54 protein-coding genes, 1 tRNA gene and 3 pseudogenes (1 of these 58 cut by a window edge) are annotated in these 56968 nt (G+C 51.6%); 22 read left to right on the top strand and 36 right to left on the bottom strand.

The genetic code is table 11. From position 1 onward, the window contains the following. Positions 1 to 482: the beginning of a phosphoribosylamine--glycine ligase gene (purD, locus tag ACRPFF_RS02150; protein ID WP_432673672.1), read on the bottom strand. The gene continues 790 nt to the left of window position 1, outside the view; 482 of the gene's 1272 nt are visible here — the first part of the coding sequence; its start codon is at positions 480 to 482; the stop codon falls past the left edge of the window. Between the two features lie 158 nt (positions 483 to 640). On the opposite strand from purD, the gene ACRPFF_RS02145 reads away from it, so the two are divergent. Beyond that, positions 641 to 958 (top strand): DUF4298 domain-containing protein, encoded by a 318-nt coding sequence (locus ACRPFF_RS02145; protein WP_314169199.1) that lies wholly within the window; start codon positions 641 to 643, stop codon positions 956 to 958. A 51-nt stretch (positions 959 to 1009) separates the two neighbouring features. On the opposite strand, the gene ACRPFF_RS02140 is transcribed toward ACRPFF_RS02145, so the two are convergent. The 5 genes from ACRPFF_RS02140 to ACRPFF_RS02120 all read right to left on the bottom strand — a co-directional run bounded on the left by ACRPFF_RS02140 (position 1010) and on the right by ACRPFF_RS02120 (position 5243). Beyond that, complete coding sequence (locus tag ACRPFF_RS02140) at positions 1010 to 1621, bottom strand: YigZ family protein (RefSeq protein WP_314169200.1); 612 nt, start codon at positions 1619 to 1621, stop codon at positions 1010 to 1012. 62 nt (positions 1622 to 1683) lie between these two features. Continuing rightward, on the bottom strand, positions 1684 to 2619 hold the full coding sequence (locus tag ACRPFF_RS02135; protein WP_411712604.1) for an electron transfer flavoprotein subunit alpha/FixB family protein: 936 nt from the start codon (positions 2617 to 2619) through the stop codon (positions 1684 to 1686). Positions 2620 to 2629: 10 nt separating this feature from the next. After that, on the bottom strand, positions 2630 to 3379 hold the full coding sequence (locus tag ACRPFF_RS02130; RefSeq protein ID WP_411712605.1) for an electron transfer flavoprotein subunit beta/FixA family protein: 750 nt from the start codon (positions 3377 to 3379) through the stop codon (positions 2630 to 2632). 192 nt (positions 3380 to 3571) lie between these two features. Next, positions 3572 to 4570 carry a lipopolysaccharide heptosyltransferase I gene (waaC, locus tag ACRPFF_RS02125; protein WP_411712606.1) on the bottom strand — a complete coding sequence of 333 codons (999 nt, stop codon included), beginning with the start codon at positions 4568 to 4570 and terminating at the stop codon, positions 3572 to 3574. Positions 4571 to 4607: 37 nt separating this feature from the next. Then, positions 4608 to 5243 carry a nicotinamidase gene (locus ACRPFF_RS02120; RefSeq protein ID WP_411712607.1) on the bottom strand — a complete coding sequence of 212 codons (636 nt, stop codon included), beginning with the start codon at positions 5241 to 5243 and terminating at the stop codon, positions 4608 to 4610. A 114-nt stretch (positions 5244 to 5357) separates the two neighbouring features. On the opposite strand from ACRPFF_RS02120, the gene tsaA reads away from it, so the two are divergent. Together tsaA and mutS are read left to right on the top strand one after the other, a co-directional pair. Continuing rightward, positions 5358 to 6032, top strand: coding sequence for a tRNA (N6-threonylcarbamoyladenosine(37)-N6)-methyltransferase TrmO (gene tsaA / locus ACRPFF_RS02115; RefSeq protein WP_432673671.1), 675 nt, complete (start codon positions 5358 to 5360; stop codon positions 6030 to 6032). 615 nt (positions 6033 to 6647) lie between these two features. Next, positions 6648 to 9245, top strand: a complete 2598-nt coding sequence (gene mutS / locus ACRPFF_RS02110; RefSeq protein WP_432673670.1) for a DNA mismatch repair protein MutS — start codon at positions 6648 to 6650, stop codon at positions 9243 to 9245. 239 nt (positions 9246 to 9484) lie between these two features. On the opposite strand, the pseudogene ACRPFF_RS02105 reads toward mutS, so the two are convergent. The 5 genes and pseudogenes from ACRPFF_RS02105 to arsC all read right to left on the bottom strand — a co-directional run. Continuing rightward, positions 9485 to 9843: pseudogene (locus ACRPFF_RS02105) on the bottom strand (GNAT family N-acetyltransferase); the annotation flags it as partial. Positions 9844 to 9951: 108 nt separating this feature from the next. Beyond that, positions 9952 to 10347, bottom strand: coding sequence for a hypothetical protein (locus ACRPFF_RS02100; protein ID WP_432673669.1), 396 nt, complete (start codon positions 10345 to 10347; stop codon positions 9952 to 9954). A 20-nt stretch (positions 10348 to 10367) separates the two neighbouring features. Further along, the gene (gene gltX / locus ACRPFF_RS02095) at positions 10368 to 11762 is read right to left on the bottom strand and encodes a glutamate--tRNA ligase (RefSeq protein ID WP_432673668.1); all 1395 of its coding nucleotides are present in this window, start codon (positions 11760 to 11762) and stop codon (positions 10368 to 10370) included. A 114-nt stretch (positions 11763 to 11876) separates the two neighbouring features. Next, positions 11877 to 12533, bottom strand: a complete 657-nt coding sequence (locus ACRPFF_RS02090) for a YdcF family protein (protein WP_314169208.1) — start codon at positions 12531 to 12533, stop codon at positions 11877 to 11879. Beyond that, positions 12530 to 12883, bottom strand: a complete 354-nt coding sequence (arsC, locus tag ACRPFF_RS02085; protein ID WP_107860336.1) for an arsenate reductase (glutaredoxin) — start codon at positions 12881 to 12883, stop codon at positions 12530 to 12532. Before arsC ends, ACRPFF_RS02090 begins: the two co-directional genes overlap by 4 nt. Before the next feature lie 132 nt (positions 12884 to 13015). Here arsC and ACRPFF_RS02080 point away from each other — a divergent pair, with 132 nt between their 5' ends. The 4 genes from ACRPFF_RS02080 to ACRPFF_RS02065 all read left to right on the top strand — a co-directional run bounded on the left by ACRPFF_RS02080 (position 13016) and on the right by ACRPFF_RS02065 (position 15598). Continuing rightward, the gene (locus ACRPFF_RS02080; RefSeq protein WP_101119965.1) at positions 13016 to 13498 is read left to right on the top strand and encodes a TlpA disulfide reductase family protein; all 483 of its coding nucleotides are present in this window, start codon (positions 13016 to 13018) and stop codon (positions 13496 to 13498) included. 199 nt (positions 13499 to 13697) lie between these two features. After that, a complete protein-coding gene (locus tag ACRPFF_RS02075; RefSeq protein WP_101119964.1) occupies positions 13698 to 14348 on the top strand; it encodes a cell division ATP-binding protein FtsE in 651 nt (216 codons plus the stop codon). Beyond that, positions 14345 to 15262 carry a permease-like cell division protein FtsX gene (gene ftsX, locus ACRPFF_RS02070; protein WP_432673667.1) on the top strand — a complete coding sequence of 306 codons (918 nt, stop codon included), beginning with the start codon at positions 14345 to 14347 and terminating at the stop codon, positions 15260 to 15262. The genes ACRPFF_RS02075 and ftsX overlap by 4 nt, the downstream gene beginning before the upstream one ends. Positions 15263 to 15349: 87 nt before the next feature. Next, positions 15350 to 15598, top strand: a complete 249-nt coding sequence (locus ACRPFF_RS02065; protein ID WP_002218280.1) for a BolA family protein — start codon at positions 15350 to 15352, stop codon at positions 15596 to 15598. Positions 15599 to 15664: 66 nt separating this feature from the next. Here the strand turns inward: ACRPFF_RS02065 and ACRPFF_RS02060 are convergent, their stop codons facing one another. The 13 genes and pseudogenes from ACRPFF_RS02060 to ACRPFF_RS02000 form a co-directional block, all read right to left on the bottom strand. Continuing rightward, positions 15665 to 16843 (bottom strand): phosphoglycerate kinase, encoded by a 1179-nt coding sequence (locus ACRPFF_RS02060; RefSeq protein ID WP_432673666.1) that lies wholly within the window; start codon positions 16841 to 16843, stop codon positions 15665 to 15667. Positions 16844 to 16926: 83 nt separating this feature from the next. Next, entirely contained in the window at positions 16927 to 18180 is a 1254-nt protein-coding gene (gene murA, locus ACRPFF_RS02055; protein ID WP_107961001.1) for a UDP-N-acetylglucosamine 1-carboxyvinyltransferase, read from the bottom strand. 196 nt (positions 18181 to 18376) lie between these two features. Beyond that, positions 18377 to 18452 (bottom strand) — tRNA-Lys (locus ACRPFF_RS02050). A gap of 68 nt (positions 18453 to 18520) precedes the next feature. Continuing rightward, complete coding sequence (locus tag ACRPFF_RS02045; protein ID WP_432673665.1) at positions 18521 to 19495, bottom strand: TerC family protein; 975 nt, start codon at positions 19493 to 19495, stop codon at positions 18521 to 18523. A gap of 32 nt (positions 19496 to 19527) precedes the next feature. Next, the gene (locus tag ACRPFF_RS02040) at positions 19528 to 19977 is read right to left on the bottom strand and encodes a CopD family copper resistance protein (RefSeq protein ID WP_101116216.1); all 450 of its coding nucleotides are present in this window, start codon (positions 19975 to 19977) and stop codon (positions 19528 to 19530) included. 37 nt (positions 19978 to 20014) lie between these two features. Beyond that, entirely contained in the window at positions 20015 to 21292 is a 1278-nt protein-coding gene (waaA, locus tag ACRPFF_RS02035) for a lipid IV(A) 3-deoxy-D-manno-octulosonic acid transferase (protein WP_432673664.1), read from the bottom strand. Between the two features lie 61 nt (positions 21293 to 21353). Continuing rightward, on the bottom strand, positions 21354 to 22802 hold the full coding sequence (gene gnd / locus ACRPFF_RS02030) for a decarboxylating NADP(+)-dependent phosphogluconate dehydrogenase (protein ID WP_432673663.1): 1449 nt from the start codon (positions 22800 to 22802) through the stop codon (positions 21354 to 21356). A 455-nt stretch (positions 22803 to 23257) separates the two neighbouring features. Beyond that, positions 23258 to 23822, bottom strand: a pseudogene (locus tag ACRPFF_RS02025) (IS1595 family transposase); the annotation flags it as partial. 153 nt (positions 23823 to 23975) lie between these two features. Beyond that, positions 23976 to 24809 carry a DUF4198 domain-containing protein gene (locus tag ACRPFF_RS02020; RefSeq protein WP_308031824.1) on the bottom strand — a complete coding sequence of 278 codons (834 nt, stop codon included), beginning with the start codon at positions 24807 to 24809 and terminating at the stop codon, positions 23976 to 23978. A gap of 87 nt (positions 24810 to 24896) precedes the next feature. Continuing rightward, positions 24897 to 25043, bottom strand: a pseudogene (locus ACRPFF_RS02015) (IS1595 family transposase); the annotation flags it as partial. Between the two features lie 283 nt (positions 25044 to 25326). Beyond that, positions 25327 to 26250: a UDP-3-O-acyl-N-acetylglucosamine deacetylase gene (gene lpxC / locus ACRPFF_RS02010; RefSeq protein ID WP_432673662.1), complete on the bottom strand. Its 924-nt coding sequence runs from the start codon at positions 26248 to 26250 to the stop codon at positions 25327 to 25329. 163 nt (positions 26251 to 26413) lie between these two features. After that, positions 26414 to 26743: an FKBP-type peptidyl-prolyl cis-trans isomerase gene (locus ACRPFF_RS02005; RefSeq protein ID WP_002235320.1), complete on the bottom strand. Its 330-nt coding sequence runs from the start codon at positions 26741 to 26743 to the stop codon at positions 26414 to 26416. Positions 26744 to 26820: 77 nt separating this feature from the next. Continuing rightward, positions 26821 to 27039, bottom strand: a complete 219-nt coding sequence (locus tag ACRPFF_RS02000; RefSeq protein ID WP_432673681.1) for a DUF2061 domain-containing protein — start codon at positions 27037 to 27039, stop codon at positions 26821 to 26823. Positions 27040 to 27172: 133 nt separating this feature from the next. On the opposite strand from ACRPFF_RS02000, the gene ACRPFF_RS01995 reads away from it, so the two are divergent. Further along, positions 27173 to 28126, top strand: coding sequence for a D-2-hydroxyacid dehydrogenase (locus tag ACRPFF_RS01995; protein ID WP_432673661.1), 954 nt, complete (start codon positions 27173 to 27175; stop codon positions 28124 to 28126). A 73-nt stretch (positions 28127 to 28199) separates the two neighbouring features. On the opposite strand, the gene metG is transcribed toward ACRPFF_RS01995, so the two are convergent. Together metG and glmS are read right to left on the bottom strand one after the other, a co-directional pair. After that, entirely contained in the window at positions 28200 to 30254 is a 2055-nt protein-coding gene (metG, locus tag ACRPFF_RS01990) for a methionine--tRNA ligase (RefSeq protein ID WP_432673660.1), read from the bottom strand. Between the two features lie 105 nt (positions 30255 to 30359). Next, on the bottom strand, positions 30360 to 32198 hold the full coding sequence (gene glmS / locus ACRPFF_RS01985) for a glutamine--fructose-6-phosphate transaminase (isomerizing) (RefSeq protein WP_432673659.1): 1839 nt from the start codon (positions 32196 to 32198) through the stop codon (positions 30360 to 30362). Positions 32199 to 32631: 433 nt separating this feature from the next. Between glmS and ACRPFF_RS01980 the strand changes: the two genes are divergently transcribed. Next, positions 32632 to 33153, top strand: a complete 522-nt coding sequence (locus ACRPFF_RS01980) for a hypothetical protein (protein ID WP_411712625.1) — start codon at positions 32632 to 32634, stop codon at positions 33151 to 33153. Positions 33154 to 33431: 278 nt separating this feature from the next. Here the strand turns inward: ACRPFF_RS01980 and mltA are convergent, their stop codons facing one another. Next, positions 33432 to 34757, bottom strand: a complete 1326-nt coding sequence (gene mltA / locus ACRPFF_RS01975) for a murein transglycosylase A (RefSeq protein WP_432673658.1) — start codon at positions 34755 to 34757, stop codon at positions 33432 to 33434. 207 nt (positions 34758 to 34964) lie between these two features. On the opposite strand from mltA, the gene efeU reads away from it, so the two are divergent. The 3 genes from efeU (at position 34965) to efeB (ending at position 38375) form a co-directional block, all read left to right on the top strand. Then, positions 34965 to 35804: an iron uptake transporter permease EfeU gene (efeU, locus tag ACRPFF_RS01970; RefSeq protein WP_004467835.1), complete on the top strand. Its 840-nt coding sequence runs from the start codon at positions 34965 to 34967 to the stop codon at positions 35802 to 35804. Then, positions 35801 to 36967: an iron uptake system protein EfeO gene (gene efeO, locus ACRPFF_RS01965; RefSeq protein WP_003753642.1), complete on the top strand. Its 1167-nt coding sequence runs from the start codon at positions 35801 to 35803 to the stop codon at positions 36965 to 36967. Before efeU ends, efeO begins: the two co-directional genes overlap by 4 nt. A gap of 142 nt (positions 36968 to 37109) precedes the next feature. Beyond that, positions 37110 to 38375, top strand: a complete 1266-nt coding sequence (gene efeB, locus ACRPFF_RS01960) for an iron uptake transporter deferrochelatase/peroxidase subunit (RefSeq protein ID WP_432673657.1) — start codon at positions 37110 to 37112, stop codon at positions 38373 to 38375. 69 nt (positions 38376 to 38444) lie between these two features. Here the strand turns inward: efeB and ACRPFF_RS01955 are convergent, their stop codons facing one another. From ACRPFF_RS01955 to ACRPFF_RS01940, 4 genes are all read right to left on the bottom strand, one after another. Beyond that, positions 38445 to 38777 (bottom strand): zinc ribbon domain-containing protein YjdM, encoded by a 333-nt coding sequence (locus tag ACRPFF_RS01955; RefSeq protein WP_432673656.1) that lies wholly within the window; start codon positions 38775 to 38777, stop codon positions 38445 to 38447. A 74-nt stretch (positions 38778 to 38851) separates the two neighbouring features. Then, positions 38852 to 40222, bottom strand: a complete 1371-nt coding sequence (gene glmU, locus ACRPFF_RS01950; RefSeq protein WP_432673680.1) for a bifunctional UDP-N-acetylglucosamine diphosphorylase/glucosamine-1-phosphate N-acetyltransferase GlmU — start codon at positions 40220 to 40222, stop codon at positions 38852 to 38854. 54 nt (positions 40223 to 40276) lie between these two features. Beyond that, positions 40277 to 40549, bottom strand: a complete 273-nt coding sequence (locus ACRPFF_RS01945; protein WP_432673655.1) for a spore cortex protein — start codon at positions 40547 to 40549, stop codon at positions 40277 to 40279. Between the two features lie 25 nt (positions 40550 to 40574). Beyond that, entirely contained in the window at positions 40575 to 41255 is a 681-nt protein-coding gene (locus tag ACRPFF_RS01940) for a pyrimidine 5'-nucleotidase (protein ID WP_432673654.1), read from the bottom strand. Positions 41256 to 41313: 58 nt separating this feature from the next. Here ACRPFF_RS01940 and ACRPFF_RS01935 point away from each other — a divergent pair, with 58 nt between their 5' ends. Both ACRPFF_RS01935 and ACRPFF_RS01930 read left to right on the top strand, forming a co-directional pair. Continuing rightward, positions 41314 to 42315, top strand: a complete 1002-nt coding sequence (locus ACRPFF_RS01935) for a thiamine ABC transporter substrate-binding protein (protein ID WP_432673653.1) — start codon at positions 41314 to 41316, stop codon at positions 42313 to 42315. Positions 42316 to 42345: 30 nt separating this feature from the next. Next, on the top strand, positions 42346 to 42831 hold the full coding sequence (locus ACRPFF_RS01930) for a CinA family protein (protein ID WP_432673679.1): 486 nt from the start codon (positions 42346 to 42348) through the stop codon (positions 42829 to 42831). A gap of 101 nt (positions 42832 to 42932) precedes the next feature. Here ACRPFF_RS01930 and msrAB read toward each other — a convergent pair whose 3' ends face one another. Then, a complete protein-coding gene (msrAB, locus tag ACRPFF_RS01925; protein ID WP_432673652.1) occupies positions 42933 to 44501 on the bottom strand; it encodes a bifunctional peptide-methionine (S)-S-oxide reductase MsrA/peptide-methionine (R)-S-oxide reductase MsrB in 1569 nt (522 codons plus the stop codon). A gap of 145 nt (positions 44502 to 44646) precedes the next feature. Between msrAB and ftsY the strand changes: the two genes are divergently transcribed. The 4 genes from ftsY (at position 44647) to ACRPFF_RS01905 (ending at position 48623) form a co-directional block, all read left to right on the top strand. Further along, the gene (ftsY, locus tag ACRPFF_RS01920) at positions 44647 to 46176 is read left to right on the top strand and encodes a signal recognition particle-docking protein FtsY (protein WP_432673651.1); all 1530 of its coding nucleotides are present in this window, start codon (positions 44647 to 44649) and stop codon (positions 46174 to 46176) included. A 326-nt stretch (positions 46177 to 46502) separates the two neighbouring features. Beyond that, positions 46503 to 46769 (top strand): DUF3079 domain-containing protein, encoded by a 267-nt coding sequence (locus ACRPFF_RS01915; RefSeq protein ID WP_432673650.1) that lies wholly within the window; start codon positions 46503 to 46505, stop codon positions 46767 to 46769. Positions 46770 to 46787: 18 nt separating this feature from the next. Beyond that, positions 46788 to 46937 carry a hypothetical protein gene (locus ACRPFF_RS01910; protein ID WP_432673649.1) on the top strand — a complete coding sequence of 50 codons (150 nt, stop codon included), beginning with the start codon at positions 46788 to 46790 and terminating at the stop codon, positions 46935 to 46937. 1197 nt (positions 46938 to 48134) lie between these two features. Then, positions 48135 to 48623, top strand: a complete 489-nt coding sequence (locus ACRPFF_RS01905) for a pilin (RefSeq protein ID WP_432673648.1) — start codon at positions 48135 to 48137, stop codon at positions 48621 to 48623. A gap of 186 nt (positions 48624 to 48809) precedes the next feature. On the opposite strand, the gene ACRPFF_RS01900 is transcribed toward ACRPFF_RS01905, so the two are convergent. From ACRPFF_RS01900 to pilT, 4 genes are all read right to left on the bottom strand, one after another. Next, positions 48810 to 48950: a hypothetical protein gene (locus ACRPFF_RS01900; protein WP_432673647.1), complete on the bottom strand. Its 141-nt coding sequence runs from the start codon at positions 48948 to 48950 to the stop codon at positions 48810 to 48812. Between the two features lie 538 nt (positions 48951 to 49488). Further along, positions 49489 to 51639: a YccS family putative transporter gene (gene yccS / locus ACRPFF_RS01895; RefSeq protein ID WP_432673646.1), complete on the bottom strand. Its 2151-nt coding sequence runs from the start codon at positions 51637 to 51639 to the stop codon at positions 49489 to 49491. Positions 51640 to 51755: 116 nt separating this feature from the next. After that, entirely contained in the window at positions 51756 to 52982 is a 1227-nt protein-coding gene (locus ACRPFF_RS01890) for a PilT/PilU family type 4a pilus ATPase (protein WP_308031851.1), read from the bottom strand. 163 nt (positions 52983 to 53145) lie between these two features. Continuing rightward, positions 53146 to 54189: a type IV pilus twitching motility protein PilT gene (gene pilT / locus ACRPFF_RS01885; RefSeq protein WP_003753675.1), complete on the bottom strand. Its 1044-nt coding sequence runs from the start codon at positions 54187 to 54189 to the stop codon at positions 53146 to 53148. 118 nt (positions 54190 to 54307) lie between these two features. On the opposite strand from pilT, the gene ACRPFF_RS01880 reads away from it, so the two are divergent. The 4 genes from ACRPFF_RS01880 (at position 54308) to dksA (ending at position 56809) form a co-directional block, all read left to right on the top strand. Next, positions 54308 to 54994 carry a YggS family pyridoxal phosphate-dependent enzyme gene (locus ACRPFF_RS01880; RefSeq protein ID WP_432673645.1) on the top strand — a complete coding sequence of 229 codons (687 nt, stop codon included), beginning with the start codon at positions 54308 to 54310 and terminating at the stop codon, positions 54992 to 54994. Continuing rightward, positions 54994 to 55401, top strand: coding sequence for an RNA-binding protein (locus tag ACRPFF_RS01875; protein WP_432673678.1), 408 nt, complete (start codon positions 54994 to 54996; stop codon positions 55399 to 55401). Before ACRPFF_RS01880 ends, ACRPFF_RS01875 begins: the two co-directional genes overlap by 1 nt. A 48-nt stretch (positions 55402 to 55449) precedes the next feature. Then, on the top strand, positions 55450 to 56250 hold the full coding sequence (proC, locus tag ACRPFF_RS01870) for a pyrroline-5-carboxylate reductase (protein WP_002250923.1): 801 nt from the start codon (positions 55450 to 55452) through the stop codon (positions 56248 to 56250). 142 nt (positions 56251 to 56392) lie between these two features. Next, positions 56393 to 56809: an RNA polymerase-binding protein DksA gene (gene dksA, locus ACRPFF_RS01865; protein WP_002250919.1), complete on the top strand. Its 417-nt coding sequence runs from the start codon at positions 56393 to 56395 to the stop codon at positions 56807 to 56809. Positions 56810 to 56968 lie beyond the last annotated feature (159 nt).

Raw genomic sequence — 56968 nt, 5'->3', positions numbered from 1 at the left:
TCATCCAAAGTCATCGCCACAATCACGCCTTTACCTGCCGCCAAACCATCAGCTTTGATGACGATAGGCGCACCTTTCTGATTAATGTAATCGTGTGCAGCATCGGCATTTTCAAAGGTTTGGTATTGCGCGGTCGGGATATTGTATTTCGCCATAAATGCTTTGGCGAAATCTTTGGAACTTTCCAACTGAGCCGCATATTGTGTCGGACCAAATATTTTCAGTCCTGCGGCACGGAAATCATCCACAATACCTGCCGCCAAAGGAGCTTCAGGGCCAACGACGGTAAAAGTAATATTTTCTTTACGACAGAATTCGATCAAATCCTGATGTGCAGTCAAGGCGATATTTTGCAATTTAGGTTCAATCGCCGTACCGGCATTACCGGGTGCAACAAATACTGTTTCCACTTTGGGCAACTGCGCCAATTTCCAAGCCAGCGCGTGTTCGCGACCGCCATTACCGATAACCAGCAGTTTCATGCCATCTCCTTGATAAATATGTACTTTTAACGAAAACTTGACACAAAGGGACTTTTGTCCCGTTTGAATAAATTTTAGTGGAATCAAACAAAGACCGCTTCATTCCACTATGCCAATCTATTTAACTTATCCACAAAATTGAAAAAGGACAAGCAACCATGCAAAAACGTATTGATGAAATCCAAAGCAAATACCGCGAATGGTGTCATTTACTACCGCAATTGGAAGAAGACATCCAGCGCTGGAAACATGCCGCCGCTTTAATTCGCGATATAGCCAATTTCTATACCCACGAATATCAGGCATGTCATCAGGCTATTGAAGACGGAGCAGAACTGGATTTGCGTACGGAAGGCGAATACAGCATTATGAGTGAAGACGCGTTATGGAACGCGCTGGGCGAATTCCATCAATTAGCCTGGCTATATTTGCGCTCTAGCGTCGATGCCCTGGACAGATATACGCAAGAAGATTAATGAGCAAAGAGGTCGTCTGAAATACCATCACAAAGCATTTCAGACGACCTTTCATTCAAAAGGCTTTTCCGTATTTACTTCAATCTGCCGTGTATTCTTCCAAGCCGAAACACAGGCCTCATAATTTACCAACGACAAACTTACCATCAATCGGCAATCCAACTGTAAATCCTGCTCCAATATATCCGCCTGATATTGTTTGGCAATTCGTATTGCTTCGTTCAAAAACGGATACTCACATTTCAGCCAAACAGTTTTTTCAATATTCTTTTCAACCACTTCCGCGATCACCAATGCCTGGGCCGTTGCCTCTTTATACGCATGTATCAGACCGGGAACGCCCAATAAAGTACCACCGAAATAGCGGACGACCACGACCAAAACATCGGTAATACCCACCGAATCAATCTGCCCCAAAATCGGCCGACCCGCACTTCCTGATGGCTCTCCATCATCATTGGCACGAAATTGCATACCATCCACACCCAAACGATAAGCATAGCACCAGTGTCGTGCTTTATGATGCTCTTCCTTTAACGGATCGAGGTATTTTTTCACATCAGCCAATATCCGAATCGGATAGGCAAATGCAATAAAACGGCTGCCTTTATCTTTAAACTCAGCCTGCGTCGGGGATGTAATGGTTTTATAAGTCGTAATCATGCTGAAATGTTTTCAGACGACCTCATTAATAACAAGGTCGTCTGAAAGTTTCACGTGAAACATCAATTTTTCAATACTTCTGTTAATTGCGGGACAATTTCAAATAAATCACCCACCAATCCATAATCGGCCACATTGAAAATCGGCGCATCAGCATCTTTGTTGATTGCAACAATCACCTTACTGTCTTGCATACCGGCAACGTGTTGAATTGCGCCTGAAATACCGATTGCAAAATAGAGTTGCGGCGCAACCACTTTACCGGTTTGTCCGACTTGAGCATCGTTTGGCGCATATTCGGCATCAACCGCCGCACGGGATGCACCGATTGCCGCACCTAAAACATCCGCCAACGGTGTCAGCACTTCATTGAATTTTTCCGCACTACCCAACGCACGACCACCGGAAACAATCACTTTTGCCTGAGTCAGTTCAGGACGATCGGAATAGGAAAGCTTGCGGTTCACAAAACGGCTCAGGTTTTGAGCAGGGGTTGCTTCAACATTAACTGCCTCGGCATAACCACCTTGTGCAGGAGCTGCATCAAAAGCCGTCGCACGGAAGGTCAGCACCATTTTTTCCGAATCAGCTTGCACGGTTTCAAATGCATTACCCGCATAAATCGGGCGTACAAAAGTCGTGTCATCCACAATCTCGGTCAAATCAGAAATTTGCGGTACGTCTAATAAGGCGGCCACGCGAGGCAGAAGGTTTTTACCGAACGTGGTTGCTGTTGCTGCAATATAGCGGTAATCCGCCGCCAATTTGACAACCAACGGAGCCAGTTCTTCAGCCAAACCTTCGGCATAATGGGCGGCATCCGCTACCAATACCTTATCCACACCCGCTACTTGTTTCACGGATTCCACGACGGCAGATGCACTATTTCCAGCAACCAATAAATCAACTTTACCCAGTTTGGCAGCAGCGGTAACAGCATGCAAAGTAGCAGGATTCAACTGTTTGTTGTCGTGTTCGGCAATAATCAATACGCTCATTTCAGTCTCCTCAAATCACTTTGGCTTCGTTTTTCAATTTTTCAACCAATTCGGCAACGCTTGCCACTTTTACACCTGCCTGACGCGCTTTAGGTTCGGCAAATTTCACCGTTTTCAGACGAGGGGGAATATCGGCAACTAAATCGGCAGGAGTCAGTTTTTCCAAAGGTTTTTTCTTTGCCGCCATAATATTGGGGAGTTTGACAAAGCGCGGTTCGTTCAGACGCAAATCTGCGCTGATGACTGCAGGCAGTTTCAACGCAATCGTTTCTTCGCCGCCATCGATTTCGCGCACAATCTGCACTTCGTCGCCTTCAATTTGTACTTTTGAAGCAAACGTACCTTGCGCCGCATTCAGCAAAGCTGCCAGCATTTGCGCCACTTGGTTGGCATCATCATCGATTGCCTGTTTGCCTAAAAAGAAAATTTGCGGATTTTCTTTGTCCGCAACGGCTTTCAGCAGCTTGGCAACGGCCAGCGGCTCCAATTTCGCATCGGTTTCAACATGAATTGCACGGTCGGCACCCATCGCCAAAGCGGTACGCAACGTTTCTTCGCATTTTTTCTCACCCAAAGAAACCGCTACGATTTCGCTTACTTTTCCAGCTTCTTTTAGTCGGACAGCTTCTTCCACAGCAATTTCGTCAAACGGATTTATCGACATTTTGACATTACCGATATCTACATCCGAACCATCGGCTTTTACACGAACTTTGACGTTATAGTCTACTACGCGCTTTACCGCGACTAGTGCTTTCATTGAATTCTCCCAAAAAGAACGTTGCTTTCCATCCGGCGAAACCAAACCTTCTTCCCTATAAAACCAAATCCGTTTTCCTTAAAACCGGATTTATTTAAAAATCTTCCGGATAATACTTGCCGATTATACCATTTTTAAAGCATTTACTCAGTCCAGTAGATAGACATTTCCACACCCGATAAATTAGAAACATCATCCCGCCATTTCAGTTTCAGACGGCATCCGAACCTCATCAGTAGCCACACAATCCATCAAAGTTTGATAAACTAAATCTGCAGTTGGAATCTGCCCGATATTGCCCAAATTTTTTGCAATTGGCGAAACCTGAACGCCTGTTTTAATCGGATCGGTATCGGTATAAATACCGACCACGGGTTTTTCCAAGGCATTTGCCAAATGCAGCAAACCGGTATCCACACCAACAATTCCGACCGCGTGTTTCAGCAGATACGCTGCCTGCAATAAATTCATTTTGTCGCACACAATAGCAAACGGCAGTCCGTCTGCAATCTGTTCGGCACGCGCTTTTTCAGCCTCGTTTCCCCAAGGCAGATAAACATTGCATTGTTGTTTTTGATTCAGTTTTTGCAGCAACGCCCGCCAGTTTTCCACAGGCCATAACTTGCTGTCCCGACTGGTCGCATGTAAAGCCGCATAATACGGCTGCGCTAAATTTTTCAGACGGCCTGCTTCAGGAACAGTCAAGCCAAATACCTGCGTTTCAGGCATCACATACCCAAATACTTGGGCAAACAGCTCTCGGTTACGCCAAACAGCATCTTTTCCCTTCGGTACAGCGTATGTTTTCTCATACACAACCGCAGCCAATCCCTCACGCGCGCTATTTTTATCCAAACCATAAATAGGGGTTTTCGCCATTTTAGCGAAACACGCGCTTTTAATCAGACCTTGACTGTCCAATACAAAATCAAATACTTCCTGCCGCAAAGCCTGTTTCAGACGACCTATTTCTCGCCAAGTTTCAGCCTGAAAGAGATGTTTGCGCCATTGCCGCCATTTCATCACATGGATTTTTTTCACAAATGGATGCAGGCGCGCAATATCTGCAAATCCAACTTCACACAGCCAATGGAGTTCCACATCAGGGCATTGTCGCGCCAAATCCTCGATTGCGGGCAAAGTGTGAATTAAATCGCCCATACTGGACAAGCGGACAAGCAAAATTTTCATATTCTAAGAAGTATGTTTCACGTGAAACAATTTTAACTTATTGATTATTAATATATTTTTTAATTTCTTCGGCGTTTTTTAAGATGACGGCACCGGCAGAACGCATTTCCTGCCATGCCGTTTCAATGGTATCCGGCGCAATACCCCGACAAGCCGCTTCATTGACGATAACCTGCCAACGACCACCTTTGAGCAACTGCAAAACCGTTGTTTTAACACAATAATCCGTAGCCAAGCCACCGACAATGACCATATCCGTATTTTGACAACGCAGCCACTCAATCAATCCAGTGCTCAGTTTTTCCTCAATATCGTGAAAACACGCGCCGTAAGGATGCAATTCAGGATCAACGCCTTTCCAAACGCAATAATCGTATTCTTTGGCAGAAGGCAGCCCGTCCAACAATTCATAGCCGCGCGTACCGACCATTGCATGAGCCACCCAAGTCAAATCCGCATCAGGCAAACCTGTCGGCTTCAACATATCAACAGAGTTATCCACAAGCCATTTCGCTGCCGCATGATGCGCATCTTTCGTCATCACACGCAAATCCGCCAAAGCAGCTTGGGCATTTAACTCTTCGACAATCAAATGCCCCTCGTTTACAGGCAGCTCGTCAGGACACAAGGGCGTAAAAGTTTTTTGTGCATCAATATCAATGGAAACAATCATCTCATCATTTCAACACAATTAAAATGCCCTGTATTATAACAAATTACTGCCCACAAGCGGTAAAACCGACTGTGATAAGATAGCGTTTTTCCGAAAAACTTATCCACAACCCTCATGACTTACACCATCACCCCCATCGGCACCGCCCGCTCGCCCTACAAACAGAAATTCGGCGTCGCCCGTCAGCCCGGTTTAGTCTCCGCCGCAGAAGTCTGCATAGAGCTGAATCCTGAATTTACCACAGACAGCGTACGCGGACTGAAACACTTCGATTATGTGTGGATAAGTTTTATTTTTCACGGCGTTTTGGATGAAGGCTGGGCGCAAATGGTGCGTCCGCCACGGCTCGGCGGCAAACAAAAAATGGGCGTATTCGCCACGCGCAGCCCCCATCGCCCCAATCATCTCGGACTATCGCTCTTAAAACTCGAACGTATCGAAACCGGTAAACCCGTCCGCCTTTATTGCAGCGGCGCAGACCTACTGGACGGCACACCGATTATCGACATTAAACCCTATATCCCCTTTGTCGAATCCAAACCCGATGCATCATCCGGCTTCGTCAGCGGCAAACCCGAAGAACTTGAAGTCGTCTGGCTGGAAAACATCGGCGCGGAAAATTTATCTGAAAGCACCCAAAACCTAATCAGCCAAAGCATTGCCCAAGACCCGCGCCCCGCCTATCAGAATATTCCCGAACGGATTTACGTCATGAATATTGAGGATTATGAAGTCAGGTTTCAGATAGAGGGAAACCGCGCGACGGTTATTGAGATAAGCGTTGTTTAAATTTTATTATTTAATTCTATTAAAAAATATGCCGTCTGAAAATTTCAGACGGCATGTTTTCTTTACCTATAGACTGTTTTTCCAATCCTAATTCAGGATAAATATTCAAAAACATGGACGATTTTTCAGATGTAAGACATTTCATTATCGTACAGCTACAGTTTTCAGTAATTTCAACTTTTCAATCAATGTAACTGTTGATGAAAACACAACTAAAACAGCAGCTAATAATTAAGGTATTGCGATATTTGCAGATTGAGTTTCGCATTTCTAATTAGTTTTATTCAAATTTGCTGATTTTTTGTTTAAACAACCTTCTAAAACAAATTTAAATTTTTTAATGATGATTTTGATGATTGCCGTCAAACGCAGGTATAAGTTATAAATCTTCAAATTTTTCATAATCTTCTAAAAAAATAAAATTGGGTTTAACACCTACCATCCTAATAGAATATAAGTGGATAAAATTGATATAATTTCTTTTTTTGTGGATAACCTTAATATTTCCCTCTTAATTTCCACAAAATTATCAACAAAATTTCTGTTATTCATATGCCGTCTGAAGCATCTCCTTTTGCTACAATAATACTGTTTTGTAAATTTATAAGTCTCATTATGTCCAAATCCACCGTTTCCCCGATGATGCAGCAGTATCTCGCCATCAAATCGCAGCACGCCGACAAGTTGGTGTTTTACCGCATGGGCGACTTTTACGAGTTGTTTTTGGATGACGCGGTGGAAGCGGCGAAGTTGTTGGATATCACTCTGACCACGCGCGGGCAGATGGACGGCGTGCCGATTAAGATGGCGGGTGTGCCGTTTCACGCGGCGGAGCAGTATCTGGCGCGGCTGGTGAAGATGGGTAAAAGCGTGGCGGTGTGCGAGCAGGTGGGTGAAGTTGGCGCGGGCAAAGGGCCGGTGGAGCGCAAAGTCGTGCGCATCGTAACGCCCGGCACGCTGACCGACGCGGCGTTTTTGGAAGATAAGGAAACCAACCGCATCGCGGCGGTAAACGCGGATAAAAAACACATCGCCATTGCGTGGGCATCTTTGCAAAGCGGAGAATTCAAAACCAAGCTGACGACGGCGGACAAACTCGCCGACGAGCTGGCGCGTTTGCAGGCGGCGGAAATCCTGTTGCCCGATGGCAAAAGCCTGCCTGATGGTTTTCAGACGACCTCTGCCAACATCACGCGTCTGAACTCATGGCAGTTTGCCGCCGATGCGGGCGCGAAATTGTTGACCGAATACTTTGGCTGCCAAGACCTGCACGGCTTTGGTTTGGACGGCAAGGAACACGAAACCGCCGTCGGCGCGGCGGGCGCGCTGTTGAACTACATCCGCCTGACGCAAAACCTGATGCCGCAACACTTAGACGGCATCTCTCTCGAAACCGACAGCCAATATATCGGCATGGACGCCGCCACGCGCCGCAATCTCGAAATCACGCAAACCCTCTCCGGCAAAAAATCGCCGACCCTGTTTTCCATACTCGACGGCTGCGCCACCCACATGGGCAGCCGCCTCTTAGCACTTTGGCTGCACCACCCCTTACGCAGCCGTGCCCACATCCGCGCCCGCCAAGAAGCTGTTGCCGCGTTGGGTTCGCAATACGAAACCTTGCAAGGCCGTCTGAAAAACATTGCGGACATCGAGCGCATCGCCGCCCGCATCGCCGTCGGCAACGCCCGACCGCGCGACCTCGCCGCCCTGCGTGACAGCCTGTTTGCTCTGAATGAAATCGAATTGTCCGCCGAGGGCAGCAGTCTCTTAGAAACCCTTAAAGCCGTTTTCCCCGAAACCCTGCCAGTTGCCGAAACCCTCAAAGCCGCCGTGATGCCCGAACCTTCCGTCTGGCTGAAAGACGGCGGCGTCATAAACCAAGGTTATTGCGCAGAACTGGACGAACTGCGCCACATCCAAAACCACGGCGATGAATTCCTGCTTGAGCTTGAAGAGCGCGAACGCGAACGCACCGGTCTCTCCACCCTTAAAGTCGAGTTCAACCGCGTCCACGGCTTCTACATCGAGCTATCCAAAGTCCAGGCTGAACAAGCCCCCGCCGACTACCAACGCCGCCAGACCCTAAAAAACGCCGAACGCTTCATCACCCCCGAACTGAAAACCTTCGAAGACAAAGTCCTGACCGCGCAAGAGCAGGCATTGGCATTGGAAAAACGTCTGTTTGAAGCCCTGCTGAAAGAAGTTCAGACGGCATTGCCGCAGCTTCAAAAATCCGCCAAAGCCGCCACCGCCCTCGACGTACTTTCTACGTTTGCCGCCATTGCCGCCGAACGCGGCTTCGTCTGCCCCGAGTTTGCCGACTACCCCGTCATCCATATCGAAAACGGCCGCCATCCCGTCGTCGAGCAACAAGTACGCCACTTCACTGCCAACCACACCCGCCTCGACCACAAACACCGCCTCATGCTCCTGACCGGCCCCAATATGGGCGGCAAATCCACCTACATGCGCCAAGTCGCGCTGATTGTTTTATTGACACACACCGGCAGCTTCGTGCCTGCCGACTCTGCCCAAATCGGCCCCATTGACCAAATCTTCACCCGCATCGGCGCATCGGATGATTTAGCCTCCAACCGCTCTACCTTTATGGTCGAAATGAGCGAAACCGCCTACATCCTCCATCACGCCACCGACCAATCCCTCGTCCTTATGGACGAAGTCGGTCGCGGAACTTCGACTTTTGACGGCCTCGCCCTTGCCCAAGCCATCGCCGAACATTTGCTGCAAAAAAACAAATCCTTCAGCCTCTTCGCCACCCACTATTTCGAACTGACCAAACTGCCCGAAGCCCACGCTACGGCGGTCAATATGCNCCTCTCTGCACTCGAACAAGGACAAGATATCGTCTTCCTCCACCACATCGAACCCGGCCCCGCCAGCAAAAGCTACGGCATCGCCGTCGCCAAACTCGCCGGCCTGCCCAACCGCGCCCTCAAAGCCGCCCAAAAACATCTGAACGAGTTTGAAGCCCAAGCTGCCAACGCACAACCGCAGCTCGATATTTTCAACCTCATACCATCCGAACAAGATGATTCAGACAGCAACCGACCGTCAGAAAAATATGAGGACACAGCCCCCGAAGGGGTTTTGACGAAAGCCCTAAACCTCCTCAATCCCGACAGCCTGACCCCATTGGAAGCCCTGTCCGAACTGTACCGTTTAAAGGAGTTATCCCGACAGTCATCCTAAAATTTGTTTTGACAGGTTTTGTCTCCTTTTACCCGATTCAAAGCACATAAAAAATGCCGTCTGAACCTTTCAGACGGCATTTGACAACTTTTCCTATATTTTCTCCACATCCAACATCATAAGCGTTACCCATTCCCCATTGTATAGTGGATTAACAAAAATCAGGACAAGGCGACGAAGCCGCAGACAGTACAGATAGTACGGCAAGGCGAGGCAACGCTGTACTGGTTTAAATTTAATCCACTATAAAAATGCCGTCTGACGGCTATCCAGCCGAATGACTGATAAAAGGCTTGCGCATCAGGCGTGTAAAGATACAACTGCCGTATGCCTAACGAGTGCGCCGCCTCTATGCAATGCGCAACCAAGTATCTGCCCACACCTTTTCCACGGTGCTCGGAAAGCACAAAGACATCGCCCAACCAATATTCATATTGCGGGAACGCAGCAATGTCATGCCGTTTGATCGCAGCCGAACCCAGCAGTACATGAGAATGACCGATAGTGGCAAATTATCGCCCCTCAAGCACTCGTGATAATAGCTGCGGATTTTATCCACAGACGACTAAGGGGCAAAATCATGCCATTCTTCAAACAAAGCCTAAGCCAGATTGTCAATATGCCGCACCTCTAAACGCACAATGGAAACAACATCATTCTTGCTCAGGCCGCCGTATTTTCTTTCCTCAAAATCAGAATGCATCGGTTAATTTCCCGCCGCTTTCGTTCCTCCTGCACCATAAACCGCATTCCAAGCATTGTCCAAGCGCAGTCCCGCCTGTCTCAACTCTTCCTCCTGCCGCGCTTTCATCGCCATCGCATTGGGAATTTCCGCTTCCAAACGGGTAATATCCGCCTGTGCAGCCTGCAACCGTCTGCGCGCATCTTCCAAATCCGACTGCATCCCGATAATTTTTCCATCAAGATTGTTTTGTTTTTGCAATAAGGCACGGTAACCAGATTGGATACTGAGCAAATTGTCTTCAGCATCCCCTGCCCATACACTGGTAGAAAAAACAAACATCAGAAAATACAATATTTTTTTCATGTTCAACTTCCGTCTGAATGCCGTCTGAAGCCGCATTCCGACATCAGACGGCATTGCCCGCACCTGTGGATAACTTAAGCACGGATGCGTTTCAACACTTCCTCTTTGCTGATTAATGCCAACACGGCATCGACGCTCGGGGTTTTTGCCGTACCGCAGACAGCAAGGCGCAGGGGCATACCGAGTTTGCCCATTTTGATGCCTTCTTCGTCACAGAAGGGTTTGAACAAGTCGTGGATGGCTTCGGCATTCCAGTCTTCCAGCCCTTCGAGGCGTTCGGCGAAGCGCAGCATACGAGCGGCGGCTTCGTCGTCCCAGTGTTTCTGCACGTCTGCCTCGGCAGGGATTTGTTTTTTGTAGAAATACAGGCATTCGTCTGCCAAGGCGTTCAAATCTTGGGCGCGGTCTTTGACCAGTGCCAACACGTCTTCCAACGCAGGTTTTTCGGTTTCATGAATATCGCGCAGGGCAAGGCGCGGGTTGACGAGTTCGGCGAGTTTGCCGTTGGGCGTGATTTTGATGTGTTCGCCGTTAATCCAGTAGAGTTTCTTCAAGTCCATACGGCTTGGGGAAGGGGAAACGTCTTTCAAATCAAACCATTCGATGAATTGTTCCATCGTAAAGAACTCGTCGTCGCCGTGCGCCCAGCCCAAACGCGCCAGATAGTTGAGCATAGCTTCAGGTAGGATGCCCATCGCGCCGAAGTCGGTGATGGCAACGGTATCGCCGCTGCGTTTGGAGATTTTTTTGCCTTGTTCGTTGAGAATCATGGGCAGGTGGCCGTATTCGGGCAGGTTTGCGCCGATGGCTTTTAAGATGTTGATTTGTTTCGGCGTGTTGTTCACATGGTCGTCGCCGCGGATAACGTGGGTAACGCCCATGTCGTAGTCGTCTACGACAACGCAGAAGTTGTAGGTCGGCGTGCCGTCGGCGCGGGCGATAATCAGGTCGTCGAGTGCTTCGTTGGGGATGGAGATTTCGCCTTTGACCAAGTCTGTCCATTTGGTCACGCCGTCCAAAGGTGTTTTGAAACGGACAACGGGTTGTACGTCGGACGGGATTTCGGGCAGGGTTTTACCTACTTCCGGACGCCAGCGGCGGTCGTAAGTCGCCGAGCCTTCTTTTTCGGCTTTCTCGCGCATGGCTTCCAGCTCTTCTTTGCTGCAATAGCAGTAGTAGGCATGGCCTTTTTCTAAAAGTTCGGCAATGACTTCTTTATAGCGGTCGAAGCGGCGGGTTTGGTAAACGACGTTGTCGGCGTTGTCGTAATCGAGACCGACCCATTTCATGCCGTCAAGGATGATGTTAACGGATTCGGCAGTAGAGCGCGCCAAGTCGGTGTCTTCGATACGCAATAGGAACTCGCCTTTGTGATGGCGGGCAAATGCCCATGAAAACAAGGCGGTACGCACGCCGCCGATGTGCAGGTAGCCGGTGGGGCTGGGGGCGAAACGGGTTTTGACGGTCATGATGGCTCCAGAATCTTTAAAACGGCTTATTTTACTGTTTTTACCGTGCTTAAGCATTAAAAATGCCGTCTGAAGCTTACTTGCGGATAAGTTTCAGACGGCATTTCTTTGTTTTCAACCAAACAGCCAATTGAAAAAACGCCTCCCCCATTTTTCCAAACGGTAAAGGGTGAGGGCATATCCTTCATGAAGGATAAAATTTTTCTTTCCGCTCACGGTATCAAAACGTGTCGTCGGCGTGGCGGAAACATAAACCCGAACCCCTAAATCCTCGGCCATTTCCGCAGCACGGGCCAAGTGATAGGGATCGCTGACGATTACCACGCTGGAAATACCGTTGGCCTGTAAAATCGGACGGATGTTGTTCAGATTTTCATAGGTATTGCGCGACGTGTTTTCAAATAAGATATTGTGCGCCGGAACACCTTGTTTGAGCGCGTACCGCCGCCCGACTTCGGCTTCCGTCATGTAACCCTTTTTACTTCTGCCGCCGGTAAAAATAATTTTACCGACCCTGTGCCCCTGATAAAGCGCGATGGCATGGTTGATGCGTTCCCGAAAAACAGGGGACGGGCGTTTGTCCCATGCGGCAGCTCCCAAAACCAATGCGGCATCCGCACGGGTACCAGTGGGTAAAACTCCTTCATTCAGCCGATACACCGTCCAAACGGATGAGGCAAACAACGAGGCAAACAAAAAAAACCAAAAGCAAAAACCGCCGAGCAGGTAATAGCGCAACCCTTCACGGCTGCGAAACAGCCGTTTTTTCACAATATCGCTTCAATATTTTCCAAAGGCCTTCCGATGGCAGCCTTACCGTTCGCCAAAACAATCGGGCGTTCCAGTAAAGCAGGGTGTTCAACAATCGCCTGCAGCAGCGCATCGTTATCCAAATCCGGATTATCCAAACCCAAATCCCGATACAAATCATCCTTGACGCGCATCATGCCCCGAACCGAATCCAAACCCAATTTGTTAAAAATATCCCGTAATGCAGGCAAATCAGGCGGGTTATCCAAATACCCGACCACATCGGCCGATATCCCGCGTTCCTCCAAAAGGGATAAGGCGGCCCGTGACTTACTGCAACGCGGATTGTGGAAAATTTTGATTTCAGACATGACATTTCCTTACTTCTCCACAATCTCCTTATTATCGGCTTACGCAGGCTTTTACTCAATATCTCCCTTCGAACCATAGACAGCCGTACCAAACGGTTTACAATACCCCAATCCATATACGGAGGACAAAAAATGAAACACTTACCGCTTGCCGCAATCGCACTTGCCGGCGTACTGGTTTCCCATACCGCATCGGCAGACGAGCTTGCCGGCTGGAAAGACAATGCCGCGCAAAGCCTGCAATCACTCAAAGCCCCTGTCCGCATAGTCAATCTTTGGGCGACTTGGTGCGGCCCGTGCCGCAAAGAGATGCCGGTTATGTCCAAATGGTACAAAGCCCAGAAAAAAGGCAGCGTCGATATGGTCGGTATCGCGCTCGACACATCCGACAATATCGGTAACTTCCTCAAGCAGACCCCCGTCGGCTATCCGGTTTGGCGTTACACCGGGGCGAACAGCCGAAACTTTATGAAATCCTATGGAAACACTGTCGGCGTATTACCCTTTACCGTCGTCGAAGCCCCGAAATGCGGATACAAGCAGACCATTACCGGGGAAGTAAACGAAAAAAGCCTGACGGAAGCAGTCAAACTCGCCTATTCAAAATGCCGTTAAATCTCTTATGCCGTCTGAAATGACTTCAGACGGCATTTTTCCCTCCCAGCCTTCGGTATCCGCCAAACTTATCCACTATCTAAAAACGAACGGAATCTTTATAATCTCCGTTACTTACTTATTGTTCAGACAGCATACCGCAAACACCTCATCTTCAGGCAAACAACCTGATACAGTATGCCCTTCTATAGGAACTCCCATGATCCGTTTCGAACAAGTTTCCAAAACCTATCCTGGCGGTTTTGAAGCCCTGAAAAACGTCAGCTTCCAAATCAACAAAGGCGAGATGATTTTTATCGCAGGACACTCCGGTTCAGGCAAATCCACCGTCCTCAAGCTGATTTCGGGTATTACCAAACCAAGCAGGGGTAAAGTCCACTTCAACAACCAAGACCTCGGCATACTGACCGACAACCAAATCGGCTTTATGCGCCAACATATCGGCATCGTGTTCCAAGACCACAAAATCCTCTACGACCGCAACGTCCTGCAAAACGTCATCCTCCCGCTGAGGATTATCGGTTATCCGCCGCGCAAAGCCGAAGAACGCGCCCGCATCGCCATTGAAAAAGTCGGCTTGAAAGGGCGAGAATTGGACGATCCCGTAACCCTCTCGGGCGGTGAACAACAACGCCTGTGCATTGCCCGCGCCGTCGTTCATCAGCCTAGCCTGCTGATTGCCGACGAACCCTCAGCCAACCTCGACCGCGCCTACGCGCTCGACATCATGGAATTGTTCAAAACCTTCCACGAAGCAGGAACTACCGTCATCGTTGCCGCCCATGACGAAACCCTTATGGCGGACTACGGACACCGCATCCTGCGCCTCTCGAAAGGACGTCTCGCATGAGCATCATTCACTACGTCTCGCTACACGTCGAATCCGCACGCACCGCACTCAAACAACTCATGCGCCAACCTGTCGGCACGATACTGACCCTCCTGATGCTCGCCGTCGCCATGACGTTGCCGCTGTTTATGTATTTGGGCATCCAAAGCGGACAAAGCGTTTTAGGCAAACTCAACGAGTCGCCGCAAATCACAATCTATATGGAAACCGCTGCCGCACAAAGCGACAGCGATACCGTGCGCAGCCTGCTGACGCGCGACAAACGGCTCGACAATATCCGCTTTATCAGCAAAGAAGACGGTTTGGAAGAATTACAGTCCAATCTCGACCAAAATCTGATTTCCATGCTTGACGGCAACCCCCTGCCGGATGTCTTTATCGTTACCCCCGACCCAGCAACCACTCCCGATCAAATGCAGGCAATCTACCGAGACATTACCAAACTGCCTATGGTCGAATCCGCCAACATGGATACGGAATGGGTACAGACTCTGTACCAAATCAACGAATTCATCCGTAAAATTTTATGGTTTCTTTCACTGACGCTGGGGATGGCGTTCGTCCTTGTCGCACACAACACCATCCGCCTACAAATCCTCAGCCGCAAAGAAGAAATCGAAATTACCAAGCTGCTCGGCGCGCCCGCATCGTTTATCCGCCGCCCATTCCTTTATCAAGCCATGTGGCAGAGCATTCTTTCCGCCGCCGTCAGCCTGGGGCTTTGCGGCTGGCTGCTCTCCGCCGTGCGCCCCTTGGTCGATGCCATCTTCAAACCCTACGGGCTTAATATCGCCTGGCGTTTCTTCTACCTGGGAGAAATCGTGCTGGTGTTCAGCTTCGTCGTCGCACTGGGGATATTAGGGGCATGGCTTGCCACCACCCAACACCTGCTCGGTTTTAAAGCCAGAAAATAATCCCGATAAAATGCTGTCTGAAGCCGTTTTCAGACGGCATTTCAATTTGCCAGTATAATGGCGCATTTTTCCAATAAGGAACCCACCATGCTGACCCCGGAACAAGTAAAAGCCATGATTGAAGGCGTGGCAAAATGCGAACATATCGAAGTAGAAGGCGACGGACACCATTTTTTCGCCGTTATCGTTTCATCAGAATTTGAAGGCAAAGCACGCCTCGCGCGCCACCGCCTGATTAAAGACGGGCTCAAAGCCCAACTGGAAAGCAACGAACTGCACGCACTTTCCATTTCGGTAGCCGCCACACCGGCAGAATGGAATGCCAAAGCACAATAACCACCGCACAAAAATGCCGTCTGAAACAGCACAACGTTTCAGACGGCATTTTTTATCTCAAACCACTTACGCGCCGCGTTTTTCCAAAGCGGCTACGGCAGGCAGCTCTTTGCCTTCCAAGAACTCAAGGAACGCGCCGCCTCCGGTAGAAATATAGCCGATTTGGTCGGTAACGCCAAATTTGGCAATCGCCGCCAGCGTGTCGCCGCCGCCCGCAATCGAGAAGGCTTTGCTTTGGGCGATGGCTTCGGCAAGGGCTTTTGTGCCGCCTGCGAATTGATCGAACTCGAACACGCCGACCGGCCCGTTCCAAACGACCGTACCGGCGGCTTTAAGCAACTCGGCAAGCGCGGCGGCGGATTTCGGGCCGATGTCCAAAATCATCTCGTCTTCGGCAACGTCGGCAATGTCTTTTACCACCGCTTCAGCATCGGCGGCAAAGGCTTTGGCAACGACGACATCGGTCGGTAGCGGCACGGAACCGCCTTTAGCCGCCATTTTTGCCATAATTTTTTTAGATTCTTCCACCAAATCGTGTTCCGCCAAAGATTTACCGATGGCTTTGCCTTCCGCCAACAGGAAGGTGTTGGCAATGCCGCCGCCGACGATGAGTTGGTCAACTTTATCCGCCAGCGATTCGAGGATGGTCAGCTTGGTGGACACTTTGCTGCCGGCAACGATGGCAACCATCGGGCGCGCGGGTTGTTTCAAGGCTTTGCCCAAAGCGTCGAGTTCGCCCGCCATCAATACGCCGGCGCAGGCAACGGGCTCGGCTTGGGCAACGGCTTCAGTCGAGGCTTGGGCGCGGTGGGCGGTGCCGAACGCGTCATTGACGAACACGTCGCACAAGGCGGCATAGGCTTTGCCCAGTTCCAAATCGTTTTTCTTCTCGCCTTTGTTGATGCGCACGTTTTGCAGCATGACGACATCGCCAGCGTTCAGGGTAGGTTTGTTTTCACGCCAGTCGTTCAATACTTTCACGTCTTTACCCAACAGGCTACCCAAGTGCGCGGCAACGGGCGCGACATCGTCTTCAGGATGAAACTCGCCCTCGGTCGGGCGGCCCAAGTGGGTCATCACAATAACGGACGCGCCGTTGTCCAAGCAGTATTTGACGGACGCGAGCGAGGCGCGGATACGGGTGTCGTCGCTGATTTTGCCGCCTTTGAACGGCACGTTCATATCGGCGCGGATGAGGACGGTTTTGCCTTGAACATTTTGTTCGGTCAGTTTCAGAAATGCCATCATAAGTCCTTTTTTCAAATAGGTTTTATTGTAGGGGAATGAATCATGCCGTCTGAAACGATTCAGACGGCATGATGACCCATTTATCCGGAGATGCGCTCGATTGTCGCACCGACTTTACCGAGCTTTTTCTCAATATTTTCATAACCGCGATCCAAGTGGTAAATCTGTTCGACCACAGTTTCCCCCCGTGCTACCAAACCGGCGATAACAAGGCTGGCGGAAGCGCGCAAGTCCGTCGCCTTGACGACCGCCCCCGAAAGCTGCTCCACCCCTTGGACAAATGCCGTATTGCCCTCGGTCGTTATTTTCGCCCCCATCCGGTTTAACTCTGGAACGTGCATAAAACGGTTTTCAAAAATTGTCTCCACCACACGGCAGCTTCCCTCAGACACGGCATTCAACGCCATGAACTGCGCCTGCATATCGGTAGGAAAACCGGGATGGACGACTGTACGGATATCCACTGCCTTCGGACGTTGACGCATATCGATGGCAATCCAATCGTCTCCGACTTCGATTAACGCCCCGGCCTCGACCAATTTGTCCAAAACCACTTCCATGGTTTTCGGTGCGGCATTTCGCAAAACCACCTTGCCGCCGGTCATTGCCACCGCACACAGGAACGTACCCGCTTCAATCCTGTCGGGGACAACACTGTGTTCGCAGCCGTGCAACTCATCCACTCCTTCCACAATCATGGTTGAGGTTCCTATACCGCTGATTTTCGCTCCCATCTTTATCAGGCATTCAGCCAAATCAACCACCTCAGGCTCGATGGCGCAATTTTCCAAAACCGTCGTACCCTCGGCCAGAGTAGCCGCCATCAGCAGGTTTTCCGTACCGCCGACCGTTACCACATCCATTGCCACACGCGTGCCTTTAAGCTTACCCTTGGCTTTGACGTAACCGTGTTCGATAACAATCTCAGCACCCATCGCTTCTAAGCCTTTCAAATGCTGGTCGACAGGGCGGGAACCGATGGCACAACCGCCCGGCAGACTGACTTGCGCCTCACCGAAACGCGCCAGCGTAGGGCCGAGTACCAAAATTGAGGCGCGCATGGTTCTGACCAATTCGTAAGGGGCGCAGGTATTGTTTACCGTACCTCCGTTGATTTCAAATTCACTGATATTGTCGGTCAGAACGCGTGCGCCCATCCCTTGAAGCAGTTTTTGCGTGGTTTTGACATCAGCCAGCATGGGGACGTTTTTCAGGCGGAGCGTACCTGATGTCAGCAAGCCAGCACACATCAGCGGTAAAGCTGCATTTTTTGCACCGGAAACTGTAATTTCGCCGTTGAGCGGCCCGTTTGCGGAGATTTTCAGTTTATCCACGTTTGTTCTTCCATGATAATCTCGGGAGGTATCTCCCTGAATAAGGTATATTTTCCGAATGGCAGAATTATAAAGGATTTTTACCGCCGATACGTTGTACTGAAAAGAATTTGGTGAAATACCGGCTACTTTTAGCATTACATTAAAGAAACAAATAAAAAAGCCGAGCTTTAAAGCTCGGCTTTTTTATTTTATCTGGTGGGTCGTGAGCGATTCGAACGCTCGACCAACGGATTAAAAGTCCGCTGCTCTACCGACTGAGCTAACGACCCGATAAGTTCGAAATTCTATACATCAAGCCTAATGCTGTCAACCATTTTGTCGGCGTTCAGACGGCATTTTATTTATCAAGCTGTTTTTTCGTATAAATTAACGAGGTCAGTATCGATGCACCCAACGCGCCGAACACGACCGACAGCGAAACGGAAATCGGGATATGTACCCAATGCATTACCAACATTTTCACACCGATAAAACTCAACACGAATGCCAAGCCGTATTTCAGGAAGATAAAGCGTTCCGCCACATCCGCCAGTAGGAAATACATCGCCCGCAAACCCAAAATAGCGAAAATATTGGAAGTCAGCACGATAAACGGATCGGTGGTAACGGCAAAGACGGCGGGAATACTGTCCACAGCAAACACGACATCGCTCAATTCAATCATGACCAGCACCAAAAACAGCGGCGTGGCGATTTTTTTGCCGTTTTCGACGGTAAAAAAATTCTCGCCGTGAAACGCCGTGCCGACCGGAACGACTTTCTTGACGGCATTCAGCAGCCTGCTGTTTGCCAAATCCTCTTTCTCATCGCCTTCGGGCTTCATCATGTGTATGCCGGTATAGAGCAGGAACGCGCCGAACAGATACAGAATCCACTCGAACTGCCGAACCAGTGCCGCGCCGACGAAAATCATGACGGTGCGCAATACCAATGCGCCCAATACGCCGTACAGCAGCACGCGGTGCTGAAACTGCGGTGCGACTTTGAAGTAGCCGAATATCATCAGGAACACGAAAATATTGTCGACTGCCAACGATTTTTCCAAAATGTAGCCGGTAAAGAATTCCAATACTTTTTCTTTTGCGGCTGCCGCGCCGTAGCCGGGGTTGCCGGCGAGTTCGAAATACAGCCAGCCTGCGAACAGGCAGGATACGGCAACCCACAAGCCGCTCCATGCCAAGGCTTCTTTGACACCGACTTTATGGCTGCCGTTTTTCTTCAGCGAAAACATATCCAAGGCAATCATGACCAGCACTGCCGCAAAAAAAACGCCGTAAAACAACGGCGACCCGATACCGGGATATTCTGTCATGGTTCAATCTCCTGATTTGAAATGTAGTTGTGTTACCAGCTGATGTAGAACATAGCCTTCGCCAAAAACACAATCAGCAGCATATGGGTAAAGACAACGGCGTGTATGTATTTCGACCACCTCACGGTTAACGTGGAGCGCGCCATTTTGACGACGGCTATGGCAAAGTGCACCAACACGCTGCACGCAAGCAGGATTTTCAGCGTCAGCATCGTACCGAATGAAGTAGCAAACGGTTCGCCCAATATAGGAAGGTAGCGGTTTGCCGCCATCACGATGCCGCTGGCGAACAGCAGTCCGACCACAAACGGCATCACCCTGACGGCGCGGTAAGACATTGCCTTTTCCACTTCGCGCCGCGCCTCGCGCGACACCCGTCCCGTATGCAGGACGGACAAAACCAGCATTTCAAAAAATACGCCTCCAACAAAGGCAATGGCGCAATACAGGTGGACAATGTGCGCAACGGCATAAATGCTCATACGATACCCCTACCTAAATCTGTGAATGCCGATTGTATCACTCGCATACGGAAGCCGCATTTCGCACTGACTGGCAAATCATTTCCGCCATTCTCCCACTGGCCCCGCGATGTTGGGAAATGAATTTTTCGATACGCCCACTCATCGGTGCGCCGCTTCCTCCTTGCGCCAATACCGATTCGACCGCCTCACGCCATCCGTCTGCAGAATCCACCTGGATTGCCGCACCGGCCTCCAGTGCATGGCTGCATGCCTGTGCAAAGTTGTAGGTAGAAAAGCCGAATATCGTCGGAACGCCGCAGGAAAGCGGTTCGATGATGTTTTGACAGCCGGAATCCACCAAGCTTCCTCCGACAAAGGCGACATCGGCACTTAAATAATACGCATGCAGTTCCCCCATACTGTCCCCTATCCAGACTTGCGTATCGGCCGCCACCGGCAAACCGTCGCTGCGCCGCTGAACCTTAAACCCGAAGCGTTCTGCCGTTTCAAATGCCGTCTGAAAATGCTCTGGATGCCGTGGGACAATAACCAAAAGTGTATTTCCGCGATATTTCCGCCATGCCGCCAACAGTTTCTCCGCCTCGTCCTCCCCTTTGTATACGCGCGTACTGCCGCACACGGCAACCGGACGGCCTCCGATTCGTTTTTTAAATTTATCCGCCAGTATATTCATACATTCAGACGGCATCATGTCGTATTTGGTATTGCCGCACACACTGCTTTCCCGTACGCCTATTCGCATCAGGCGGGCTGCATCCGCCTCCGTCCGAGCCAGGCAGCCGGACAATGAAGCTGCTGCAGGACGGATCAGGCTGAGTATTTTTAAATATCCTTCCAGAGATTTTTCCGACAGCCTTGCATTTGCCAAAAACAGCGGAATCCCTTCCGCCCGACACGCCGTCATCAGGTTGGGCCAAATTTCCGTTTCCATCAATACACCGAACAAAGGGCGGTGTTCGCGCAAAAACTGCCTCACCCATGCCTTCCTGTCATAAGGCAGGTAACGGCATTGTGCATCAGGAAACACCGCCTGAGCCGTTTCCCGCCCTGTCGGTGTCATCTGGGTAATCAGCAGCGGCACGCCGGGAAAACGCTGCCTTAACTCATTCACCAGCGGTAAGGCGGCACGCGTTTCACCGACAGACACCGCATGTATCCAAATCGCGCCTCTAACCGGATGCTGATGCGGTTTGCCGAAGCGTTCCCCCCAATTTTCCCTATACGCCGGAGATTTCTCCGCCCGCTTGCGAAGCCGGTGCCGTATCAATACCGGCACAAATCGCCACAACACATCATAAAGCCATTGAAACATTAAAATTTTCCGTAAAACAAATGCCGTCTGAACGGTTCAGACGGCATATCCTGAAACAGTTTTAAATATCGTACGTCGTCGAAGCGGTATCTCCGCCTTTGCCCGTCCAGTTCGTATGGAAAAACTCGCCTCTCGGTTTATCGGTCCGTTCGTACGTATGCGCACCGAAATAGTCGCGTTGCGCCTGCAGCAGGTTGGCAGGCAGCCGTTGAGACGTATAGCCGTCTAAAAACGTAACGGCGGAAGCCATGCACGGCATGGGGATACCGCATTCGATTGCCTTGGCAACCACTTTCCGCCATGCCGGAAGGCATGTTTCCAAAATATTTTTAAAGTAAGGATCGGTACCTAAAAACACCAAATCCGGATTGTTTTCATAGGCATCGCGGATATTGCTTAAGAATGCGCTGCGGATAATGCACCCCTCGCGCCAGAGCAAGGCCGTTTTGCCGTAGTTTAAATTCCAGTTATAGGTGTCCCCCGCTTCCCGAATCAGCATAAATCCTTGCGCATACGAAATTATTTTTGATGCAAGTAATGCTTGACGCAAATTGTCGACCCATTGTTTTTTATCCCCATCCACAGGGAAAACTTTTTGTCCGAACAATTTACTGTTTTGAGTACGCTGTTCTTTCATCGAAGAAACACAACGGGCAAACACGGCTTCTGAAATCAACGTCAGCGGAATACCTAAATCCAGCGCATTGATACCCGTCCATTTCCCCGTTCCCTTTTGTCCTGCCGTATCGAGGATTTTTTCAACCAGCGGTTCGCCTCCCTCGTCTTTGTACGCCAAAATGGATGCCGTAATTTCAATAAGATACGAGTTAAGCTCGGTTTGATTCCATTCGGCGAATACTTGATGCATTTCTTCGTGGGACATACCTAGGCCATCTTTCATAAATTGGTATGCCTCGCAAATCAACTGCATATCGCCGTATTCGATGCCGTTGTGCACCATTTTGACAAAATGTCCCGCGCCATCCCTGCCGACCCAATCGCAACACGGCTCACCTTGAGGGGTTTTCGCGGCAATCGCCTGGAAAATCGGTTTAACAGCTTCCCATGCGCGCTCATCTCCGCCTGGCATAATAGACGGGCCGTGCCGTGCGCCTTCCTCCCCACCGGAGACCCCCATACCGACAAACAAAATGCCTTTTTCGGAAAGGTTACGGGTGCGTCTGGTTGTATCCGGATAATTGGCATTTCCTCCGTCAATGATGATATCGCCCTTATCCAAAAGCGGCAACAGCTGTTCGATAAAGTCGTCAACCACCGAACCTGCCTTAACCATCAGCATAATTTTTCTTGGTTTTTCCAGTTTATCAACCAAGTCCTGTAACGAATATGCGCCGATAACGTCCGTACCTTGTGCAGCACCTTTTAAAAATTCGTCAACTTTAGAAACAGTCCGGTTATAGGCAACAACCTTAAAACCATGATCGTTCATATTCAGAATCAAGTTTTGTCCCATAACGGCCAAACCGATTAAACCCAGATTGCCTTTCATTCCTGGAAGCTCCGTCATTGATTTAATTTATTAATATTAACTCTACCTGATTTACATCTGTTTAACAATATTTAACGTTTAAAGTTTTGAAAAAGGTTCTTTACGCTTTTGCCAGACTTGCGTTGAGGAATTTAATTTAAATATAAATTTAAATAATAAAAAACTGATGATATTGAGTCTGAAAACCTTCTGTGTATAACTTTTTTTTGTATTTATTTTCAATATGATGCTGTTTTGTTTGGGTGTCGGCAAGTTAGCAGGGGCTTTGTGCATTTCTGTGGATAGATTTGCTTGGAATTTAAGACCTGTGAATAACTTTACTGTTATACAGTGTTATTCTCGGTTTTGTTCCTCTGGCTGGTGTTTATATATTTCGTGAAGAATGTGGCGGGGTGATTTATGGTGTCGGATGTTGAGTATTGGTGGAAATTTTAAAAAAGGGCTGTCCTGGACAACTAGGATAAACTCGATTTTACTAATTGTTTTAAAATGGAAATTTGAACTTTTATCTCACTGTTGTTAAAACGCCGTTCGCACTCCTTTAAATACGGCTCAAAATGCTCTTTGGGAATGCCGTCAAACTTGCGTAAATGACGTTTTGCCCGGTTCCAAAAGTTCTCAATTCCATTAATATGGTTTTGTCGTTCCGCAAAATGTGTGCTGTGGTTGATACGAAAACGAAGTTTCAGCGAAGCTAAAATGGCTAAATCCGCTCACATCTAATACATCATAGCTACGATAACGATCCGTATAAACAATGCTGTCAGGTTTCACTTGTTCACGGATAATAGGAAATAAAGTAGCGGTTTGAGTATTCGGTACAGCAACCGTATACACCTTATATATTGCGTCCCATCAAAGGGGCGCATTACTTTTCTTACCATTTCGCTTCAAAAGACCGAATACGGCGACTTTACCGGCAGCACCGCGACCGCGTTTACCTTTGCGTTGTCCACCAAAATAACTTTCATCTGCTTCTACTTCGCCATTAAACATTTCTAAATGTGGACTGTTTTGATAAAAGTGTGGTTTTGATAGGCTGCAACCGTGTTTGTTTTGCCCAATTAAATGGTGATGAGTTGGAAACATTCTCCCGTTTTTTTAGACATTTGGGTTATGAATTAGAATAAATGAAGGCCGTCTGAAAGTTCAGACGGCCTTTTTTAATGGTTGTTAATGATGATGGTGGGCATGGCGTGCGGCTGCGCGTTTGGTACCGACAGGCACAATCAGCGTTGCGTAAGTATTGTCTTTCTGACATACGCTTTTATCGCCGTAATCGGTCTCGTTCACGACTTTGATTTTCCACAAACCGTCAATCAGAGTAATCACATTGACCACGCCGTTTTTATCGGTTTTGCCGGAGAAGCCTTGAGGTTCGCGGTGGTCATGGGTTGATTCCAAGTCCATTTCCGCCAAAGTGTCCGAGCTGGCGGTAACGGTGGCTTTAACCAAAGGCTCGCCTTTGTACAGGACTTTGACCGGCAAAATACCGCCGGCTTTGACTTCGTTCGGATTTTTCAGCGGAACCAGTTCCAGCTCTTGGCCGATAGGGCGGGTCAATACCGCTTCATCAACTGCGCCGTTGCCCACTTGGACAAAGCTCTTGCCGAACATTTGCGCCTGTTCGCAATAGGTTGCGCCGGTCAGCTGTTTCAAGGTTTGCTGTTTCCAGCCGTCTTGGTTTTTCGACCAGAAAGTCGGTTTGTAGGTTGCGCTAACCCAGTAGGAGCCTTCAGGCAAAGCGGCTTTGGAAACGTATTGATAGTTTTCGCCGTTATTTACCAAATCAACGGTTTTCTTTGAGCTGCCGGTCAATTGCAGCGGTTTGAAAATATGTACGCGGTCGTCGGCGATTTTTTCGACATTAGGGAAGTCATGGCTGTAACCCAAATCCGCATGCAGGATTTGGCCAGCAGGCTGATGTGTCGGTGCAGCCACCCAAACATCGTGCGCCTGCGCCACTGCGCCCAATCCCAGCAATCCTAAAAGCATCCATTGTTTCATAGTTTCTACACTCCATTTTGTTGTTGAATGAAAGGCCTTGTATTTTGGCGAGTAGAAACATTACTCTTATTTACATTTTTTGTAAATAATCAGTAATCGTAAACGATGAAAATAATAGGCTGCGGTATTTTTATTAACGCCTACNAATTCTGCTGCTGTTCTTGCAGTTACACCTGCGACAAACAGTTCAATGAGTTTATTTTGTTTATACCGGCTTAGACGACTTTTTCTCATAGGGATAATTCTAACTTAATTTGAATTTCCCTAGTTATCTAGGACAGCCCCTTAAAAAATATAGGTGATTTATGCAGGACGTTCAAAACGGAAATGACAAAAAATCCATCTTGTGTATAAGTAGTGGAAAACTTATGGAAAAGTTAAATAATTTAATAATTTTAATATGTTATTTTTGATGGCGGTGTGTATAAATAAAAAGAGGCAGTATGATGATATATAAAAATGCCGTCTGAAACATTGGTTTTCCTTGTTCAGACGGCATTGGGAGGTAAGTTGGAAGTTATCCACACTTCTTGAGGTTTAAGTCGTGAAATGCAGGCGGCAAGTCTTCGCTGTTGGAAAATTCGACCCATTCGTAGGCGGTCTCGTCCGCCAGAACTGCGCGTAAGAGCGCATTGTTAATGGCATGTCCTGATTTGTAGCCTTCGAATGCGCCGATGAGCGGATGCCCGACGATATACAAATCGCCGATGGCATCAAGAATTTTGTGGCGGACAAACTCATCGGGATAGCGTAAACCTTCGGGATTCAGGACATCCGTGTCGTCAATCACGATGGCGTTGTTCAAATTGCCGCCTAAGCCGAGATTGTGGGCGCGCATCATTTCAACTTCGTGCATAAAGCCGAAAGTGCGCGCGCGTGCGATTTCATCGATGTAGGATTTGCCCGCGAAATCGATTTCAAAAGTGGGCGAGCTGCGGTTGAAAACCGGATGGTCGAATTCGATGGTCAGGGTAACTTTAAATCCGTCATACGGTGTAAAGCGCACCCATTTTCCCGCTTCTTTGATTTCGACAGGCTTGAGGATTTTTAAAAAACGCTTTTGCGCCTTTTGGTCGACAACGCCCGCATCTTGCAGGAGGTAAATAAACGGCAGGCTGGAGCCGTCCATAATCGGGATTTCGGGCGCGTTCAGCTCAATCAGCGCATTGTCGATACCATAGGCAGACAGTGCGGACATGATGTGTTCGATGGTGCCGACGCGCACGCCTTTGTCGGTAACGATGGTGGATGAAAGGCGGGTATCGTTGATCAAATAAGGGGTCAGTTTGATTTGCCCGCCCATTTCCCCTTCCAAATCCGTGCGGCGGAATGAAATCCCGCTGTTTTCAGGCGCGGGATGCAGGGTCAGTGCGACCCGTTCGCCGGAATGCAGGCCGACTCCGGTAACGCTGATGGATTTCGCCAAAGTTCTTTGCAGCATAAACCGCTTCCTTATCAATGGGGTAAGTTGGGGAATGATACGATAAAACCGGAAAAACAGGCTATGTTTTTCAATAGTATTTGCCAATACGGATGTTTTATTTAAAACAAAATGCCGTCTGAAACGATTTGTTTGTGTTTCAGACGGCATGAGGCAGGCAGCTTTATTCGTACACTTTCAACAGCTCGACTTCAAATATCAAAGTGGCGTGCGGGGGAATCACACCGCCGGCACCGTGTGCGCCGTAACCCATTTCCGAAGGGATGGTCAGCTTGCGTTTGCCGCCTTCCTTCATGCCGCCGAAGCCTTCGTCCCAACCTTTGATAACTTGTCCGACGCCGAGCGTGATGGTCAGCGGTTGACGACGGTCGAGGCTGGAGTCGAATTTGGTGCCGTCTTCCAGCCAGCCGGTGTAGTGGACGGTGATTTCTTTACCCTTTACCGCCTCTTTTCCGAAGCCTTCCTGCAAATCCTCAATAATCAGGCTGCCCATATTTGTCCTTTCGTTGCTTGTTGGGCAAAACGGCAAGGGTAACATACCGTCCGTCGAAGTCAAATACCGCTCAAACGTCAGCTGCACCGGTGCAGCTGAAACGGCTGTGTTTGTTGGACTGTTTTATTTTTTTCGTAAAGGTTCCATGCTTTTTCATGGAAATAGAAAACGACGGTGTTGATTAGGGGCTCGACCAGCGTGACCGCCCCCGATACGCCTATACTGCCCGTCAGTACATAGGTTACACTGAAGGCGGCGCTGAAATGCAGTGCGGCAAAAGTCAGGGTTTTAAGCATCATCATCTCCTTGATTGAAAAATTAATTGAAAATTTACGGAGGAATGATAAAGATTATCATAAGGTTGCGCGGTTTAAATTTGCTATTTAATGTTAGTGTAAATAAATCATTTTCCAAATAAGGATAGAAATGATGAATCATAAAAAGATCGTTGTTTTGGATGCGGATACTTTGCCCGGTCGGGCTTTTCACTTCGATTTTCCACACGAGCTTGCGGTTTACGGCACGACAGATGCTACGGAAACGGCGGTACGCGTATGCGGTGCGCACATCGTCATCACCAATAAGGTTGTCATTTCTGCCGATATCATTGCGGATAATCCTCAGCTTGAGCTGATTGCCGTCAGTGCGACCGGCGTGAACAATGTCGATATTGGGGCGGCGGAGGCGGCGGGCGTTGCGGTATGCAATGTCCGCGCCTACGGAAACGAATCGGTTGCGGAACACGCCTTTATGCTGATGATTGCGTTGATGCGGAATTTGCCCGCCTATCAGCGTGATGTTGCGGCAGGATTATGGGAGAAGTCGCCGTTTTTCTGCCATTACGGTGCGCCGATTCGGGATTTGAACGGCAAAACGCTGGCGGTTTTCGGACGCGGCAATATAGGACGGACGCTTGCCCGATATGCACAGGCGTTCGGTATGAGGGTGGTGTTTGCCGAACACAAACACGCGCCCGCTGTGCGCGAAGGCTATGTTGCCTTTGAAAATGCGGTACGGGCTGCCGACGTGTTGTCGCTGCACTGTCCGCTGAATGCCCAAACTGAAAATATGATAGGCGAAGACGAATTGCAACAGATGAAGCCCGGTGCGGTTTTGATTAATTGCGGGCGCGGCGGGCTGGTGGATGAAAACGCGCTGCTTGCCGCACTCAAATACGGGCAGATCGGCGGGGCGGGCGTGGATGTTTTGACGCAAGAACCGCCCAAAAACGGCAATCCCTTGCTGAAGGCTCACCTTCCCAATCTGATTGTTACGCCGCATACCGCGTGGGCAAGCCGTGAAGCGTTGGACAGGCTGTTCGATATATTGTTGGCGAACATTAACGCCTTTGTGAAAGGCGAGGCGCAAAATCGGGTGGTTTGAGCTTGTCGGGATGACGAAAAAATGCCGTCTGAACGTCCAAAGGGTTCAGACGGCATTGTTTTGATATTTCTGCTTAACCGACTTTGTCGCCCGGCTGCGCGCCTGCATCCACATCCAAGAGCTTCAGTTTGCCCTCTGCCGTGGCGGCACTCAAAATCATACCTTCGGATACGCCGAATTTCGCCATTTTGCGCGGGGCGAAGTTGGCGACGGCGATGACCATGCGGCCGTTCAGCTCGGCGGGGTTGGGATAAGACGCGGCGATGCCGGAGAAGATGATGCGTTTTTCAAAACCGAAATCGAGGTCGAATTTCAAAAGTTTTGTGCTGCCTTCGACGGCTTCGCAGTTCAATACTTTGGCGACGCGCATGTCGATTTTCATAAAGTCGTCGAAGCTCGCCTGTTCGGCGACTTTTTCGTATTTGCTCTCTTCGGCGGCAGGTGCTGCTGCTGCGATACTTTGTTTGTTGGCTTCGATCAAATCATCCACTTGTTTTTGCTCCACTCGTTGCATTAAATGTTCGTATTTGTTGATGGCGTGTTCGCCCAAGGTTTCGCGTGTATTTGCCCAAGTGATGGCTTCCAAATTCAGGAATTTGGCGGCGTTTTCGGCCACTTTTGGCAATACGGGGGCGAGGTAGGCGGTCAACATGGTAAAGGCGTTGATGAGCTCGCTGCATACTTCGTGCAGGCGTGCGTCTTGACCTTCTTGTTTAGCGAGTTCCCAAGGTTTGTTGGCATCAACGTATTCGTTGACAATGTCTGCCAAGGCCATGATGTCGCGCAGGGCTTTGGCGTATTCGCGGCTTTCGTAGCATTCGGCAATGGCTTCGCTTTGCGCAGTCAGTTTTGCCAGCAATGCGCTGTCGGCTACGTCTTTCAGACGGCCTTCAAAGCGTTTGGCGATGAAGCCTGAAGCGCGGGCGGCGATGTTGACGTATTTGCCGACGAGGTCGCTGTTGACACGGCTGATAAAGTCTTGCAGGTTCAAATCGATGTCTTCGATTTTGCTGTTGAGTTTGGCTGCGATGTAGTAGCGCATCCACTCGGGGTTCAGGCCTTGTTCCAAATAGGATTTGGCGGTGATGAAGGTGCCGCGCGATTTGGACATTTTTTGTCCGTCGACGGTCAAAAAGCCGTGTGCGTACACGCCGGTCGGGGCGCGGTGGCCAGAGAAATGCAGCATGGCAGGCCAGAACAGGGCGTGGAAATAGAGGATGTCTTTGCCGATGAAATGGTACATCTCGGTTTGGCTGTCGGCTTTGAAGTATTCGTCGAAATCGACGCCGATGCGGTCACACAGGTTTTTAAACGACGCCATGTAGCCGACGGGCGCGTCCAGCCAGACGTAGAAGTATTTGCCCGGCGCGTCGGGGATTTCAAAACCGAAATACGGCGCGTCGCGGGAGATGTCCCAGTCGGACAGGGTGGTTTCTTCGCCTTCGCCCAGCCATTCTTTCATTTTGTTGAGGGCTTCGGCTTGCAGATGGGGCTTGCCGTCGTACGGGTTGTTGCCGGAAGTCCATGCTTTGAGGAAGTCGGCGCATTCGCCCAGTTTGAAGAAGAAGTGTTCGGATTCGCGCAATTCGGGTTTGGCACCGGATACGGCGGAATACGGGTTAATCAGTTCGGTCGGGGAATAGGTGGTGCCGCAGACTTCGCAGTTGTCGCCGTATTGGTCTTGGGCGTGGCATTTGGGGCATTCGCCTTTGACGAAGCGGTCGGGCAGGAACATTTGCTTTTCAGGATCGAAAAGCTGCTCGATGACGCGGCTTTCGATTTTGCCGCCGGCTTTCAGCGCGCGGTAAATGTCTTGGGAAAACTGTTTGTTTTCAGGGGAATGGGTGCTGTAATAATTGTCGTAGCCGATGCCGAAACCGGTAAAGTCGGCGAGGTGTTCTTCGCGCACTTTGGTAATCATGTCTTCGGGTGCGATGCCTTGTTTTTGCGCGGCAAGCATTACGGGCGTGCCGTGGGTGTCGTCGGCGCAGCAGTAGTAGCATTCGTTGCCGCGCAGTTTTTGGAAGCGCACCCAAACGTCGGTTTGGATGTGTTCGACCATGTGGCCAAGGTGGATGCTGCCGTTGGCATAGGGCAGGGCGGAGGTAACGAGGATTTTGCGTGTCATGGTTTATGCTTTTGGGGATAGATGGTAAAGGGGAATTATACCGTAAATACCGTCTGAAGCCTGAAAAATCGGGCTTCAGACGGCATGTTCGCAAACTATCCGGACTTATTCGACCGTAACGGATTTCGCCAGGTTGCGCGGTTTGTCCACATCGGTACCGCGTGCGAGGGCGACATGGTAGGAAAGGAGCTGCACGGGGATAGTATGCACGACGGGGGATAATTCTCCGACATGGCGCGGTGCGCGGATAACGTGCACGCCTTCTGTGGCATTAAAATTGCTGTCGAGGTCGGCAAAGACGAAAAGTTCGCCGCCGCGTGCGCCGACTTCCTGCATATTGGCTTTGACTTTGTCCAACAGGCTGTCGTTGGGCGCGATGACGACGACGGGCATGTTTTCGTCCACTAAGGCAAGCGGCCCGTGTTTCAGCTCGCCGGCAGGATAGGCTTCTGCGTGAATGTAGGTGATTTCCTTCAGTTTCAACGCACCTTCGAGGGCAATCGGGTAATGGATGCCGCGCCCTAAAAACAGCGCGCTGGTTTTCTTGGCAAACTGTTGCGCCCATGCGGCAATTTGAGGTTCGAGGTTCAGAGCGTGCTGTACGCTGCCGGGAAGCTGGCGGAGTTCTTCGGTATAACGTGCTTCATCTTCGCCGGATACCAAGCCGCGTACCTTCGCCAGCGTTACCGCCAAACCGAACAGTGCAACCAGTTGCGTGGTAAATGCTTTGGTCGAGGCGACGCCGATTTCCGCACCGGCGCGGGTATAAAGCACGAGGCTGCTTTCGCGCGGCAGGGCGGATTCCATCACGTTGCAGATGGAGAGGCTGTGGCGGTGTCCCAAAGATTTGGCGTATTTCAAAGCCTCCATCGTGTCCAGCGTTTCGCCGGATTGGGAAATGGTAATGACCAGTTGGTCGGGGTCGGCAATCACGCTGCGGTACCGGTATTCGCTGGCGATTTCGACGTCGGTCGGAATTTTGGCGATGGATTCCAACCAATATTTGGCGGTCAGCGCGGCGTAATAGGAAGTACCGCAGGCAAGGATTTTGACGCTGCGGATGCTTTCAAACACGCTTTTGGCGTTTTTGCCGAAGTTTTCAGGGATGAAGCCGCCGTCGAGGAAAACTTCCGCCGTGTCCGCAATCGCGCGCGGCTGCTCGTGGATTTCCTTTTGCATAAAGTGGCTGTACGGCCCCAGCTCCAAAGAGGCGAGCGAGAGTTCGGATACCTTGACTTTGCGTTCGGCAGGCAGGCCGTTTTTATCGGTCAGCCGTTTGATGCCGTCTGAAGCCAGCAGCGCGATGTCGCCGTCTTCGAGGTACGCCACGCGGCGCGTAAAGGCGATGACGGCGGACACGTCCGAAGCGATAAAGGTTTCATCGTCGCCCAAAGCGACCAAAAGCGGGCAGCCCATACGCGCCACAACTAATTCATCAGGCTTGTCTTGGGCAATAACCGCGATGGCGTATGCGCCGTGGAAACGTTTGACCGCTTTCTGCACGGCTTCAAACAGCCTGCCGCCGTTTTGCGCGTATTCGTGATTGATGCTGTGGGCGATGACTTCGGTATCCGTTTGCGATTCAAAACGGTATCCCAAACCTTCCAAGCGTTTGCGTTCGCTTTCAAAGTTTTCGATGATGCCGTTGTGCACAACCGCAATCATCCCGCCGCAGATGTGCGGGTGGGCGTTCGGCTCGGTAACGCCGCCGTGTGTCGCCCAGCGCGTATGTCCGATGCCGATGCCGCCGCTGATGCCTTTTTCGCGTGCTGCGTCCTCCATAAGCTGCACGCGTCCAACACGGCGCACGCGTTTGATTTTGCCGTCGGTGTTGACGGCAATGCCTGATGAGTCATAACCCCTGTATTCGAGGCGTTTGAGGCCGTCGGTCAGAAAATCGACGACGTTGTGATGGGCGCGGATGGCGCCGACGATACCGCACATAACTGTTCCTTAGTATCAGGTTGAAAAAAAACAGGCGCGGACGGCTCCCGTGCCGCACCTCGCGTTTCGGATTATAAACCGCCTCCCGCGCCGGAAAACAGCAAAATGCCGTCTGAAGGCTTGGGCTTGCTCAAAAAAGGAGGGATTTCCCCGCCTGACCGGGATGGGCGTTCAGACGGCATTGCCTGCCGCCGGTTTATATAGTGGATTAACAAAAACCAGTACAGCGTTGCCTCACCTTAGCTCAAAGAGAACGATTCTCTAAGGTGCTGAAGCACCGAGTGAATCGGTTCCGTACTATTTGTACTGTCTGCGGCTTCGTCGCCTTGTCCTGATTTTTGTTAATCAACTATAGTTTTTGCAAATCAATATTGACAAGCTGAAAAAAAAAAACAATATACTCACCCGGTCTTAATGTTAAAGGAGTATGGAAATGAAACAAATGCTTTTGGTCGTCGGCGTGGCGGCGGTGTTGGCGGGCTGCGGCAAGGATGCCGGCGGTTACGAGGGTTATTGGCGTGAAAAGTCGGACAAAAAAGAGGGTATGATTGCCGTCAAAAAAGAAAAAGGCAATTACTTCCTTAATAAAATCAACGTGTTTACAGGCGAGGAGGAGTCTTTGCTTTTGTCTGAAAAAGACGGCGCGCTTTCGATAAATACGGGGATAGGGGAAATCCCGATCAAACTTTCCGACGACGGGAAAGAGCTGTATGTCGAACGCAGGCAGTATGTGAAAACCGATGCGGCGATGAAGGACAAAATCATCGCCCATCAGAAAAAGTGCAGACAAACGGCACAGGCATACCTCGACGCGCAAAAGGCGTTGCCGTCAAACCAAACGTATCAGCAGCATCAGGCGGCGATCGAGCAGTTGAAACGGCGGTTTGAAGCCGAGTTTGACGAATTGGAAAAAGAAATCAAATGCAACGGCAGACCCCGGGCATTGTTGCTTTAGCGGAGGATAACCGGGAGGATGCCGCCGTCCGAATCGGACGTGCGGTTTCCGTACCGGTACGGGCGGGCAGGAATGTCCGCCTTTTTTTGTTCGGACGCGTTTGAATATCCGTTTGATTCCGATCGTTTGCAAGGGGGTATTTCCGTTCGGGCGGAAATCCATTCCGTCAAATAAAAAAAAGCATTTTGTCCAGCCGGCTTGTGCCAGAGGTATCGCAAAACTTCGCCTTAATGCGCCCGATTGGCCGTGATGGGCTTCAGACGGCATTGTTTGCCGGTTTACGGGCGGTATTCGGGCTTCATGCCGTTGGGCAGAAGCTGCCAGACGTAACCTGGTTCTTTCATTTTACCTGCCGTTTCCCCCGCTTCGTCGCCGTAACCCCAGAAATAATCCACGCGCACCGCGCCTTTAATCGCGCTGCCGGTATCCTGCGCCATAATCAGGCGGTTGAGGGCTTTGCGGGTAACCGGGTGGGCGGTGGCGACAAATAAGGGCGCGCCCAAGGTAATGTAGTGCCGGTCTACTGCGCCGGCATATTCCCCCATCAGCGGAGTGCCCAGTGCGCCGACGGGGCCGTCATTGCTGCTTCCTGCAAGCTCGCGGAAAAAGACATAGCTGGGGTTTTGCCCCAAAACTTCGGCGAGGCGTTGTGGATTTTGCCGCATATAGGCTTTGATGCCCTGCATCGAGGTCTGCCCGAGTTTGAGGTAGCCTTTGTCCGCCATATAGCGTCCGATGGAAACATAGGGATGTTCGTTTTTGTCGGCATAGCCGATGCGGATGTATTTGCCGGACGGGGTTTTCAGACGGCCCGAGCCTTGTATGTGCATGAAAAAGAGTTCGACGGGGTCTTCGGCATAGCCGAGGATGGGGGCTTTGCCGTCAAGCGCGCCGCCGTTGATTTGGTTGCGCGTGTGGTAAGGGAGGAAGCGGCTTCCTTCAAACCTGCCTTTGATTGCCGTTGTGCGCGCGGTGATGGGGAATTGGGAGAGGTCGGCGGTATGTGTGCCGCCGGTATTGTCGATTGTGCCGCTGTTTTTTCCCGTCTGCCTGATGCGGACAAGGGCTTTCCCGCCCCGCAAACCGGCAGGCAGCGGGACGGAGATAAAATCGTCGGGAATGCCGTAAATCGGGAAGCGGGCCTGTTCCGTCCGCCTGTCGTCGCCTTTCAGCACCGGTTCGTAATAGCCGGTAACCGTACCGGCAAGGCTTCCGTTGCCTGCAACCTGCCACGGCGTGAAATAGCGTTCAAAAAACTGTTTTGCCTGAAAGGAATGGACGGGGGTTTGAAAGGCTTGGGCACACACATCCTGCCAGCCTTGGCGGTTTTTCAAATTTGAGCAGCCAAGCTGGAAAGACTGCAGGCTTTGGGTAAAGTTTTGCGTGCTCCAGTGCGGCAGGCTGTCGTGAGGAACCGCCGTGTAAACCGCCCCTCCGCCTGAAACCGTAGTGCCGACAGGAAAAGGGGTACCCGCAGGGCGGTCAGGGCCTTGAATAACGGATGTGTCAGGAATCGGGAGGGTTTGGATGCTTTTGCTTTGACAGGCGGCAAGAATGGCGGCAACCATGCTGAATAGTGCCGTTTGAAACAGGTGTTTTTTCATAATGGACAATGACGTTGAAATACTTGAGTCGGATTTTCAAGCGACTGATTTTTTAAAGGTTTGAAAAAGGAAATTTTAACACAGCCCTGAAGTTTTCCGGCGGTGGGGTAGTTTGAAAAAAATATGGCAAAATAGTTTGTATTCTTATTTACAAGTCATATAAATGTCCTGATAATATACCGTCCATTTACTTATAAACTGATACTTATGCTGGTTGCTTTTTTAATTATGTTGCGCGAGGGTATCGAAGCTGCACTGATTGTCGGTATCGTTGCGGGTTTTTTGAAACAGTCCGGACATTCCAAACTGATGCCTAAGGTCTGGTTCGGGGTCGTCCTTGCTTCTTTGATGTGTCTGGGGCTGGGATACGGCATCCATTCGGCAACGGGCGAGATTCCCCAGAAGCAGCAGGAGTTCGTCGTCGGCATTATCGGTTTGGTTGCCGTCGCGATGCTGACTTATATGATTTTATGGATGAAAAAGGCGGCGCGTTCGATGAAGCAGCAGCTTCAGGATTCTGTACAGGCGGCTTTGAACCGTGGTAGCGGTCAAGGATGGGCCTTGGTCGGTATGGCGTTTCTTGCCGTGGCGCGCGAAGGTTTGGAGAGCGTTTTTTTCCTGCTTGCCGTATTCAAACAGAGCCCGACGTGGCAGATGCCGGCTGGTGCGGTAGCGGGGGTTTTGGCTGCCGCCGTGATTGGCGCGTTGATTTATCAGGGCGGGATGCGCCTGAATCTGGCGAAGTTTTTCCGTTGGACAGGAGCGTTTTTGATTGTCGTTGCCGCCGGTCTGCTTGCCGGCTCGCTGCGCGCGCTGCATGAGGCAGGTATTTGGAACGCGCTTCAGGACATTGTGTTCGACTCATCAAAATATTTGCACGAAGACAGTCCGTTAGGTGTGCTGCTCGGCGGATTTTTCGGCTATACCGACCATCCGACGCAGGGCGAGGCCTTGGTTTGGCTGCTGTACCTTATTCCTGTCATGACTTGGTTTTTACGCGGCAGTAGGCCGTCTGAAACTTTAACCCGTAAAGAGGAGCTGAAATGAGAAAACTCAATTTGACCGCATTGTCCGTGATGCTTGCCTTAGGTTTGACTGCTTGCCAGCCGCCGGAAGCGGAGAAAGCCGCGCCGGCTGCGTCCGGTGAGACCCAATCCGCTAACGAAGGCGGTTCGGTCAGTATCGCCGTCAACGACAATGCCTGTGAACCGATGAATCTGACCGTACCGAGCGGACAGGTTGTGTTCAACATTAAAAACGACAGCGGCCGCAAGCTCGAATGGGAAATCCTGAAAGGCGTGATGGTGGTGGACGAGCGCGAAAACATCGCCCCCGGACTTTCCGACAAAATGACCGTAACCCTGTTGCCGGGCGAATACGAAATGACTTGCGGCCTTTTGACCAATCCGCGCGGCAAGCTGGTGGTAACCGACAGCGGCTTTAAAGACACCGCCAATGAAGCGGATTTGGAAAAACTGTCCCAACCGCTCGCCAACTATAAAGCCTACGTTCAAGGCGAGGTTAAAGAGCTGGTGGCGAAAACCAAAACCTTTACCGAAGCCGTCAAAGCAGGCGACATTGAAAAGGCGAAATCCCTGTTTGCCGCCACCCGCGTCCACTACGAACGCATCGAACCGATTGCCGAGCTTTTCAGCGAACTCGACCCCGTCATCGATGCGCGTGAAGACGACTTCAAAGACGGCGCGAAAGATGCCGGGTTTACCGGCTTCCACCGTATCGAACACGCTCTTTGGATAGAAAAAGACGTGTCCGGCGTGAAGGAAACCGCAGCCAAACTGATGACCGATGTCGAAGCCCTGCAAAAAGAAATCGACGCATTGGCATTCCCTCCGGGCAAAGTGGTCGGCGGCGCGTCCGAACTGATTGAAGAAGTAGCGGGCAGTAAAATCAGCGGCGAAGAAGACCGTTACAGCCACACCGATTTGAGCGACTTCCAAGCCAATGTGGACGGTTCGAAAAAAATCGTCGATTTGTTCCGTCCGTTGATCGAGGCCAAAAACAAAGCCTTGTTGGAAAAAACCGATACCAACTTCAAACAGGTCAACGAAATTCTGGCGAAATACCGGACCAAAGACGGTTTTGAAACCTACGATAAGCTGAGCGAAGCCGACCGCAAAGCGTTACAGGCCCCTATTAACGCGCTTGCCGAAGACCTTGCCCAACTTCGTGGCATACTCGGTTTGAAATAAGCCTTAAGCGTTCAGACGGCATTTGGCGACAGATGCCGTCTGAAATTTTATCTACAAAACTGGAAAGGTATTGAAAAAGGCGGAGATTTCCGTTCCCCGCGTTCCGCTGTATCGGATACAGAGTTTAAACAAAGGATAAAACATGAGTACGAATAACCCGACACAACCGACCAGGCGCACTCTCTTTAAAACTGCGATCGCAGCCGGAGCAGTCGGCGCAATCGGAGGTTATCTCGGCGGCAAAAAACAGGGCGAAACCGCCGAACGCACCGCTGAAAGCCAACACTCGCCCCAAGCTTATCCCTGCTACGGCGAACATCAGGCAGGCATCGTTACGCCGCAGCAGGCGTTTTCCATTATGTGCGCCTTCGACGTAACTGCGCAAAGTGCCAAGCAGCTGGAAAACCTGTTCCGCACGCTGACCGCCCGCATCGAGTTTCTCACCCAAGGCGGCGAATACCAAGACGGCGACGACAAACTCCCGCCAGCCGGTAGCGGCATTTTGGGCAAAGCCTTCAACCCCGACGGATTGACTATTACCGTGGGGGTGGGCAGCAGCCTGTTTGACGGCCGATTCGGACTCAAAGACAAAAAACCGGTTCATTTGCAGGAAATGCGCGACTTCTCCAACGATAAGCTGCAAAAAAGCTGGTGCGACGGCGATTTGAGCCTGCAAATCTGCGCCTTCACCCCCGAAACCTGCCAAGCCGCCCTGCGCGACATCATCAAACACACCGCCCAAACCGCCGTTATCCGCTGGAGTATCGACGGGTGGCAGCCCAAATCCGAACCCGGCGCGATGGCGGCGCGCAACCTGTTGGGCTTCCGCGACGGCACGGGCAACCCCAAAGTTTCCGATCCTAAAACCGCCGACGAGGTTTTGTGGACGGGTGTGGCCGCCAACAGCCTCGACGAACCGGAGTGGGCGAAAAACGGCAGCTATCAGGCAGTCCGCCTTATCCGCCACTTTGTCGAGTTTTGGGGCAGGACGCCGCTTCAAGAGCAAACCGACATTTTCGGGCGGCGCAAATACAGCGGCGCGCCGATGGACGGCAAAAAAGAAGCCGACCAACCGGATTTTGCCAAAGACCCCGAGGGCAATACCACGCCCAAAGACAGCCATATACGCCTGGCGAATCCGCGCGATCCCGACTTCCTCAAAAAACACCGCCTCTTCCGCCGCGCCTACAGCTATTCGCGCGGACTCGCCTCAAGCGGACAGCTTGATGTCGGGCTGGTGTTCGTCTGCTATCAGGCAAACCTTGCCGACGGATTCATCTTCGTGCAAAACCTCCTTAACGGCGAACCGCTGGAAGAATACATCAGCCCCTTCGGCGGCGGCTATTTCTTCGTCTTGCCCGGCGTGGAAAAAGGCGGCTTCTTGGGACAAGGGCTGTTGGGCGTATAAACCTGCCTGACGGACAAATGCCGTCTGAATCCGATAAGGGGTTCAGACGGCATTTTACTGTTTGGGCGGTCAGGCTTTTTTGACGAATTCGGATTTTAAATTCATCGCGCTGCCGTCGATTTTACAGCCGATGTTGTGATCGCCTTCCTGTAGGCGTATGCCTTTGACCTTCGTACCTTGTTTGATCACCATCGAGCTGCCTTTTACCTTGAGATCTTTAATGAGGATGACGGTATCGCCGTTTTGCAGCGCCGCGCCGTTGGCATCGCGCACTTCTTCGGCGGCTTCGGCTGCGGCGGATTCGGTTTTATTCCATTCGTGGGCGCATTCGGGGCAGATGTATTGTCCGCCGTCTTCATAGGTGTATTCGGAGGCGCATTGTGGGCAAGGGGGTAATGACATAGTTTGCCGTCCTTATCAGATGTTTGTTTTGGGATGCCGTCTGAAACCTGAAACCGGCTTCAGACGGCATGGCTTTATTGTTTGTCTTTTTCCGGCCTCACCCAGCCTTCGATGACGGTTTGGCGGGCGCGGGCGAGGGCGAGTTTGCCGTCTTCGACATTGCGGGTAATCGTGCTGCCCGCGCCGGTGGTTACTTTGTTGCCGATTTTGACGGGGGAGACCAAGACGCAGTTTGAACCGATGCGCACTTCGTCGCCGATGACGGTTTTGTGTTTGTGCACGCCGTCGTAGTTGGCAATAATCGTACCTGCGCCGAAGTTGGTTTTGCTGCCGACTTCGGCATCGCCTATGTAGGTGAGGTGGTTGGCTTTGGTGCCTTTGCCGATGGCGGCGTTTTTGATTTCGACGAAGTTGCCGACGTGTACATCGTCTGAAAGGCGGGCTTGCGGACGCAAACGGGCGTATGGGCCGATTTGGTTGTTTTCGCCGACTTCGCAGTCTTCAAGGTGGGAGAAGGGGGCGATTTTGCTGTTTGCGCCGATTTTGGCGTTTTTGATGACGCAGTTTGCGCCGATTTCGACGTTGTCGCCGATTTCGACTTCGCCCTCAAAGATACAGTTCACATCAATTACGACATCCTGTCCGTGTTTCAGACGGCCGCGTAAATCGAAACGTGCCGGATCGCGCAGGGTTACGCCTGCTTTGAGCAATTCTTGCGCCTGTTCGGTTTGAAAGATGCGTTCGAGTTCGGCGAGCTGGCGTTTGTTGTTCACGCCGGCGGCGAGGTGGGAGGCGCGGACTTGGACGGGATGAACTTTAATACCGTCGGCAACGGCTTTGGCAATGAGGTCGGTTAAATAATATTCGCCTTGGGCATTGTTGCTGGAGAGGCTGTTCAGCCAGTTTTCCAGTTTGGCGTTGGGCAGAACCAAAATGCCGGTATTGATTTCTTTCACGGCTTTTTGGGCGGCACTTGCGTCTTTTTCTTCGACAATGGCGGTTACGCTACCGTTGCTGTCGCGGATGATGCGCCCCAAGCCTGTCGGGTCGGCGGGCACGTCGGTCAACAGCCCGACTTCGTTGCCTGCGGCTTCGAGCAGGGTTTCGAGGGTTTCAACGTCAATTAAAGGAACGTCGCCGTACAACACCAGCGTGCGGCCTTCGGCGGCAAGGTGCGGCAGTGCGGTTTTGACGGCGTGGCCGGTGCCGAGCTGTTCGGTTTGTTCGACCCAGACGACATCGCGTTTGACGTTGTCTAAAACTTGCTCTTTGGCGTGGCCGACGACGACGCAGATGTTTTGCGGATTCAGTGCGGCGGCGGTGTCGATAACGCGCTCGACCATGGGCTTGCCGCCGATGCAGTGCAGCACTTTGGGCATTTTGGAATACATGCGCGTGCCTTTGCCGGCGGCGAGGATGACGATGTTTAAAGTGTTGTGCGGCATGACGGTTTCCTGTGCAATGCCGTCTGAAGCAGCTTCAGACGGCATAGGGTAGGTTTATCGGTTTTGAAACTTTGGTTTTTGCCAGTGTTGACGGGACTCTTCGTCGGCGTTGTTGCCGGTTTGGTTGGGCAACACGGCATGGCGTTCGGGGCGGTATTGGTTGTAGTTCATATTTTTCGAGTAGCTGCCGTCTTGGTAATAAACGGGTGTACCGGCAGGATATTTTTGACGGACGGCGGTTTTGCCGTTTTCGTTCCGGTAGGTTTCCCATGAGCAGCCCGACAAAAGGGCGGCGGCAGTCATCAGAATAAGGAAGGTTTTACGCATGGCTTTTCTTTCGTATTTTCGGGGTTTAGGGGGTATTGTAATGATTTTGGCGGTGTTCTGACAAAGTTTCTGCATACTGTGCCAGTTGCGCCATATCGCGTGCGCAGGCGTCGATAAAGGGCAGCTCGTGCACTTTTGCACCGAACCAGACGGTTTTCATGCCCAATGCTTTTGCCTGATGGAGGTTGTCCGCGCTGTCGTCCACCATAATGCAGCGTTCGGGCGGTACGTCCAATAGGCGGCAGACGTTGAGATACGCTTGCGGATTGGGTTTGTATAGCAGTCCGAAATCATCCGTGCCGAACAGTGCGTCGAAACGGTTTTCCAAACCGAGTGCGCCGACAACGGCACGGACGTAAAACGACGGGCCGTTGGAAAAAACCGCCTTGCGCCCGTTCAGACGGCATAGGGTGTTTTCCGTATCCGCCATGCCGTGCAGCCTGGTCAGGATTGCATCGATCGGATGGCTTTCGCGCAAAAATTCGGCGATGTCGATTTCGGGATGGTGGATTTGCAGTCCGGCGAGCGTTGCGCCGTAACGGTGCCAATAGTCTTGACGCAGGTCGGACGCGGCGGATTCGGATAGTTTGAGGCGGCGTGCCATATAGCGTGTCATAGTGCGGTTGATGAGTGTGAAGATGCCTGCGTCGGCATCGTGCAGCGTGTTGTCGAGATCGAACAGCCACACGGTCGGATTTTCTTGCATTTTGAACCGTGAAAATTTGTTAGAATGTTATTTTACAGCGAATAGAGGAGGACTCGGAATGAAACAGAAAATTTGGCTGCTGCCGCTGCTGGCGGTTTCGGCATACCTGCAGGCGCAGACGGAAGTCAGGCTGGCGGTGCATAAGTCATTCAGCCTGCCCAAAGGGCTGATTGCGCATTTCGAGCGGGCAAACGATGCGAAGGTGTCGATTATCCAGGCGGGCGGCGCGAACGAAATGCTCAACAAACTGATTTTGAGCCGCGCCAACCCAATCGCCGACGCGGTGTACGGTTTGGACAACGCCAATATCGGCAAGGCGCGGGAAATGGGTATTTTGGCGGCGGCGCAACCCGAATCCGCCCCCGTCGCGGTCGGGCTGCCTTCGGCTTTGGCGGTCGATTACGGCTATGTGTCCGTCAATTACGACAAAAAATGGTTTGAAGGCAAAAAGCTGCCCCTGCCGCAAACCCTGCAGGATTTGACCCGGCCCGAATATAAAAACCTATTGGTCGTGCCGTCTCCCGCCACGTCTTCCCCCGGGCTGGGCTTCCTGATGGCGAACATCAGCGGCATGGGCGAAGAAGGCGCGTTCAAATGGTGGGCACAGATGCGGCAGAACGGCGTGAAGGTCGCCAAAGGCTGGAGCGAGGCGTATTACACCGACTTTTCGCACAACGGCGGCGCGTATCCGCTGGTGGTCGGCTATGCCGCCAGCCCTGCGGCGGAAGTGTATTTTTCCAAAGGCAAATACAGCGAGCCGCCGACGGGCAACCTGTTTTTAAAAGGCGGCGTATTCCGTCAGGTTGAAGGCGCGGCGGTCTTGAAGGGCGCGAAACAGCCGAAGCTGGCGGCAAAACTGGTGCAATGGCTGCAAAGTCCGGAAGTGCAGCAGGCGGTTCCGTCTGAAATGTGGGTTTCCCCCGCCGTCAAAAACACGCGCCTGCCCGACGTGTTCCGCTTCGCCCAAGCACCGACGTACACGGATTCCCCTTCCCGTGCCGACATCAACGCCAAACAGCGAGGCTGGGTCGGACGCTGGATTAAAACGGTATTGAAGTAAAAAATGCCGTCTGAAAAAGGATCGGTAGGAATGGAAGCGTTAAACACCATCGCCCGAAACCTGACCATGAAGCGCGAAACCGTAACCTGTGCCGAATCCTGCACGGGTGGGCTGCTTGCCGCCGCATTTACCAGTGTGGCAGGCAGTTCGCAATGGTTCGATCAAAGTTTTGTAACATACAGCAACAAAGCCAAAGAAGAACGTTTGGGTGTATCGCCGGCAACCCTGCTCGAATACGGCGCGGTCAGCCGCCAAACCGTCCGCGAGATGGCGCGAGGCGCACAAATTGCGGCTCAGGCGGATTACGCCGTCGGTATTTCCGGCATCGCAGGCCCTGGCGGCGGCAGCGAAAGCAAACCCGTCGGTACGGTTTGGTTCGGGTTTGCCTTTCCGGGCGGAAGTTGCGAAGCAATGCGCCGTTTTGACGGCAACCGCGAATCCGTCCGCGCGCAGGCGGTCGCCTTCGCGTTGGAAAGGTTGGCGGGGCTGGTTGAAAACGGCGGCGATGCCGTCTGAACAAAATCTCCGTCTGGACAAAATCCCCATCGGATAAAAAATGCCGTCTGAAACGTTTCGGGTTTCAGACGGCATTTTGTCGGGTTAGGCGGCGGTGCGGTTTATTTCACTTTGCCTTTCAATGCGCCGTAGCCTGCCGCGTCCATTTGTTCCAGCGGGATGAATTTCAGACTCGCGCCGTTGATGCAGTAGCGCAGTCCGCCTTTGTCGCGCGGGCCGTCGGGGAAGACGTGTCCCAAGTGTGAATCGGCGGCGTGGCTGCGCACTTCGGTGCGGCGCATGTTGTAGCTGAAATCGTCGTGTTCGGTAACGGATTTTGCATCAATCGGGCGCGTGAAGCTCGGCCAGCCGCAGCCGGAATCGAATTTGTCGGCGGAGCTGAACAGGGGTTCGCCGCTGACAACGTCCACATAAATGCCGGGTTTGAACAAATGGTCGTATTCGTGGCTGAAGGCGTATTCGGTCGCGCTGTTTTGGGTCACTTGGTACTGCTCTTCGGTCAGGGTGCGTTTGAGTTCGGCGTCACTCGGTTTTTTATACGTTGCCGCATCGAAGCCTTTGCCTTGCGGGGCGGTTTTGGTTTTGCCCTGCAGCGGTTCGTCGGCTTTGCGGATGTCGATGTGGCAGTAGCCGTTGGGGTTTTTAATCAGGTAGTCCTGATGGTATTCCTCAGCGTTGTAGAAGTTTTTCAGCGGCTCGTTTTCGACGACGAGGGGAAGTTTGTATTTTTGCTGCTCGCGTTTGAGGGCGGCGGCGATAACGGCTTTTTCGGCAGGGTCGGTGTAGTACACGCCGCTGCGGTATTGCGTGCCGGTGTCGTTGCCTTGTTTGTTGAGGCTGGTCGGATCGACGACGCGGAAATAGTATTGCAGGATGTCGTCGAGGCTGAGTTTGTCGGCATCGTAGGTAACTTTGACGGTTTCGGCGTGGCCCGTATGGCGGTAGGACACGTCTTCATAGCTTGGATTTTTCGTGTTGCCGTTGGCGTAGCCGGATACCGCGTCAACCACGCCGTCTATGCGTTGGAAATAGGCTTCCAAGCCCCAGAAGCAGCCGCCGGCGAGGTAGATGGTGCGCGTGTTCATGATTTTTGAATCCTTTTTCTGAGTGTCGGGTTTGTAGAACGAATGTTTCAAACTGCCCAAATCGGCATTCGGGTCGCGGATTAACGCCAACGCCTGCGCTTCGTTGATGCTGCCTTTGACGATGCGCTGCACGTCGCCGTCTTTACCGATTAACGCCCACGAGGGGTAAACGCTGATATTCAGGCTTTGGGCGATGGTGCCGCCGTTGTCGGTTACGACGGGCAGCTTGGGATAGTTCAAACCGGCATACCATTTTTGGAAGTCGCCGTCTTTTTTCTCGTGCAGAAAGCCCGGAGACGCGACGGTAATCAGGTTGGCGGAACCGAATTTTGCATCTTGCGCCCATTTTTCGGTCTGCCCCAATTCGGACAAACACAAAGGACACCAGCTTGCCCAGAATTTAATCAGCGTCGGTTTGTCTTTTTTCAAATAAACATCGGCGGGGCGGTTGTCTGCGGTTTTCAAAGTGGATAAAGTGTGCGGCACGGTCGCGGCTTCGGCATCGGCGATTTTGGGCGAACATGCGCCCAGCGCAAACAGGCAGCCGAACTTAGCGCAAAGGGAAAAGAAAGTACGGGGTTTCATTTTAATGTTTCCTGTGTGGACGGTTTGTATGATTAGACGTTTGAGATGCCGAAACCTTACAGCCCGGATTTTCAGACAACCTTGCCGCGTAAAATACGCTACAATACTCCCTATTTCAAGTTTCTAAAATTAAAAGGAAAATTCAATGTTCAGCTTCTTCCGTCGCAAGAAAAAACAGGAAACTCCGGCTCCAGAGGAGGCTCAAATTCAGGAAACCGCAGCAAAAGTAGAATCTGAAGTTGCTCAAATAGTTGAAGATATTAAAGAAGATGCTGAATCTTTAACGGAAAGCGTCAAAGGGCAGGTCGAATCGGCTGTTGAAACCGTCAGTGGTGCGGTTAAACAGGTAAAGGAAACCGTTGCCGAGATGCCGTCTGAAGCGGCTGAGGTTGCGGAAAAAGCAGCGGAACAAATCGAAGCGGTAAAAGAAGCCGTTGCCAAAACCGTCGGCGAGGCTGTCAAACAGGTTCAAGAAGCTGTTGCCGCGATGCCGTCTGAAGTGGCTGAAGCTGCTGAGGAAGCAGCAGAACAAGTCGAAGCGGCAAAAGAAGCTGTTGCCGAAACCGTCAGCGGTGCGGTTGAACAAGTAAAGGAAGCCGTTGCCGAAATGCCGTCTGAAGCAGAGGAAGCGGCTGAAAAAGCAGCGGAATATGTTGAATCCGCAAAAGAAGCCGTTGCCGAAACCGTCGGCGAGGTTGTTGAACAGGTTCAAGAAGCTGTTGCCGCAATGCCGTCTGAAGCTGCCGCGCCAACCGAAGAATCCAAACCGAGTTGGGCGGCGCGTTTGAAACAAGGCTTGACCAAATCGCGCGACAAAATGGCGAAATCGCTGGCGGGCGTGTTCGGCGGCGGGCAAATCGACGAAGATTTATACGAAGAGCTGGAAACCGTGCTGATTACCAGCGATATGGGCATGGAAGCGACGGAATACCTGATGAAAGACGTGCGCGACCGCGTCAGCCTCAAAGGGCTGAAAGACGGCAACGAATTGCGTGGCGCGCTGAAAGAAGCCTTGTACGACCTGATTAAGCCTCTGGAAAAACCGCTGGTGTTGCCCGAAACGAAAGAGCCTTTCGTGATTATGCTTGCCGGTATCAACGGCGCGGGCAAAACCACGTCTATCGGCAAACTTGCCAAATATTTCCAAGCGCAGGGTAAATCCGTATTGCTGGCGGCAGGCGACACCTTCCGTGCCGCCGCGCGTGAGCAGCTTCAGGCTTGGGGAGAACGCAACAACGTAACCGTGATTTCGCAAACCACGGGCGATTCCGCAGCCGTTTGTTTTGATGCCGTCCAAGCCGCCAAAGCGCGCGGCATCGACATTGTGCTGGCCGACACCGCCGGCCGTCTGCCCACGCAGCTTCACTTGATGGAAGAAATCAAAAAAGTGAAGCGTGTGTTGCAAAAAGCCATGCCCGACGCGCCGCACGAAATCATCGTCGTGCTTGATGCCAACATCGGGCAAAACGCCGTCAACCAAGTCAAAGCCTTTGACGACGCATTGGGGCTGACCGGTTTAATCGTTACCAAGCTAGACGGCACGGCAAAAGGCGGCATCCTCGCCGCGCTTGCCTCCGACCGTCCAGTTCCCGTCCGCTACATCGGCGTAGGCGAAGGCATAGACGATTTGCGCCCGTTTGACGCGCGCGCGTTTGTGGAAGCACTGCTGGATTGAGCCGAAATGCCGTCTGAAAACGGCAGGTTGGTGTTTGAGGGAGGCGGTGGAATCGGTAGTGGAAATTGGTGGAGTCGGTGGGCTGAAGCCCCCCCTACGGCACTGTAAGGTTAATTTGTAGGGGGGGCTTCAGCCCACCAACCCCACTCCTTCCCAAAAAATGCAAACACCCCCGCGCCTGACACATTTACCGTACAAAATACCGAAACCGCCTCATACGGTATTTCACAAACCTTAACCCCTGCGCGTAAAAAACGTATAAACCCGAAACCGTTGCCGCCGCATCCCCTATAATTTCATCCAATAAAAAAAACGAGGCACATATCATGGCGAAAAAATTCCCCATATTCCCCAAAAACCCCGAGCGCATCTGCTGGGGGTGCGACAAATATTGCCGCGAAGACGATTTACAGTGCGGCAACGGCTGCGAGCGCATCCAACACCCCATCGAGCTGGACGGGCGCGAGTGGTACAAAAAAGGCGACTGGAGCAACCTCTTGAGCGAGGAGCAGCAAATCGAGCTGGGCTTGAAAGAAGCCCCGAAACCCGCCAAACCCCATATCAAGCTCCCCCTCAAAAACAAAACCGCCTGATTCCCCTTTTCCCTGCCTGTGCCCGCCTTGCACCTGCCTGCCGAATACGGCGACCACAACGGTAATGAGGCAAACCGCCGCCCTTTCCGCCCCGTCGAAAACGGCGGATTTTTTTGCATCAAGGAAACAGCCCGACAGAAATACCGCTTCAACAAAGCCGTGTTGTAACGGCAGACTGATGCCGTCATTCCCGCGCAGGCGGGAATCCAAACCTTAAGGCAGTGGCAATATTTAAAGATTATCTGAAAGTTTGAGGTTCTAGATTCCCGTTTTCACGGGAATGACGAAAGGTTGCGAGAATCCGGCTTGTTCGGTTTCGGTTTTTTTGAGATTTCGGGTAATTTCCAAATCGTCATTCCCACGAAAGTGGGAATCCAGACCTGTCGGCACGGAAACTTATCGGGTAAAAAGGTTTCTCCAGTTCCGAGTCCTAGATTCCCGCTTTCGCGGGAATGACGAAGAGTTGCAGGAATGGCGAAGCTTCAGACGGCATCGTCCCTCACCGTCATTCCCGCGCAGGCGGGAATCCAGACCTTTGGGCGGCGGCAATATTCAAAGGTTATCTGAAAGTTTGAGGTTCTAGATTCCCGTTTTCACGGGAATGACGAAAGGTGGCGGGAATCCGGCTTGTTCGGTTTCGGTTTTTTTGAGATTTCGGGCAACTTCTAAACCGTCATTCCCGCGTAGGCGGGAATCCAGTGTGTTCGGTTTCAGTTGTTTTTGGGTTTCGGGTAATTTCCAAATCGTCATTCCCACGAAAGTGGGAATCCAGACCTGTCGGCACGGAAACTTATCGGGTAAAAAGGTTTCTCCAGTTCCGAGTCCTAGATTCCCACTTTCGTGGGAATGACGGAATGTAGGTTCGTGGGAATGACGGTTTAGGTATTTTTATAGAAAGCCGTAGGGGGGCTGTAGGGTGGGCTTCAGCCCACCAATCCACCAATTCATACCCATCCTACCAACTCACCCACTCCCAACCCATCCCAAAAAAAATGCAAACGCCCCCGCCCCTGACACATTAAACTGACAAAAAACGGCACATGACAAAAAATGTCAGCCAAAAACTGACCAAAAATGTCAAAAGTGACCAAAAACGTCAGCCCTGCGCCGAGCACGCCCTTTTAAAAAATCGCGAAAATAAAACCAAAATAATAAAAATATATTTTAAAAACAATAAATAATAAAAAAATTTAAAAAAATGCAGCGTTTGGCAAGATTTTGGCACGCCGATTGCTGTAAGAAAGACAAGCCGAAAGGCAAAGCAAAAAAGACTGATGGTCAAATACATTACGGGTTTTATAATTTTCCGGCAGATGCCGTAAAACGTTTTATTTTTCACTTAAACTTTAAACTAGGAGTTATCCCATGAAAGCAATCCAAAAAGGTTTCACCCTGATCGAGTTGATGATCGTTATCGCCATCGTAGGTATCTTGGCTGTTGTTGCCCTGCCTGCATACCAAGACTACACTGCACGTGCGCAAGTTTCTGAAGCCATCGTTTTGGCTGAAGGTCAAAAAGCTGCAGTTGCCGAATACTACGCAACCAACGGTCAATTCCCTACTTCTAATACAGATGCCGGTGTTGCTGCAGCATCTAATATCACAGGTAAATATGTTCAGCAAGTTGCAGTTGGTACTGGTGGTGTCATTACCGCAACCATAAAAAGTTCAGGTGTAAACACCGATATCAAATCTAAAACTGTTTCTTTGGAACCTGGTGTGGCTACTGTTGCGACAGGTGGTTCCGGTACTACATCTTCTAACGGTGCCTTCACTTGGAAATGTGGTCCAGGTAAAACTAACGGTGTTGACAAAAAATTCCTGCCTGCTACCTGCCGCGAAACTATCAGCTAATAGTTTAAGTATGGTCGGGGATAAGCCCGATAAGGCAAACAAAATGCCGTCTGAATCTGTTTCAGACGGCATTTTTTATTTCGGAGCTTGTTTTTTTATTCCTGCCTGTCTTTTCCTTGCTCCCGCCGTCCCTTTCCTTATTTCGTCATTCCCGCCACCTTCCGTCATTCCCGCGCAGGCGGGAATCTAGGTCTGTCGGTACAGAAACTTATCGGGTAAAACGGTTTCTTTAGATTTTACGTTCTGGATTCCCGCCTGCGCGGGGATGACGGTGCGGAGGGTGGACGATGCCGTCTGAAACTTCGCCATTCCCATGATTCCCGCCACCTTCCGTCATTCCCGTGCTTACCGCAACCTTTCGCCATTCCCGTCATTCCCGCCACTTTTCGTCATTCCCGCGAAAGCGGGAATCTAGAATCTCTAAAGCTTCAGCTAACCTTTGAATATTGCCGCTATCCCAAGGTCTAGATTCCCGCCTGCGCGGGAATGACGGTTTAGAAGTTGCCCGAAACCTCAAAAAAACCGAAACCGAACAAACCGGATTTCCGCAACATTCCGTCATTCCCGCCACCTTTCGTCATTCCCGTGAAAACGGGAATCTAGAACCTCAAACTTTCAGATAATCTTTGAATATTGCCACTGCCCAAAAGTCTAGATTCCCGCCTGCGCGGGAATGACGGGTCTTTTATCATCTTTAAATATTACTGTCGCCCAAAGGTCTGGATTCTCGCCTGCGCGGGAATGACGGCGGAGCCCGACGGGGTGAAAAAATACAGTTGCTTGTATTTACCCTACACAACGTCTTATTCACTATCTTGCAACCTGCCTAACAATCCGCCCTCTCTTACAAAATGCCGAAATTTTTTCAGGCTGCGTTTTGGGGCTGCCTGTGCGGAATTTGTCGGTAGGCGCGGTAGTAGGGTTCGAGCTGCCGGGCGATGAGTTGGAGCTGTTGGAGGAGAATATGGCTTTGCGCGCCGACGCTTTGCGCGCGCAGGCTGTCAAGTTCGCTACGCAGGCTGTCTAATTCTGCGTCGAAGCGGTCGGGTTCCATGTCGGGCAGGTTTTGGAAGATGTGTGCGGCGTGTTCCGCGGCATGGTAAAACCTGCCTGTAAAGTCGGGGCTGCACTCTTCGTGCATTTCGCTGCGGTATGCGCCGAGGGCGGAGATGTAGCCGGTCAGGGCGTAGCCGGTTTTGAGCAGGGTGAAGCCGGGTTGCAGGCTGCCGGCGAATTTTTCGGGTTCGCCGCTCATGTCGGAGAGGGTGCTGCTGAGGGCGGCGGTGTGTTCGTGGGCGCGGCGGCGGGTGGCGCGGTATTCGACGTCGTCGCCTGTTTCGCCGCTTTTGAGGCGTTCGGTGATTTTTTCGAGATAGGCGCCGTTGCTGCGTACGACAAGGGCGGCAGTGCGTTCGAGCGTGAGGTATTTCCAGTCGGGCCACAGGTAGCTGACCGCCGCCCAGGCAAGGGATGCGCCGATAATGGTGTCGATGATGCGCACGGGCATGGCGGCATATACGTCCAACCCTGCAAGCGACAGGCTGGTCAGTGCCTGAATGGTGATGAAAAATGTCGAGAAGCTGTATTTGTAGGTGCGGGTCATGAAGAACAGGGTGGTGCTGACGACGACGATCCAAAGCTTGGTTTCGACAGACGGGGTGAAGTAGGGGACGAGCGAGCCGACGATTACGCCGAGTACGGTACCGGCGATGCGCTGGCGGACGCGGCTTTTGGTGGCGGTGTAGTTGGGCTGGCAGACGAAAAGGGCGGTCAGCAGTATCCAGTAGCCGAGGTTGAGGTTGAGGGCTTCGACTATGGTGCAGGCGGCGGCAACGACGAGGGACAGGCGGACGGCATGGCGGAATACGCCTGATTCGAGGTTCAGCTGCGGACGGATTGCCTGCCAGGTGTTTTTGAGGCTGCCGGTCTCAATGGCGGCGATGCGGGTGTCGCCCATGCGGTCGTTTTCCACTTGAAGGCTGTTGTGCTGGAGTTGGCGGAATTGTTGGTCGACGCTGCCGAGGTTGTCGAGCAGGCGGCCGAGGTGGCGGATGTCGGGATTGTCGTTGCCGTCTGAAAGGAGGCGCAGCGACTGGCGGCAGCCTTCGATGGCGCGGCCGAGGCGTTTGCTGTATGTGTAGTCTTTGCCCGCCCTGAGTGCTTGGGCGGTATTGCGGCATGCCTGCCCCTGCATTTCGAGCAGGCGGTGGATGCGGAAGATGATGTCGGTGTTTTTGAATTTTTCGGACATTTCCTGATAATCGACGTGGGCGGAACTGATGCGTTCGTGTATGTCTTGGGCGGCAAAGTAGTAGCGCAGCATTTTGGCTGTGCGCGGGTGGCGGTGTTTGCCGCGAAGGCGGTAAAACAGGGCGGAACGGCATTGGTTGAAGGCGGTGATGACGCTGGTGTTGCTCATGGCGAGGTCGATGTGGCGGTTGCCTATCCATTCGGCTTCGTCGGGATCGAAAAAGTCGGCTTTGGCTTCGAGGTAGCTGCCGAGCGCTTCGTAGGCGTTGGCGACGTTTTCTTGAACGGGGCGGTGGGGCAGGATGATTTGGAACAGGATGATGGCGGTGCTGTACAGTACGGTGCCGCAGAGAATCATAAAGGGGTTGGTCAGCCAGTAGGTTTCTGGGGTGTAGGTAAGTGTGGTGTAGGTGGCGACGGCGAGTGCGCCGAAGGCGAAAGTGCGGTATTTGAGCCCGACCGCGCCTAAAATGGTGAAGCCGAAGGTCATGAGGGTCATGGCGATGATGAAGGGCAGCCCTGTGCCGAGGGTGCTTTGCGCCGTGAGCGAGGAGAGGGTGAACAGGGCGACGGAGGCAATGATGTTTTTCAGCCGTCCGGTCAGGCGGTTGTCTAAATCGACAAGGCCGCCGGCAATAATGCCGAGTACGAAGGGCATGGCGAGCTTGGGTTCGCCTATCTGTAGGACGGTGGCGGCGGCGGTAAAGACGCTGGCGAAAACGGGAAGTGAGGTAATGAGCAGAGGCTTGAGGGGTGGGGTTTTCATGGTTTTACCGGTTTATTGTTATGAAGTGAATAAAGTGTAGCACATGAATGGGGCGGATAAAATCATGCCGTCTGAAAACGGGGATGCGGTTTTCAGACGGCATTGGGTTTTACGGATTAGGAAACGAGGTTGAGGTCGTTAATCCTGTCGTAAAGGAGTTCGGGCATTTTGCCTTCTTCGTACAGTTGGATGTGCAATCGCAGGTTGTTGGCGGAAACGGACTGACGCAGGGCTTCTTCGTAACTGATGATGCCGTGACGGTACAGTTCGAAAAGGTTTTGGTCCATCGTCTGCATTCCGTCGGTTTTGGCGGTTTCCATGATTTTATTGATGTTCATCAGGTCGCCCTTCAGGATGAAGTCTTGGATGGCGGGCGTGTTGATGAGCAAATCGACAACCGCCGTCCTGCCCGTTTTGTCTTTTTTGAGGGCGAGACGTTGGCAGACGATACCGGACAGGTTGAGGGCGATGTCGATCAGTATTTGCTTGTGCTGTTCTTTGGGGTAGAAGTTGAGTATGCGTTCGAGCGACTGCGGCGCGGTGTTGGCGTGGAGCGTAAAAATGCACAGGTGGCCGGTTTGGGCGAGCTGCATTGCGTATTCCATATTTTCCCTGCTGCGGACTTCGCCGATGCAGACCACGTCGGGGGACTGGCGCATAGCGTTTTGTACCGCCGTCTGCCAGTTTATGGTGTCGACGCCGATTTCGCGCTGGGTAAAGATGCAGCGGCGCGGTTTGTAGATAAACTCTATCGGGTCTTCGATGGTAACGATATGGCCGGGCAGGGTTTTGTTGCGGTGTTCGAGCATAGTCGCCATCGTGGTGGATTTGCCCGAACCGGTAGGTCCGACGATAATCAACAGCCCGCGCGGCGCGACGGCGAGGTCTTTAAGTTTTTCGGGCAGGCCCAATTCCTGCATTTGCGGGATGATGTGGTTGATGCGCCGCAAAACCAAACCTGCGTGGCCTTGGCTGTGGTAGGCGTTGGCGCGGTAGCGCGTGCCGCTGCGCGATTGGACGGAGTAGTTGATTTCGCCGTCGCGCCGGAATATTTCCGATTGTTCGGCGTTCATCGTCGATGCGGTGATGGCGGCGGTTTCCTCGCCCGTCAGAGCCTTTTGCGGCTGCGGGGTTAATGCGCCGTTGATTTTCAACGAGGGCGGGAATCCTTTGCTGATAAGGATGTCGGACGCGCTTTGCGCTTCTGCGGTTTCGCACAGGCGGTCGAGCAGCGGGTGGAGGTGTGCGCCGATTTCGGCTGGGGTTTCGGATCGGCTTTGTTTTTTTTGAGAATACACTTGAACCATTTCGTCCAAGATGTCGTGCAGGTTATTGGTACTCATCGTTAACTTCTTTTCAGTTTAAGCCTTGCAGTTTGCGGTGGCAGGTTTCAATAGGAAGGCGGACGCTTCCTGTTCGGAAGGGTATGCCGAGCTGGATACCGCGTCCCGCCCCGCGTGTTTGCGCCTTGTTTTCCCGCCGGTATGGCCGGAAGGCGGTTGTGTGTCAGAAACTCATACTTTCGCTGTTTTGCGCGCGTTTGCGTGCGACTTCCGGTGCAATCAGCCCTTGGCGCACCAGCGATTGCAGCGATTGGTCCATCGTCTGCATACCGCTCGCCTGCCCGGTTTGCAGGACGGAGTTAATCTGCGCGATTTTGTTTTCGCGGATGAGGTTGCGGACGGCGGGGTTGGAAATCAGGATTTCGTGCGAGGCGACACGGCCGTTGCCGTCGCGCGTTTTCAGCAGGTTTTGGGAGATGACGGCGGTCAGTGATTCGGACAGCATAGAGCGCACCATTTCCTTTTCCCCCGCCGGGAATACGTCCACGATACGGTCGACGGTTTTTGCCGCGCCGGTCGTGTGCAGCGTGCCGAAAACCAAGTGTCCGGTTTCGGCGGCGGTCAGTGCCAAGCCGATGGTTTCGGGGTCGCGCATCTCGCCGACCAGGATAACGTCGGGGTCTTCGCGCAATGCGGAACTCAGCGCGTTGGCGAAACTGAGGGTGTGCTGGTGCAGCTCGCGTTGGTTAATCAGGGATTTTTTGCTTTGGTGGACGAATTCGATCGGGTCTTCGATGGTCAGGATGTGTGCCGGCTGGGTTTCGTTAATGTAGTTGATCATCGCGGCAAGCGTGGTGGATTTGCCCGAACCGGTGGGGCCGGTAACCAATACCATGCCGCGCGGCGATTCTGCGATTTTTTGGAAAATGCGCGGGGCTTTCAATTCTTCCAGCGATAAGACGGTGCTGGGAATGGTGCGGAATACGGCGGCGGGGCCGCGGCCGGTGTTGAAGGCGTTGACGCGGAATCGGGCAACGTTGGGCAGTTCGAACGAGAAGTCGACTTCCAAGTTTTGCTGGTAGATTTTCCGCTGGTGGTCGTTCATAACGGAGGTAACCATATTGCCGACCTCTTCCGCGCTCATTTCGGGAAGGTTGATGCGCCGCATATCGCCGTGAACCCGAATCATAGGGGATATGCCCGAACTCAGGTGAAGGTCGGATGCTTTGTTTTTAACGCCGAAGGCGAGTAAGTCGGTAATCTGCATAATGCGGCTCTGTTTAGTATAATGTTTCGATTGGTTGGAATGATTCTAACAACCTTGATTGTACCGCCCTGACTGGAGGGGTTTCAACTGTTTAATCATTTTTAATAGGGGATAATCTATGACGGTGTTGCAACAGCGTTATCGGGAGGTGTCCGACCGTATCGGAAAATTGGTTCTGCAGGCGGGAAGGAAGCCGCATTCTGTCAGCCTGATTGCCGTCAGTAAGACTTTCCCTTCAGACGGCATCCGCGAAGTTTACGCCGCCGGACAGCGTGATTTCGGCGAGAACTATATTCAGGAGTGGTACGGTAAAACGGAAGAGTTGGCGGATTTGCCCGACATCGTGTGGCACGTCATCGGAGATGTGCAGTCCAACAAAACCAAATTTGTCGCCGAACGCGCGCATTGGGTGCATACCGTATGCCGTCTGAAAACCGCCCGCCGTTTGAGCGAACAGCGCCTTTCCTCAATGCCGCCTTTGCAGGTGTGTATCGAGGTGAATATTGCGGGCGAGGCGGCGAAACACGGTGTCGCGCCCGAAGAAGCGGTCGCGCTTGCGGTCGAAGTGGCGAAGTTGCCGAATATCGTCGTACGCGGCTTGATGTGTGTTGCCAAAGCCAATAGCAGTGAAGCGGAGTTGAAAACTCAGTTTCAGACCATGCAAAAGCTGCTTGCCGACCTCAATGCGGCTGGCGTTAAGGCGGACGTGCTGTCTATGGGGATGTCGGACGATATGCCTACCGCCATTGAGTGCGGTGCGACACACGTCCGTATCGGCAGCGCGATTTTCGGGAAAAGGGGATGATAGAAATTCGGGCAATAAAATATACGGCAACGGTTGTGGTGCTTGCATTTACGGTTGCAGGCTGTCAGTTGGCGGGTTGGTATGAGTGTTCGTCCCTCACCGGTTGGTGTAAGCCGAGAAAACCGGCCGCCATCGATTTTTGGGATATTGGCGGTGAGAAAGAACCTTCCGTCGAAGATTACCGGACACCGCTTGCAGACGGCAATTATTCTGTAAATGCAAGTGAATACGAGTTTGCACAAAGTTCTTATTTTCATCGGAAGATTGAAAAATTTGAGGCATGTAAATTGGATTGGGGTACACGCGACAAACGGCCTTTAATCGAAACCTTCAGGAAGGAAGGATTTGACTGTTTGGAAAAGCAGGGGTTGCGGCGCAACGGTCTGTCCGAGCGTGTCCGATGGTAAAAAGTTGGAAGTTTTTGAAAACATAAATTTGAATAGAATGGAAACGGAGTGGAAACAAGAAACATCTATTTTCTCGGCGGCGGTAATATGGCGGCTGCCGTTGCGGGCGGATTGGTCAAACAAGGGGGATACCGCATCCATATAGCCAATCGGGGTGCGGAAAAGCGCGAACGTTTGGAAAAAGAGTTGGGGGTCGAAACTTCTGAAACCTTGCCGGAGCTTCATTCCGACGATGTTTTAATCCTTGCCGTCAAACCGCAGGATATGAAAGCCGCGTGCAAAAATATCCGCACCAACGGCGCATTGGTGCTTTCTGTCGCAGCCGGATTGTCAGTCGATACGCTCAGCCGTTACCTCGGGGGAACACGCCGCATTGTCCGAGTTATGCCGAATACACCCGGAAAAATCGGGCTGGGCGTATCCGGTATGTATGCCGAAGCGGAAGTATCGGAAACAGACCGCAAAATTGCCGATCGAATGATGAAATCTGTCGGTTTGACTGTTTGGTTGGACGATGAGGAAAAAATGCACAGCATCACCGGCATCAGCGGCAGCGGGCCGGCTTATGTGTTTTATCTGCTGGATGCTTTGCAGAATGCTGCTATCCGACAAGGGTTTGATATGGCAGAAGCACGTGCACTCAGCCTGGCAACATTCAAAGGAGCGGTTGCCCTTGCCGAACAGACGGGTGAAGATTTCGAGAAGCTTCAAAAAAATGTAACGTCAAAAGGCGGGACAACCCACGAAGCCGTGGAAGCCTTCAGACGGCATCGTGTCGCCGAAGCCATAAATGAAGGCGTTTGTGCCTGTGTGCGCCGTTCGCAGGAAATGGAACGGCAATATCAATAATGTAAAGAAAATAAAAAAACCAATCCAAAACGTGTTATGATGCGCGTTTTCAAAAACGCCTTAGGCAATAAGCCTTATAAAAATCAAAGGAATAAAGCCACTTTGTGGTGCTTTTTTTCGGTGAACCGAGAGGACATACATTATGGCAAAGCTGACAGAACAAGATATTTTGAATTGGAATGGGCCGGAAGACGATTATATGAATGACGACCATTTGGCTTTTTTTCGTGAATTGCTGGTTAAAATGCAAGATGAACTCATAGAGAATGCATCTGTTACGACAGGGCACCTCCAGGAACATGAATCAACCCCTGATCCTGCTGACCGTGCTACGCAGGAGGAAGAGTATGCATTGGAACTTCGTACACGGGATAGGGAGCGTAAACTCCTTAGTAAAATACAGGCAACCATCCGCAATATAGATGAAGGGGATTATGGATTCTGTGCTGATACAGGGGAGCCTATCGGTCTGAAGCGGCTGCTGGCACGCCCGACAGCCACTTTATCCGTAGAGGCGCAAGAGCGGCGTGAGAGAATGAAAAAACAGTTTGCCGACTGATAGCGGCAAACAAAATGCCGTCTGAAGCCCCAAGTTTCAGACGGCATATTCACAAAGGCGCACCAGTCAGAGGAGGGGGAGGAAGGGATTATTGGGGGTGGTGCAGCATTTGGCAGAAATAAAAAACCTTATCCGACAGAGATATGACAACATTTCCCG

The organism is Neisseria sp. SLRRB23, from assembly GCF_050896295.1.
Lineage (GTDB): Bacteria > Pseudomonadota > Gammaproteobacteria > Burkholderiales > Neisseriaceae > Neisseria.
The sequence above is the reverse complement of the archived record's forward strand: the minus strand, read 5'-3'. Positions and strand labels throughout refer to the sequence as shown.

Coding starts and splice junctions, on each gene's coding strand:
- ACRPFF_RS02145 (WP_314169199.1), top strand. CDS start 641: ATGCAAAAACGTATTGATGAAATCCAAAGCAAATACCGCGAATGGTGT.
- ACRPFF_RS02140 (WP_314169200.1), bottom strand. CDS start 1,621: ATGATTACGACTTATAAAACCATTACATCCCCGACGCAGGCTGAGTTT.
- ACRPFF_RS02135 (WP_411712604.1), bottom strand. CDS start 2,619: ATGAGCGTATTGATTATTGCCGAACACGACAACAAACAGTTGAATCCT.
- ACRPFF_RS02130 (WP_411712605.1), bottom strand. CDS start 3,379: ATGAAAGCACTAGTCGCGGTAAAGCGCGTAGTAGACTATAACGTCAAA.
- waaC (WP_411712606.1), bottom strand. CDS start 4,570: ATGAAAATTTTGCTTGTCCGCTTGTCCAGTATGGGCGATTTAATTCAC.
- ACRPFF_RS02120 (WP_411712607.1), bottom strand. CDS start 5,243: ATGATTGTTTCCATTGATATTGATGCACAAAAAACTTTTACGCCCTTG.
- tsaA (WP_432673671.1), top strand. CDS start 5,358: ATGACTTACACCATCACCCCCATCGGCACCGCCCGCTCGCCCTACAAA.
- ACRPFF_RS02100 (WP_432673669.1), bottom strand. CDS start 10,347: ATGCCGTCTGATGTCGGAATGCGGCTTCAGACGGCATTCAGACGGAAG.
- gltX (WP_432673668.1), bottom strand. CDS start 11,762: ATGACCGTCAAAACCCGTTTCGCCCCCAGCCCCACCGGCTACCTGCAC.
- arsC (WP_107860336.1), bottom strand. CDS start 12,883: ATGTCTGAAATCAAAATTTTCCACAATCCGCGTTGCAGTAAGTCACGG.
- ACRPFF_RS02080 (WP_101119965.1), top strand. CDS start 13,016: ATGAAACACTTACCGCTTGCCGCAATCGCACTTGCCGGCGTACTGGTT.
- ACRPFF_RS02075 (WP_101119964.1), top strand. CDS start 13,698: ATGATCCGTTTCGAACAAGTTTCCAAAACCTATCCTGGCGGTTTTGAA.
- ftsX (WP_432673667.1), top strand. CDS start 14,345: ATGAGCATCATTCACTACGTCTCGCTACACGTCGAATCCGCACGCACC.
- ACRPFF_RS02065 (WP_002218280.1), top strand. CDS start 15,350: ATGCTGACCCCGGAACAAGTAAAAGCCATGATTGAAGGCGTGGCAAAA.
- ACRPFF_RS02060 (WP_432673666.1), bottom strand. CDS start 16,843: ATGGCATTTCTGAAACTGACCGAACAAAATGTTCAAGGCAAAACCGTC.
- ACRPFF_RS02045 (WP_432673665.1), bottom strand. CDS start 19,495: ATGACAGAATATCCCGGTATCGGGTCGCCGTTGTTTTACGGCGTTTTT.
- ACRPFF_RS02040 (WP_101116216.1), bottom strand. CDS start 19,977: ATGAGCATTTATGCCGTTGCGCACATTGTCCACCTGTATTGCGCCATT.
- waaA (WP_432673664.1), bottom strand. CDS start 21,292: ATGTTTCAATGGCTTTATGATGTGTTGTGGCGATTTGTGCCGGTATTG.
- gnd (WP_432673663.1), bottom strand. CDS start 22,802: ATGAAAGGCAATCTGGGTTTAATCGGTTTGGCCGTTATGGGACAAAAC.
- ACRPFF_RS02020 (WP_308031824.1), bottom strand. CDS start 24,809: ATGAAACAATGGATGCTTTTAGGATTGCTGGGATTGGGCGCAGTGGCG.
- lpxC (WP_432673662.1), bottom strand. CDS start 26,250: ATGCTGCAAAGAACTTTGGCGAAATCCATCAGCGTTACCGGAGTCGGC.
- ACRPFF_RS02005 (WP_002235320.1), bottom strand. CDS start 26,743: ATGGGCAGCCTGATTATTGAGGATTTGCAGGAAGGCTTCGGAAAAGAG.
- ACRPFF_RS02000 (WP_432673681.1), bottom strand. CDS start 27,039: ATGCTTAAAACCCTGACTTTTGCCGCACTGCATTTCAGCGCCGCCTTC.
- ACRPFF_RS01995 (WP_432673661.1), top strand. CDS start 27,173: ATGAATCATAAAAAGATCGTTGTTTTGGATGCGGATACTTTGCCCGGT.
- metG (WP_432673660.1), bottom strand. CDS start 30,254: ATGACACGCAAAATCCTCGTTACCTCCGCCCTGCCCTATGCCAACGGC.
- glmS (WP_432673659.1), bottom strand. CDS start 32,198: ATGTGCGGTATCGTCGGCGCCATCCGCGCCCATCACAACGTCGTCGAT.
- ACRPFF_RS01980 (WP_411712625.1), top strand. CDS start 32,632: ATGAAACAAATGCTTTTGGTCGTCGGCGTGGCGGCGGTGTTGGCGGGC.
- mltA (WP_432673658.1), bottom strand. CDS start 34,757: ATGAAAAAACACCTGTTTCAAACGGCACTATTCAGCATGGTTGCCGCC.
- efeU (WP_004467835.1), top strand. CDS start 34,965: ATGCTGGTTGCTTTTTTAATTATGTTGCGCGAGGGTATCGAAGCTGCA.
- efeO (WP_003753642.1), top strand. CDS start 35,801: ATGAGAAAACTCAATTTGACCGCATTGTCCGTGATGCTTGCCTTAGGT.
- efeB (WP_432673657.1), top strand. CDS start 37,110: ATGAGTACGAATAACCCGACACAACCGACCAGGCGCACTCTCTTTAAA.
- ACRPFF_RS01955 (WP_432673656.1), bottom strand. CDS start 38,777: ATGTCATTACCCCCTTGCCCACAATGCGCCTCCGAATACACCTATGAA.
- glmU (WP_432673680.1), bottom strand. CDS start 40,222: ATGCCGCACAACACTTTAAACATCGTCATCCTCGCCGCCGGCAAAGGC.
- ACRPFF_RS01945 (WP_432673655.1), bottom strand. CDS start 40,549: ATGCGTAAAACCTTCCTTATTCTGATGACTGCCGCCGCCCTTTTGTCG.
- ACRPFF_RS01940 (WP_432673654.1), bottom strand. CDS start 41,255: ATGCAAGAAAATCCGACCGTGTGGCTGTTCGATCTCGACAACACGCTG.
- ACRPFF_RS01935 (WP_432673653.1), top strand. CDS start 41,314: ATGAAACAGAAAATTTGGCTGCTGCCGCTGCTGGCGGTTTCGGCATAC.
- ACRPFF_RS01930 (WP_432673679.1), top strand. CDS start 42,346: ATGGAAGCGTTAAACACCATCGCCCGAAACCTGACCATGAAGCGCGAA.
- msrAB (WP_432673652.1), bottom strand. CDS start 44,501: ATGAAACCCCGTACTTTCTTTTCCCTTTGCGCTAAGTTCGGCTGCCTG.
- ftsY (WP_432673651.1), top strand. CDS start 44,647: ATGTTCAGCTTCTTCCGTCGCAAGAAAAAACAGGAAACTCCGGCTCCA.
- ACRPFF_RS01915 (WP_432673650.1), top strand. CDS start 46,503: ATGGCGAAAAAATTCCCCATATTCCCCAAAAACCCCGAGCGCATCTGC.
- ACRPFF_RS01905 (WP_432673648.1), top strand. CDS start 48,135: ATGAAAGCAATCCAAAAAGGTTTCACCCTGATCGAGTTGATGATCGTT.
- yccS (WP_432673646.1), bottom strand. CDS start 51,639: ATGAAAACCCCACCCCTCAAGCCTCTGCTCATTACCTCACTTCCCGTT.
- ACRPFF_RS01890 (WP_308031851.1), bottom strand. CDS start 52,982: ATGAGTACCAATAACCTGCACGACATCTTGGACGAAATGGTTCAAGTG.
- pilT (WP_003753675.1), bottom strand. CDS start 54,189: ATGCAGATTACCGACTTACTCGCCTTCGGCGTTAAAAACAAAGCATCC.
- ACRPFF_RS01880 (WP_432673645.1), top strand. CDS start 54,308: ATGACGGTGTTGCAACAGCGTTATCGGGAGGTGTCCGACCGTATCGGA.
- dksA (WP_002250919.1), top strand. CDS start 56,393: ATGGCAAAGCTGACAGAACAAGATATTTTGAATTGGAATGGGCCGGAA.